56 protein-coding genes (1 of these 56 running past the window's edge) are annotated in these 55,337 nt (G+C 62.8%); 29 read left to right on the top strand and 27 right to left on the bottom strand.

Annotated elements, in window-relative coordinates; translation table 11 throughout:
* Positions 1-372, bottom strand: the 5' portion of a protein-coding gene (locus tag ABH939_RS20630) for a TetR/AcrR family transcriptional regulator (protein WP_007735953.1). The gene continues 312 nt to the left of window position 1, outside the view; the window shows 372 of its 684 coding nt (coding positions 1-372); it begins with the start codon at positions 370-372; its stop codon lies beyond the left edge, outside the window.
* A 102-nt stretch (positions 373-474) separates the two neighbouring features.
* On the opposite strand from ABH939_RS20630, the gene ABH939_RS20625 reads away from it, so the two are divergent.
* From ABH939_RS20625 to ABH939_RS20605, 5 genes are read left to right on the top strand one after another with little or no spacing between them, the layout of a single operon-like run.
* Positions 475-1,665 (top strand): lipid-transfer protein, encoded by a 1,191-nt coding sequence (locus tag ABH939_RS20625; protein WP_007735955.1) that lies wholly within the window; start codon positions 475-477, stop codon positions 1,663-1,665.
* Between the two features lie 42 nt (positions 1,666-1,707).
* Positions 1,708-2,139 carry an SRPBCC family protein gene (locus ABH939_RS20620; RefSeq protein ID WP_030535858.1) on the top strand — a complete coding sequence of 144 codons (432 nt, stop codon included), beginning with the start codon at positions 1,708-1,710 and terminating at the stop codon, positions 2,137-2,139.
* A 7-nt stretch (positions 2,140-2,146) separates the two neighbouring features.
* Positions 2,147-3,022: a MaoC/PaaZ C-terminal domain-containing protein gene (locus tag ABH939_RS20615; protein WP_019746344.1), complete on the top strand. Its 876-nt coding sequence runs from the start codon at positions 2,147-2,149 to the stop codon at positions 3,020-3,022.
* Positions 3,023-3,063: 41 nt separating this feature from the next.
* Positions 3,064-3,930: an SDR family oxidoreductase gene (locus ABH939_RS20610; RefSeq protein WP_007735961.1), complete on the top strand. Its 867-nt coding sequence runs from the start codon at positions 3,064-3,066 to the stop codon at positions 3,928-3,930.
* A gap of 4 nt (positions 3,931-3,934) precedes the next feature.
* A complete protein-coding gene (locus ABH939_RS20605) occupies positions 3,935-6,133 on the top strand; it encodes an acyl-CoA dehydrogenase (protein WP_322942747.1) in 2,199 nt (732 codons plus the stop codon).
* A 20-nt stretch (positions 6,134-6,153) separates the two neighbouring features.
* On the opposite strand, the gene ABH939_RS20600 is transcribed toward ABH939_RS20605, so the two are convergent.
* The 4 genes from ABH939_RS20600 to ABH939_RS20585 all read right to left on the bottom strand — a co-directional run bounded on the left by ABH939_RS20600 (position 6,154) and on the right by ABH939_RS20585 (position 9,329).
* The gene (locus ABH939_RS20600; RefSeq protein ID WP_065351757.1) at positions 6,154-7,566 is read right to left on the bottom strand and encodes an amidase; all 1,413 of its coding nucleotides are present in this window, start codon (positions 7,564-7,566) and stop codon (positions 6,154-6,156) included.
* Positions 7,567-7,656: 90 nt separating this feature from the next.
* Positions 7,657-7,815, bottom strand: a complete 159-nt coding sequence (locus ABH939_RS20595; RefSeq protein WP_003944172.1) for a hypothetical protein — start codon at positions 7,813-7,815, stop codon at positions 7,657-7,659.
* Positions 7,816-7,959: 144 nt separating this feature from the next.
* Positions 7,960-8,610 (bottom strand): sterol desaturase family protein, encoded by a 651-nt coding sequence (locus tag ABH939_RS20590; RefSeq protein ID WP_020968076.1) that lies wholly within the window; start codon positions 8,608-8,610, stop codon positions 7,960-7,962.
* Positions 8,607-9,329, bottom strand: coding sequence for a FadR/GntR family transcriptional regulator (locus ABH939_RS20585; protein WP_063315279.1), 723 nt, complete (start codon positions 9,327-9,329; stop codon positions 8,607-8,609). Before ABH939_RS20585 ends, ABH939_RS20590 begins: the two co-directional genes overlap by 4 nt.
* 166 nt (positions 9,330-9,495) lie before the next feature.
* Here ABH939_RS20585 and ABH939_RS20580 point away from each other — a divergent pair, with 166 nt between their 5' ends.
* Both ABH939_RS20580 and ABH939_RS20575 read left to right on the top strand, forming a co-directional pair.
* On the top strand, positions 9,496-10,518 hold the full coding sequence (locus ABH939_RS20580; RefSeq protein ID WP_404650045.1) for an ABC transporter substrate-binding protein: 1,023 nt from the start codon (positions 9,496-9,498) through the stop codon (positions 10,516-10,518).
* Positions 10,515-11,528: an ABC transporter substrate-binding protein gene (locus ABH939_RS20575; protein WP_047272737.1), complete on the top strand. Its 1,014-nt coding sequence runs from the start codon at positions 10,515-10,517 to the stop codon at positions 11,526-11,528. Before ABH939_RS20580 ends, ABH939_RS20575 begins: the two co-directional genes overlap by 4 nt.
* Positions 11,529-11,540: 12 nt before the next feature.
* Here the strand turns inward: ABH939_RS20575 and ABH939_RS20570 are convergent, their stop codons facing one another.
* Genes ABH939_RS20570 through ABH939_RS20560 form a run of 3 tightly spaced genes read right to left on the bottom strand, consistent with a single transcriptional unit; the run spans position 11,541 to position 15,510 of the window.
* Positions 11,541-12,992, bottom strand: coding sequence for an amidase (locus tag ABH939_RS20570; protein WP_404650044.1), 1,452 nt, complete (start codon positions 12,990-12,992; stop codon positions 11,541-11,543).
* Between the two features lie 33 nt (positions 12,993-13,025).
* Positions 13,026-14,288: an amidohydrolase gene (locus ABH939_RS20565; RefSeq protein WP_209921800.1), complete on the bottom strand. Its 1,263-nt coding sequence runs from the start codon at positions 14,286-14,288 to the stop codon at positions 13,026-13,028.
* 13 nt (positions 14,289-14,301) lie between these two features.
* Positions 14,302-15,510, bottom strand: a complete 1,209-nt coding sequence (locus ABH939_RS20560; protein WP_065456358.1) for an MFS transporter — start codon at positions 15,508-15,510, stop codon at positions 14,302-14,304.
* A gap of 99 nt (positions 15,511-15,609) precedes the next feature.
* On the opposite strand from ABH939_RS20560, the gene ABH939_RS20555 reads away from it, so the two are divergent.
* Positions 15,610-16,644 carry an Lrp/AsnC family transcriptional regulator gene (locus ABH939_RS20555; protein ID WP_047272740.1) on the top strand — a complete coding sequence of 345 codons (1,035 nt, stop codon included), beginning with the start codon at positions 15,610-15,612 and terminating at the stop codon, positions 16,642-16,644.
* A gap of 3 nt (positions 16,645-16,647) precedes the next feature.
* On the opposite strand, the gene ABH939_RS20550 is transcribed toward ABH939_RS20555, so the two are convergent.
* Both ABH939_RS20550 and ABH939_RS20545 read right to left on the bottom strand, forming a co-directional pair.
* On the bottom strand, positions 16,648-17,361 hold the full coding sequence (locus ABH939_RS20550; protein ID WP_058227350.1) for a TMEM165/GDT1 family protein: 714 nt from the start codon (positions 17,359-17,361) through the stop codon (positions 16,648-16,650).
* Positions 17,362-17,655: 294 nt separating this feature from the next.
* A complete protein-coding gene (locus ABH939_RS20545) occupies positions 17,656-18,183 on the bottom strand; it encodes a hypothetical protein (protein WP_003944138.1) in 528 nt (175 codons plus the stop codon).
* A gap of 165 nt (positions 18,184-18,348) precedes the next feature.
* On the opposite strand from ABH939_RS20545, the gene ABH939_RS20540 reads away from it, so the two are divergent.
* The 4 genes from ABH939_RS20540 to ABH939_RS20525 all read left to right on the top strand — a co-directional run bounded on the left by ABH939_RS20540 (position 18,349) and on the right by ABH939_RS20525 (position 22,973).
* A complete protein-coding gene (locus ABH939_RS20540) occupies positions 18,349-19,698 on the top strand; it encodes a DUF1254 domain-containing protein (protein ID WP_404650042.1) in 1,350 nt (449 codons plus the stop codon).
* A gap of 156 nt (positions 19,699-19,854) precedes the next feature.
* Positions 19,855-20,427: an HdeD family acid-resistance protein gene (locus ABH939_RS20535; RefSeq protein ID WP_003944155.1), complete on the top strand. Its 573-nt coding sequence runs from the start codon at positions 19,855-19,857 to the stop codon at positions 20,425-20,427.
* A gap of 4 nt (positions 20,428-20,431) precedes the next feature.
* On the top strand, positions 20,432-21,580 hold the full coding sequence (locus ABH939_RS20530) for an AI-2E family transporter (protein ID WP_042920602.1): 1,149 nt from the start codon (positions 20,432-20,434) through the stop codon (positions 21,578-21,580).
* Between the two features lie 43 nt (positions 21,581-21,623).
* On the top strand, positions 21,624-22,973 hold the full coding sequence (locus ABH939_RS20525; RefSeq protein ID WP_404650040.1) for a hypothetical protein: 1,350 nt from the start codon (positions 21,624-21,626) through the stop codon (positions 22,971-22,973).
* Here the strand turns inward: ABH939_RS20525 and ABH939_RS20520 are convergent.
* The gene (locus ABH939_RS20520; RefSeq protein WP_003944189.1) at positions 22,970-23,593 is read right to left on the bottom strand and encodes a superoxide dismutase; all 624 of its coding nucleotides are present in this window, start codon (positions 23,591-23,593) and stop codon (positions 22,970-22,972) included. The two genes, ABH939_RS20525 and ABH939_RS20520, sit on opposite strands and share 4 nt — an antisense overlap.
* Positions 23,594-23,853: 260 nt before the next feature.
* Between ABH939_RS20520 and ABH939_RS20515 the strand changes: the two genes are divergently transcribed.
* The 3 genes from ABH939_RS20515 to ABH939_RS20505 all read left to right on the top strand — a co-directional run bounded on the left by ABH939_RS20515 (position 23,854) and on the right by ABH939_RS20505 (position 26,392).
* Complete coding sequence (locus ABH939_RS20515; RefSeq protein ID WP_047272742.1) at positions 23,854-25,032, top strand: acyltransferase; 1,179 nt, start codon at positions 23,854-23,856, stop codon at positions 25,030-25,032.
* Positions 24,971-25,684, top strand: a complete 714-nt coding sequence (gene msrA / locus ABH939_RS20510; RefSeq protein WP_020905733.1) for a peptide-methionine (S)-S-oxide reductase MsrA — start codon at positions 24,971-24,973, stop codon at positions 25,682-25,684. Before ABH939_RS20515 ends, msrA begins: the two co-directional genes overlap by 62 nt.
* Positions 25,685-25,795: 111 nt before the next feature.
* Positions 25,796-26,392 carry a hypothetical protein gene (locus ABH939_RS20505; RefSeq protein WP_223304488.1) on the top strand — a complete coding sequence of 199 codons (597 nt, stop codon included), beginning with the start codon at positions 25,796-25,798 and terminating at the stop codon, positions 26,390-26,392.
* 15 nt (positions 26,393-26,407) lie between these two features.
* Here ABH939_RS20505 and ABH939_RS20500 read toward each other — a convergent pair whose 3' ends face one another.
* Both ABH939_RS20500 and ABH939_RS20495 read right to left on the bottom strand, forming a co-directional pair.
* Entirely contained in the window at positions 26,408-27,337 is a 930-nt protein-coding gene (locus ABH939_RS20500) for an LLM class F420-dependent oxidoreductase (protein ID WP_058038067.1), read from the bottom strand.
* A 16-nt stretch (positions 27,338-27,353) separates the two neighbouring features.
* Positions 27,354-29,135 (bottom strand): hypothetical protein, encoded by a 1,782-nt coding sequence (locus ABH939_RS20495; protein WP_404650039.1) that lies wholly within the window; start codon positions 29,133-29,135, stop codon positions 27,354-27,356.
* 415 nt (positions 29,136-29,550) lie between these two features.
* On the opposite strand from ABH939_RS20495, the gene ABH939_RS20490 reads away from it, so the two are divergent.
* From ABH939_RS20490 to ABH939_RS20475, 4 genes are read left to right on the top strand one after another with little or no spacing between them, the layout of a single operon-like run.
* Positions 29,551-30,528, top strand: a complete 978-nt coding sequence (locus ABH939_RS20490; protein ID WP_058038065.1) for a DUF4328 domain-containing protein — start codon at positions 29,551-29,553, stop codon at positions 30,526-30,528.
* Entirely contained in the window at positions 30,525-31,289 is a 765-nt protein-coding gene (locus ABH939_RS20485; protein WP_003944175.1) for a glycerophosphodiester phosphodiesterase, read from the top strand. Before ABH939_RS20490 ends, ABH939_RS20485 begins: the two co-directional genes overlap by 4 nt.
* 11 nt (positions 31,290-31,300) lie before the next feature.
* Positions 31,301-32,215 carry a DUF5926 family protein gene (locus ABH939_RS20480; RefSeq protein WP_003944127.1) on the top strand — a complete coding sequence of 305 codons (915 nt, stop codon included), beginning with the start codon at positions 31,301-31,303 and terminating at the stop codon, positions 32,213-32,215.
* Positions 32,216-32,268: 53 nt separating this feature from the next.
* Complete coding sequence (locus ABH939_RS20475; protein WP_003944129.1) at positions 32,269-33,087, top strand: alpha/beta fold hydrolase; 819 nt, start codon at positions 32,269-32,271, stop codon at positions 33,085-33,087.
* Here the strand turns inward: ABH939_RS20475 and ABH939_RS20470 are convergent.
* Both ABH939_RS20470 and ABH939_RS20465 read right to left on the bottom strand, forming a co-directional pair.
* Positions 33,084-33,629: a ferritin gene (locus tag ABH939_RS20470; protein ID WP_030535839.1), complete on the bottom strand. Its 546-nt coding sequence runs from the start codon at positions 33,627-33,629 to the stop codon at positions 33,084-33,086. The genes ABH939_RS20475 and ABH939_RS20470 overlap by 4 nt on opposite strands.
* Positions 33,630-33,783: 154 nt before the next feature.
* A complete protein-coding gene (locus tag ABH939_RS20465; RefSeq protein ID WP_058038064.1) occupies positions 33,784-34,710 on the bottom strand; it encodes a cation diffusion facilitator family transporter in 927 nt (308 codons plus the stop codon).
* Positions 34,711-34,889: 179 nt separating this feature from the next.
* Between ABH939_RS20465 and ABH939_RS20460 the strand changes: the two genes are divergently transcribed.
* The 3 genes from ABH939_RS20460 to ABH939_RS20450 are packed head-to-tail and all read left to right on the top strand — an operon-like array spanning position 34,890 to position 36,851.
* Positions 34,890-35,519 (top strand): M23 family metallopeptidase, encoded by a 630-nt coding sequence (locus ABH939_RS20460; RefSeq protein WP_042453198.1) that lies wholly within the window; start codon positions 34,890-34,892, stop codon positions 35,517-35,519.
* 28 nt (positions 35,520-35,547) lie between these two features.
* Positions 35,548-35,907, top strand: a complete 360-nt coding sequence (locus ABH939_RS20455) for a BlaI/MecI/CopY family transcriptional regulator (protein ID WP_003944179.1) — start codon at positions 35,548-35,550, stop codon at positions 35,905-35,907.
* Positions 35,904-36,851, top strand: a complete 948-nt coding sequence (locus ABH939_RS20450; protein ID WP_007736002.1) for a M56 family metallopeptidase — start codon at positions 35,904-35,906, stop codon at positions 36,849-36,851. The genes ABH939_RS20455 and ABH939_RS20450 overlap by 4 nt, the downstream gene beginning before the upstream one ends.
* Here ABH939_RS20450 and ABH939_RS20445 read toward each other — a convergent pair whose 3' ends face one another.
* Positions 36,852-37,496, bottom strand: coding sequence for a thioredoxin domain-containing protein (locus ABH939_RS20445; RefSeq protein WP_030535837.1), 645 nt, complete (start codon positions 37,494-37,496; stop codon positions 36,852-36,854).
* 126 nt (positions 37,497-37,622) lie between these two features.
* On the opposite strand from ABH939_RS20445, the gene ABH939_RS20440 reads away from it, so the two are divergent.
* On the top strand, positions 37,623-38,564 hold the full coding sequence (locus ABH939_RS20440; protein WP_064113812.1) for a cytochrome c oxidase assembly protein: 942 nt from the start codon (positions 37,623-37,625) through the stop codon (positions 38,562-38,564).
* Positions 38,565-38,575: 11 nt separating this feature from the next.
* Here the strand turns inward: ABH939_RS20440 and ABH939_RS20435 are convergent, their stop codons facing one another.
* The 5 genes from ABH939_RS20435 to ABH939_RS20415 all read right to left on the bottom strand — a co-directional run bounded on the left by ABH939_RS20435 (position 38,576) and on the right by ABH939_RS20415 (position 42,736).
* Positions 38,576-39,121, bottom strand: a complete 546-nt coding sequence (locus ABH939_RS20435; RefSeq protein WP_003944176.1) for a ferritin — start codon at positions 39,119-39,121, stop codon at positions 38,576-38,578.
* Positions 39,122-39,158: 37 nt separating this feature from the next.
* Positions 39,159-39,629, bottom strand: coding sequence for a hypothetical protein (locus ABH939_RS20430; protein WP_042453189.1), 471 nt, complete (start codon positions 39,627-39,629; stop codon positions 39,159-39,161).
* A gap of 99 nt (positions 39,630-39,728) precedes the next feature.
* Complete coding sequence (locus ABH939_RS20425; RefSeq protein WP_007736010.1) at positions 39,729-40,964, bottom strand: LCP family protein; 1,236 nt, start codon at positions 40,962-40,964, stop codon at positions 39,729-39,731.
* A 160-nt stretch (positions 40,965-41,124) separates the two neighbouring features.
* Positions 41,125-41,946 carry a CPBP family intramembrane glutamic endopeptidase gene (locus ABH939_RS20420; RefSeq protein ID WP_404650038.1) on the bottom strand — a complete coding sequence of 274 codons (822 nt, stop codon included), beginning with the start codon at positions 41,944-41,946 and terminating at the stop codon, positions 41,125-41,127.
* 10 nt (positions 41,947-41,956) lie between these two features.
* On the bottom strand, positions 41,957-42,736 hold the full coding sequence (locus ABH939_RS20415) for a DUF2470 domain-containing protein (RefSeq protein WP_007736014.1): 780 nt from the start codon (positions 42,734-42,736) through the stop codon (positions 41,957-41,959).
* 139 nt (positions 42,737-42,875) lie between these two features.
* Here ABH939_RS20415 and ABH939_RS20410 point away from each other — a divergent pair, with 139 nt between their 5' ends.
* The 3 genes from ABH939_RS20410 to ABH939_RS20400 are packed head-to-tail and all read left to right on the top strand — an operon-like array spanning position 42,876 to position 45,125.
* Positions 42,876-43,514 carry a hypothetical protein gene (locus ABH939_RS20410; protein ID WP_007736015.1) on the top strand — a complete coding sequence of 213 codons (639 nt, stop codon included), beginning with the start codon at positions 42,876-42,878 and terminating at the stop codon, positions 43,512-43,514.
* 31 nt (positions 43,515-43,545) lie between these two features.
* Positions 43,546-44,460 carry a prephenate dehydratase gene (pheA, locus tag ABH939_RS20405; protein ID WP_003945402.1) on the top strand — a complete coding sequence of 305 codons (915 nt, stop codon included), beginning with the start codon at positions 43,546-43,548 and terminating at the stop codon, positions 44,458-44,460.
* A complete protein-coding gene (locus ABH939_RS20400; RefSeq protein ID WP_042453186.1) occupies positions 44,457-45,125 on the top strand; it encodes a histidine phosphatase family protein in 669 nt (222 codons plus the stop codon). Before pheA ends, ABH939_RS20400 begins: the two co-directional genes overlap by 4 nt.
* 9 nt (positions 45,126-45,134) lie before the next feature.
* On the opposite strand, the gene ABH939_RS20395 is transcribed toward ABH939_RS20400, so the two are convergent.
* From ABH939_RS20395 to ABH939_RS20370, 6 genes are all read right to left on the bottom strand, one after another.
* Positions 45,135-47,237: an acyltransferase family protein gene (locus tag ABH939_RS20395; protein WP_404650036.1), complete on the bottom strand. Its 2,103-nt coding sequence runs from the start codon at positions 47,235-47,237 to the stop codon at positions 45,135-45,137.
* 40 nt (positions 47,238-47,277) lie between these two features.
* Entirely contained in the window at positions 47,278-48,096 is an 819-nt protein-coding gene (locus tag ABH939_RS20390; RefSeq protein WP_404650035.1) for an ESX secretion-associated protein EspG, read from the bottom strand.
* The gene (locus tag ABH939_RS20385) at positions 48,096-49,349 is read right to left on the bottom strand and encodes a PPE domain-containing protein (RefSeq protein WP_209448241.1); all 1,254 of its coding nucleotides are present in this window, start codon (positions 49,347-49,349) and stop codon (positions 48,096-48,098) included. The genes ABH939_RS20390 and ABH939_RS20385 overlap by 1 nt, the downstream gene beginning before the upstream one ends.
* A 60-nt stretch (positions 49,350-49,409) precedes the next feature.
* Positions 49,410-49,709, bottom strand: a complete 300-nt coding sequence (locus tag ABH939_RS20380; protein ID WP_042920574.1) for a PE family protein — start codon at positions 49,707-49,709, stop codon at positions 49,410-49,412.
* A 134-nt stretch (positions 49,710-49,843) separates the two neighbouring features.
* Entirely contained in the window at positions 49,844-50,194 is a 351-nt protein-coding gene (locus ABH939_RS20375; RefSeq protein WP_007736028.1) for a metallopeptidase family protein, read from the bottom strand.
* A 3-nt stretch (positions 50,195-50,197) separates the two neighbouring features.
* Positions 50,198-51,304 (bottom strand): septum formation family protein, encoded by a 1,107-nt coding sequence (locus tag ABH939_RS20370; RefSeq protein ID WP_003945397.1) that lies wholly within the window; start codon positions 51,302-51,304, stop codon positions 50,198-50,200.
* Positions 51,305-51,374: 70 nt separating this feature from the next.
* On the opposite strand from ABH939_RS20370, the gene ABH939_RS20365 reads away from it, so the two are divergent.
* The 3 genes from ABH939_RS20365 to ABH939_RS20355 form a co-directional block, all read left to right on the top strand.
* Entirely contained in the window at positions 51,375-51,770 is a 396-nt protein-coding gene (locus ABH939_RS20365) for an ankyrin repeat domain-containing protein (RefSeq protein WP_003945404.1), read from the top strand.
* Between the two features lie 65 nt (positions 51,771-51,835).
* Complete coding sequence (gene serS / locus ABH939_RS20360; protein ID WP_007736032.1) at positions 51,836-53,089, top strand: serine--tRNA ligase; 1,254 nt, start codon at positions 51,836-51,838, stop codon at positions 53,087-53,089.
* Positions 53,090-53,452: 363 nt separating this feature from the next.
* The coding region (locus tag ABH939_RS20355) for an Ig-like domain repeat protein (protein WP_404650033.1) at positions 53,453-55,337 on the top strand (1,885 nt) is incomplete at its 3' end.

Here is a 55,337-nt window from a genome sequence, read left to right as displayed (position 1 = left end):
CGAGCCCTTGCCTAAAAAGTGGTGCAGTCGTGGATATTTCACAATCCACTGGAGGTAGGTCTCGACGGCCCGTGAGATGGCCTCGCCGACGGTGCCTTGTGGCGTGAGGGTGGGGGTCAGGTCGGTCATCATCATCTCGAGGATGCGGACTCGCAGCTGCTCGTCGAGGTCGGCTCGATCCTTGAAGATCCGGTAGACAACGGAACGGGGGACGTCGGCGCGCTCGGCGATCTGCTGGACGCCGACGTCGGCGCCACCTTCGTTGACTGCATCGAGTGCTGCGTCGAGGATCCGCGCTTTGCGCTGTTCCTTGTGATCATTCCAGCGAGTGCTGCGCCCGTCGGGCTGCGCCGACTCGGCTGTTTTTGTCATAAATCGAACGATACTCACCCTGCCATTGACTGGACAAGATGTCTCACATACTTTGGTGGGACAGCGTGTCACACACAGATACCGTTCTCTTCAGGAGTGGCAATGAGTAACAGGGTTTTTGTCGTCGGCGTCGGCATGACGAAGTTCGAGAAGCCGGGAGCCCGCGAGTGGGACTACCCCGACATGGCACGCGAGTCGGGTACCAAGGCGCTCGAAGACGCGGGTATCGACTACACCGAGGTCGAGCAGGCATACGTCGGCTACGTCTACGGCGAGTCCACCGCAGGTCAGCGCGCTGTCTACGAGCTCGGTCTGACAGGTATCCCCATCGTCAACGTGAACAACAACTGTTCGACGGGATCGACCGCGCTCTACCTCGCCACGCAGGCAGTCAAGAGTGGCCAGGCCGACTGCGCACTGGCGCTGGGCTTCGAGAAGATGCAGTCCGGGTCCCTCGGATCCACCTACGACGACCGTGAACAGCCACTCATGCGCCACCTCCTCGCTCTCGCCGAACTGCAGGAGTTCGCGATGCCGCCCGCTCCGTACATGTTCGGCGCGGCCGGCGTCGAGCACATGGAACGCTTCGGAACCACTGCAGAGCAGTTCGCGAAGATCGCCGTCAAGAACCACAAGCACTCGCTGAACAACCCGTATGCCCAGTTCCAGGACGAGTACACCCTCGAGCAGATCCTCGAAGCACGCCAGATCCACGGGCCGCTCACCAAGCTCCAGTGCTCGCCTACCTCGGACGGATCCGGCGCGGCGATCATCGCCAGCGAAGCATTCGTCGAGAAGCACGGCCTCGCTGCTCAGGCGATCGAGATCGTCGGGCAGGCCATGGTCACCGACATGAACAGCACTTTCGAGGACAAGAGCGCCATCAGCCTCGTCGGCGCAGACATGACCCGCAAGGCCGCCGAGAAGGTATACGCCCAGGCCGGGATCACCGCCGACGACGTCGACGTCATCGAACTCCACGACTGCTTCTCCACCAACGAGTTGCTGACCTACGAGGCGCTCGGACTGTGCGCCGAAGGTGACGGCGGCAAGCTCGTCGACGCCGACGACACCACCTACGGCGGACGCTGGGTGGTCAACCCGTCCGGCGGCCTCATCTCGAAGGGCCACCCCCTCGGAGCAACAGGCCTCGCGCAGTGCGCCGAACTCACCTGGCAGCTCCGCGGAACCGCGGACAAGCGTCAGGTCGACGGCGCGAAGGTCGCCCTCCAGCACAACATCGGACTCGGCGGTGCAGTTGTCGTGACCGCATACAAGCCCTACGCACGCTGAATCACACCCTCAACCCGCCAGCTACCCACTAGGAGTTTCATCATGGCTTCCGTTTCCGTCTCCGCCGTACTGCCCGCATCCCCCGAGAAGACCTGGGATGCGCTCTCCGATCTGTCTCGCTGGGAAGAGTGGCTCACCATTCACCAGGGCTGGAAGAGTGAACTCCCCACCGAGGTCGCGTTGGGCGCCAAGTTCACCGAGGTCGTCTCCGTGATGGGTATGGCCAACAAGATCGAGTGGACCGTCGAAGAGGTCGAGGTTCCGAAGATGGTCAAGATTGCCGGTACCGGAATGGCCGGCGTCACCGTCGAATTCATCCTCTCGGTCGAGGCCGACGGTGCGGGTTCGAAGGCAACCGTCGACGCCAGCTTCAAGGGCACCATGATCGTCGGGCCGATCGGCAAGGCAGTTGCCAAGAACGCCAAGGCTGATCTCGAGGCCTCGCTGGCCAAGTTCGCCGAGCTGGTCGGGTAACGGCTCGATGACGACACCGAAGACCAACGCGGTCGAATTCGATACGTCCGGGCTGGACGTATGGACCGATCCGGAGCACTTCGAGGTGACAGCCGAGCGCATCGCCGAATATGCCGCTGCCACAAACGACCCCATCGAGCGGCACCTGAAAGGCGAGATCGCTCCGCCGGTCTTCGCGGTGGTACCCGTCTTCATGTCGATGGCACCCGCTGCGCTGTCGGTGGCGCCGGTCGAACTGCTGATGAAGCTCGTTCACGGTGAGCAGGACTTCCTGTTCCACCGTCCGATCTACCCTGGCGACCACCTTGTCGCTCGTGCCAAGCCCATCGGATTCGAGGGCCGGGACAACGGATCCACCGTCGTCATCTACGTCGAAACCAAAACCGACAAGGGTGAATTGGTCAACGAGCAATGGATGACAGCGTTCTTCCGCAAGGTCGACGCGGGCCCCGGACTTGGCGAGAAGGCTCCCGAACACCGATTCGACGACGCTCTTCGCGCTGGTAGTCCCGCAGCGGTGGTGAACCAGCATATCGACGAGGACCAGACGTTCCGATACTCACCGGCTTCCGGCGATCCGATGCCGATTCACCTCGACGAGGAGATCGCTCGGATGTCCGGTCTCCCCGGAATCATCAATCACGGACTGTGCACGATGGCGTTCACGTCGTGGGGAGCCCTGACCGAACTGGCAGGCGGCGAGACCGAGCGGTTGCGCCGTCTCGCAGTGCGATTCGCGAAACCCGTACTCCCGACCCAGGACATCGAGACGGTGTTCTACAAGTCGGGTTCGGCAGACGGAGCCACGTCGTACTCGTACGAAACCAGTGCGGTCGGCGACCTCGTGATCAAGGACGGCCTCGCGGTCATCGCCGACAAATGAGTCTTCATGTCCGACAACTGAACTGATGGGAATCTGAACTGATGGGAAGTCTCGACGGTCGCGTAGCGATCATCACCGGAGCAGGACGCGGCATCGGCCGTGAGCATGCGCTGCTCTTCGCTCGTGAGGGTGCGAGCGTCGTGGTCAACGACCTCGGCGGCGCAAACGACGGTTCCGGTGCAGATGCCGGCCCCGCGCAGCAGGTAGTCGACGAGATCGTTGCCGCAGGCGGCAAGGCCGTTGCCAACACCGACAACATCGCCACCTGGGACGGTGCCGAGGGCCTCGTCAAGCAGGCCGTCAGTGAGTTCGGCCGACTCGACGTCCTGGTCAACAACGCCGGCATTCTTCGTGACGCCTTCATCGCGGGTATGGACGAGAGCCAGTGGGACGCAGTCATTGCCGTGCACCTCAAAGGGCACGCCGCGACACTGCACCACGCTGCCGCATACTGGAAGGACCAGAGCAAGGCAGGCGAGACCGTCAACGCTTCGGTCATCAACACTGCTTCGGCTTCGGGTACTTTCATGCCCAATGCGGGCCAGGGCAACTACGGTGCCGCCAAGGCGGGCATCGCAGCCCTGACGTTGGTGGCCGCTGACGAGCTCGATCGATACGGCGTGCGCGTCAACGCAATTGCGCCGATCGCGCGTACTCGACTGACGCTGGCGACACCCGGTATGGGTGCGCTCTTCGCGGCCGAGGTCCCCGAGGGTGAGTTCGATGCGTTTGCGCCGTCAAACATCTCGCCGCTCGTGGCTTATCTCGCGGCGGCGGACTGCAAGCTCACCGGCAAGGTGTATGCCGTTCAGGGTGGGGCCATCACGGAACTCGCCGGCTGGCACGGTGTGAACACCATCGAGAGCGAGGGTCCCTGGACCACCGCCGACCTCGCAGAACGACTGTAAGCGCATGGCACGCAACGCATACGAACTCGGTCTCGGGCTGAGTGAGGAGCACACCGCGCTTGCAGATTCGGTGCGCTCCTTCGCCGAGCGCACCATCACCACCGAGCAGGTGCGCGCGGCCGTGGAGTCGCGGACCGAGGACAAGTTCCCCCAGTTCTGGACGGCACTTGTCGGGCAGGACCTTCTCGGGCTCGCGGTTCCGGAAGAGCAGGGTGGCCACGGCGCCGGCCTGCTGACCTTGGCGGTGGCACTGGAAGCATTGGGCCGCACAGTCTCTCCCGGCCCGTTCGTTCCGACGGTATTGGCAAGCGCCGTTCTCGGCGCCGCCGATTCCAAGGCGGGACCCGAGTTCCTGCCCGGTCTGATCGACGGAAGTCGTACGGCAGCAGTCGCCTTGGGTGCACCGTTGGCGGCCGAGTCGTCGGACGGTGGGTACAAGATCACGGGCGCACTCGACGGTGTGCTCGGTGGTGAGCACGCCGACGTACTGCTGGTTCCGATCCAGTTGCCCGAGGGCGTTCGCTACGCGGTGCTCGAGAGCAGCGCAGTCGCGATCACCGTTCAGGACAGCATCGACGTGCTGCGCGGTAGTGCGCGGATCGAAGCTGACAATGCTCAGATCAGCGCCGAACGGATACTCGACGGTCTCACCGAGGCGCGGGTACGGTCCATTGCCGCAGTCGTTCTCGGTGCCGAAGACGTCGGTGTCATGTCCTGGTGCGTCTCCACTGCATCGGAGTATGCCAAGACGCGCGTGCAGTTCGGGCGACCCATCGGTCAGTTCCAGGGCGTCAAGCACAAGTGCGCGCAGATGGGCATTGCGCTCGAGCAGGCACGCGCCGTTGTGTGGGATGCGGCAAGTGCATTGGACAAGGGCGACGACACGGCAGATTTTGCCGCCGACATCGCAGCAGTCATCGTGCCGGACGCCGCAGTGCAGGTAGCGCAGGACTGCGTGCAGGTTCACGGCGGAATCGGATTCACGTGGGAGCACGACGCACACCTGTACTACCGCCGCGCGCTCTCGATCCGCGGCATTCTCGGCACCCGCGAGGATCGAGCCAATCATGTTGCGCAGCAAGCACTTGACGGTGTCAGCCGGGCTTCGGTTCTCGAACTGCCGCCGGAGGCAGAGGAGATCCGCGGCGGCATCGCGGCCGAGCTTGCCAAGTTGGTCGAGCTCGACGAGGACGACCAGCTGATCGCGCTCGGCGACGGCGGCTGGGTTCAGCCTCACCTGCCGAAGCCGTACGGGCGCGGCGCCGCTCCGCTCGAGCAGATCGTCATCTCCCAGGAAATCAAGGCTGCCGGTATCTCGATGCCGCAGCTTCTGATGGGAACGTGGGCAGTGCAGGCCGTCGTGGCACATGGTTCGGACAAGCAGAAGCAAGAGCTGGCCGTGCCTACCCTGCAGGGTGAGCTGGTGTGGTGCCAGCTCTTCAGCGAGCCCGGTGCTGGTTCCGACCTTGCGTCATTGTCCACGAAGGCCGAAAAGGTCGACGGCGGTTGGAAGATCACCGGTCAGAAGATCTGGACCACGGTTGCGCAGTTCTCCGACTGGGCAATGCTGATCGCCCGCACGGACGCCACCAAGCCGAAGCATCAGGGCATCACCTACTTCGTGCTCGATATGTCGACACCGGGCATCACCGTCCGCCCGCTGCGTGAGATGACGGGCTCGGCGTTGTTCAACGAGGTGTTCCTCGACGACGTGTTCATCCCCGACGAGAACGTGGTCGGTGAGGTCAACGACGGGTGGAACGTCGCCCGGACGACGCTGGCCGGCGAGCGCGTCGCGCTCAGCCAGAAGATGGAGGCGTACGCCTCGGACTCCGATCTGCTGAAGTTCGCGAAGTCGGCAGACCTGAGCCCGATCGGACGCTACCGTGTCGGCGAGCTGGTTGCGGAGAGTCAGGCGATCGATCTCATCGGTTCCCGCGTTGTGCTCAAGCAACTTTCGGGAATCGACGTGAGTACGACGTCGAGCGTCGGCAAGCTGTTGGCGATGAAGATCAGCCAGTCGATCGCCGAGTTCGTCGTCGCCGAACTGGGTGCTGCCGGAGCGGTCAGCATCCCAGGTCAGCCAAGCGACAAGGCGATGGAGCAACTCATTTCGGGTCGTGCCACCACCATCTACGGTGGCACAACCGAGGTGCAGCTCAACGTGATCGGTGAGCGCATGCTCGGATTACCGCGAGACTGAGGGTATTTATCGGGTGGGGCTCAGTCCTGGATTCTTCTCCAGGGCTGAGCCTCTTCCAGTTCGAAGGCCAATTCGAGGAGTGTGCGCTCGTCGCCGAGATCGGCGGAGAAATGCGAAGCCAACGGCAAACCGTTGCTGGTCTGATGCATCGGTAGCGAAATCGCGGGACCACCGGAAATGTTGTTGAGCGGTGTGAACGACGTGTACGCGATCAACTTGTCGAAAAGCTCCTCGAAAGGCTGAGCGGGAGAGAGGTATCCCAGCTCGGGGGTGGTGTGCCCCAGGGCCGGCGAGAGCACGACGTCGTACTTCAAGAACATGGCGCTGTATTGCTGCTGGAGCCGTCGCAGACGATAGAGCACGCGCGGCGTCTTCACCAGGTTCTTCCGGTACAGCGTGTAGAGGCCCTTGGTGAGATTGTCGGTGCCGGACTTGTCGAAGTCGGGTCCGAGCATTTGTTTGCCACCGGTGGAGATGGCAAACGACAGAAAGCCCCAGTAAATGCTGAAGTCGTCGATGAATTCGGGGCCGACGGGCAGTGCCGCGTCCTCGACATGATGACCAAGGCTTGCAAGGAGTTCGGCCGTAGCTTCGACGGACTTGCGCGTCTCGTCGTCCGTCTTGGTGACGGTGACGGAATCGGCGATCACGCCGACGCGCAGGCGGGTTGAGCTGGGTCCTTCGATCAAGCGAACCGGTGCGAGTCGCGGATTGCGGTAGTAGTTCTCAGCCGCAGACATCCATCGTGCAGTGTCGCGAACAGTGCGAGTAACGGCGCCCTGGGCGATCAACCGGATCGGCATCGACTTGTCGGCCGGATCGGCGATGGTGCGTCCGCGAGTGGGTTTGAGTCCGACGAGTCCGCAGGCAGCGGCGGGAATGCGAATCGATCCACCGCCGTCGTTGGCGTGCGCGATCGGGAGTACGCCGGCAGCAACAAGCGCGGCTGCGCCTCCCGAGGAAGCGCCCGACGAGTACGCCGGATTCCACGGGTTGTGCACGGGTTCTTCCGTCATGTATTCGGTGGACGCACTGAATCCGAACTCGGGCAGTCGGGTCTTGCCGATCGAAATGGCCCCGGTGGAGAGGAACTGCTTCGCGAAATCGCTGTCGGTTTTGGCGGGGATCGCGGTGAAGGCGGTACTGCCCTGCTGGGTGGGAAGGCCGGCGCTGTCGGTGTTGTCCTTGATCGCGGTGGGGACACCGGCAAAGACGCCCTTGGCGGGCCGGTTGCTCCTGGCGAGGGCACGATCGAAATCAGTGCAGGCCAGACCGTTCAATTGCCCCTGCACTGCCTCGGCGCGGGCGATTGATGCCTCCATGACTTCCCGTGCGGTCACCTCGCCTGATTCGATCCGGGCGGCGACGCCGGTGGCGTCGAGGTCGCCCAGGGCGTCGTCGGTGAAAGCGTGGATGGGGGTGTTCGCGGTCATGGGGATCCTTGTCAGGCGGAGGCACTCAGGTCGTCCGTCCAGCATATTGGACGGACGACCCCTGAGTGGCGCTATCTGTGGATTGCGGTATCAGCTACCGAAGATCGTCACTGCCTGCTCTGCTGCCTGCGGCGCCTGCTGGAACACTCCCTGTGGGATGAACTGCTGCGGAATGAACTGCTGGGGGCCCAACTGCTGGAAGTTCGTGACCATCGGGTGGATGACGTTGTTGAATACATCGTTGAACATGTGTTGTGTCCTTCGGTTACAGCGTTTTTCGAACTTCTGACTCCATCGACACTAAGCACGGTTCTGACGAGTTTCAACGAAAATTGCTGATACACAGGCAAGTTCAAGATCATTGCCAGCTGGGGGCCAGGAATCGGTCTTCCTTCACAGCTTGGACGCTGCGCCGTGCAGGTTCTTGGCTGTCGGGGAGGTCTCGACGGATTTGGGATCGGGGTACGTGCCCAGTACTCGATCGGCAGTTCCCGCGGTGGTGACGGTGAACCAGTAGTGCTCGTTCTTGAAGTGGTGGTTGCGGTGGTTGCGCCAAACTGACCGGTAGAGAGCAGTTTTCGGCTTGTAGTCACTGTGGATGAGGAAATGTGTCCACTCGTAACCGAGGCCGAGCACGGAAATGCAGGTCAGGAACGTCAGACCGAGTTCGACGCGGGGAAATGCCAGGAGGGCGACGGCTGTCAGAACGGGAATCACGATCAGGAGCGTCTGCCACGGGATGAAGATGAGTGAGACGGTTCGCGGCGCAAAGTGGTGTTCCCGATGGCTGCGCGCCAGCCGTGAATCGAGTGTGACGCCGGCAATGGTTCGTGGCTTCCAATGAAGAACGAAGACGTGAATGATCCACTCCACGAAGGGGAATGCGGCAAGCATCACGAGCGGAACGAGGGCGTCGGTGATCTGCCAGTTGCCCACTGCGATGCGCGCCGCCGCGGCGGCCAGCAGCATGGTGCCGATCATCCACGGCGTCGGTGACTTGCGGAACGTCCGTGCCGCATCGGCGAGAGTAAGAGGCTTGCTCATGGTTTCAGTCCTTCCAGGAAGGTGAGAGCGTCGCCGATTGCCGTCGTGCCGGTGTGAAGGAGCTGTGCGGCTGACGCCTCGGCAGTTGGCTCGTCGTGTGAAGTGATGGCGGAGGCCAGTTTTCGATACAGGTCGGTCTGGCCGACTTCGGCGACCATGACGGATGCAAGTGCAGTCATAGCCGGCTCGTATGCAGCCCGAAGGCTGTTGAAGATCAAACGGAAGGCAATGGAATCTGCGCTGTCGACGACGACGTCCCAGAACGCCAGAGCGCGGTCTTGCAACTCCACTGGATCTTCGGTGGCGCCTAGTTGATCAACGGCCGTGTCGAGTTCTCGGGCGGATTCCGCGGAGATGCGACGGGCGGCCAGCACAGCGATCTGCGGTCCCATCAACTCGCGAGTTTCCAGGACGCTGCGCACCACGCTCAGGTCGGGGACGCCGTCGCGCACCAGCAGCTGGGGGAGAAGTTCGGGTCCGGCCTGGCGTCGAAAATCGCGTACCGACGTGGACTCGCCCTGGCGGACCTCGACGAGTCCGGCCTGGGCGAGCTTCTGAATTGCCTCGCGGACTGCGGGCCGCGAGACGCCGAATGCCTCGGCGAGCTTGCGCTCGCTGGGTAGTACCTCACCCGCAGCCAGCTCTCCGGCCAGCACTTTCACCGATATCTGGTCGAAGACTGCGCCGGAGGCCGAGGTACGTGCAACGGGTTGAAACATGTACCGACCGTAACCCGCTTCTCGGTAAGAGGTCAAGTGGTAATACCAGTTCAACGATTGGAGGCTTGGCGCGAAAGAGATATGTCTTGGCCAAGAGGCTTCACCGTAACGGCGCAGGTGAGAGTAATTTTAGGTAACCCTAATTCGGATAACCGTCAGGAAACCCATGATATCGCTCCTGTTACCGACTCCAGATACCGATGCAGAGTTCGCTCGCATCACCGCTGCCCTGACTCGACGCGGCTTTCTCGGCGGAAGTGCCGCCGCGCTGTCCACACTTGCTCTCGTCGGATGCAGTAGTGGGGAGGGCGGGGACGGTGCGGACGACGCAACTCGTACTGTGCAGACGCACTACGGATCCGTGGATGTTCCCGTCGATCCGCAGCGCATCGTCGCCGTCTCATACAACACCCCGTGGCAGTTGCAAGCCGTCGGCGCCCGACCCGTGGCGACGCTCGACTACAGCGCTTACATCGACCAGTTCACCCCGACACAGCAGAAGTTCATCGACGGCTTGTCCACGGTGGGGGTTTTCCTCGAGGTCAACCGCGAAGCCGTCGTGGCTGCCGCGCCTGATCTCATCGTCGGCGATGCGTACGAGATCGACGAGGACATGTTCCGCGAGCTCTCGAAAATTGCTCCGACAGCGGTGTATTCGGGCACGAACCGATCGGATTGGCGCGCTGTCGCCGAGGGTGTCGCAGACGCGGTCAACAAGGGTTCGGCATTGACGTCGAATCGCGAGAAGTATCAGGCGATGCAAGAGCGAATCCGCACCGAATACGCCGCGCAGCTTGGCGAGAATCGGTGGGCCCAGGTTGCTATCGGTGGTTCGGAAGGGCACTTCTCCATCCTGTATCCAACCGGAGTGACCGGCGCGATGCTCGCCGACCTGAACGTGACCCGCGGCGAATTCATCCCGGACCTGCGCCCAGCCACCGGCTTCGAAGCCTTCCCGCTCGAACAACTCGAAATGCTGCGGGACGTCACCGTCGTCATCTACCCGAAGCAGCCGAACGGAACTGATTCTGCAGGAATGAAATCCGTCTTCGCCAGCCCGCTGTGGAGCCGCATTCCGGCAGCAGCTTCGGGCCGGGTATTCGGAATCAGCACTCAGGTCACCGACTACGGCACTGCAATCAATTGGCTCAACGAACTCGAAACCGGCGCTTTGGAGGCACTTTCATGACATCACTTCTATTGCCCAGCGCTGACACCGATGCCGAATTCGCTCGCATCACCGCAGCACTTACCCGACGCGGTTTCCTCGGAGCCGGTGCCTTGGCGGGGATCGGATTGCTCACGGCCTGTGGAACCAGCTCCGGTGAATCGGCCGAGGGTTCGATGCGCACCATCAACACGGCTCTGGGGCAGGTGGAAGTGCCCACCAACCCGCAACGGGTGGTCAGCGCCGATTACTACACGGGCCCCGCGATGTTCGACGCCGGGTTCACACCGGTCGGATTGCCGGTCGACTACGAGAACGCCGACGGCGTCCCGGAACCCTATGCGTCCGCTCTGCGGTCTCTCCCGAAGGTGGGACGCTGGTACGAGCCCAACGCCGAGGCGATAGCGGCTTTGTCTCCCGACCTGATCGTGATGACCAACCTGCTGTCGGAGAACAACCCGGATCTTTACGAGCAGATCCGGTCGATCGCACCGACCGCGGTTTTTGCCGAAGACGGGCAGTACGCATGGAAGGAGCGCGCCTTCGGAGTCGCGGACGCGCTGAACCAGAGCGCGAAGGTTCAAGAGTTGGCAGATCGGTACGAGGCGCGGATCGCCAAGTTCCGCAGCGACAACGCTGATGTGCTGAGCAAGGTGAAGGTCGTCTACACCACGTACTTCGAGGAGAGTGGTTTCTCGCTGTACTCGCCGACCAAGTATCAGACGACGGTCATCAGCGAGGCCGGGTTCCAGTTCAACGACCGTTCGCTCGCAATTCCCGCCGGCAGCAACGAGTGGTTCCCGAAGGAGCAGTTGGAGCTACTCGACGAGGCCGACGTCATCATCACCAACAGTGGCAAGGGCCCCATCAACGAGAAGTTGGCGAACGACACCATCTTCCAGCGTCTGCGCGCCGTCAAGAATGATCAGGTGTACTCGTTCGACTACGAGGGCGTCGCGTCCTTCGGTTGGGCCCTGACATTCCTCGAGCAGTTCCAGCCGATCGCTGAGGAGATCAGGGCCAAGCTCTGATCTCCTCAGCGATCACGAGGAAGCCGGCGCCACCACATTCAGCTTCGGTTGATGCTGGTCGGTGTATGCCCACGGGCGGATCTTCTCCAGTGCTTTGCCGATCCGGAACACGGTCGGTTCGTCGTACGTATGGCCGACGATCTGGACGCCCGTGGGAACGCCGTTGTGTGCGTGTCCACTGGGCACCGCTAGTACGGGACACCGATTGGCGACGTTGAACGGCAATGTGAGAAGTGCTTCGGCGGTGGTGTTCACGTGCTGACCCGCCACAGTGAGGCCGTCGAGCAAAGACTCGCCTGCCGGGAAGGCGATGGTGCCCGAAGTCGGGCAGATCAGCGCATCGAATGGAGCCATCGCCTCGGCGAGCTCTCGTTGCATTTGGGTTTCTTTGCGAAGGCCGTCCAGAAATGACATTTCCGCAGCGCCCTTCGACGTGATCGCGACGTTGTCGAGCGTGTAATCGGCGAGAAGATCGCCGTGGGCGCGAGCAACTTCCGCGACGGATGCCCCCATGATCGTTCCGAAATGGACTTTCACCGCTGCTGCCATCGAGTCGCGAGTCCACGGCAGTTCGATCTCCTCGACGATCGCGCCGGCATCGACCAACGACTGTGCGAGAGCCCGGGTGTTCGCCTCGATGTCAGGCTCGATGGGGAAGTCACCGAGCCGCAGGCACAGGGCAATTCGCATTCCCTCGACCGACGGGTAATCGCGGGGCAGTGTGATCGCCGGCCTCAGGGAAGAATGGTCACGCGGGTCCGGCCCGATCAGAACGTTGGCCAAGAGAATTGCGTCGTCAACAGTTCGGGCCATCGGACCGTCGCCACGGTAGGAATCCATGGACAGCGGGGCGACCCCGGCGATACGCCCGTACGAGGCCTTGAGACCGACGGTGCCGGTAAAGCCTGCCGGGCCTCGCGTCGACCCGCCGATGTCGGATGCTGTTGCCAGAGTAGTAGTTCCGGCGGCCAGTGCGGCGCCGGCGCCGCCGGAGGAGCCGCCGGGACTGTAATCGAGGTTCCAGGGATTGCGGGTCACGCCCCACAAAGGAGAGTGTGTGAACGCCGCGACGCAGAATTCCGGTGTCGTCGTGCGTGCGTGAATCAGGCCGCCTGCTGCCAGAACTCGGTCGATCACCGGTGCGTTCTCGCGGGCGATGTTGCCGCGTCCCGCCAGCGAACCTTCGGTCAGAGACTTTCCCGCAATGGCATGTTTTTCCTTGGCAGCTACCGGAATTCCCTCCAACGGTCGAGGTTCGGGTCCGTGGCCGAGGTATCGGCTCTCGGCTTCCCGTGCGCCGGCGAGGGCCTCGTCGAACATCTCTTCGGTGAAGGCATTGATGTGAGGTTCGAAATTCTGTGTCCGGTCGATGATTGCCTGTAGCAGTTCGACCGGAGACAATTCTCGCGCGCGAAAGTGAGCAATGGCTTCGGTGGCGCTGAGGTAGTGCAGTTCGTCTGACATGACGTTATCTCCCTGGGTAAGTCTGTGTGAGAATCACGCGCTCCGCGCAAGGGCTCCCAGTGCAGCTGCGGTCATGGCCGTGACACCTTCGGGTAGGGCAGCGGCGGGATCGGGGGCGAAGCGCGGTGAATGATTGGACGGCGTGCCGGGTGGTATCCGTCCCTCGGCGAGCGCGGCAAGGGCGGTTCCGTCGAAACTTTGAAGTGCCGTTCCGCCGAAATGCCAGAATACGGAGGGGCATTGGGCGGCAGTGCCGAAGATGCCGAAGTCCTCGCTACCCGAAAGTGGTTGGGACAGAGTATGCATTCCCAAGCCGGCCTGTCGCAGGTCGGACATCACCGTGGACGTGGCGTCCGGAGTGTTGACCGTGGCTGGAAAGCCGTTGTACGCATGAACGTCCGGCGCGTCGGCGGCGCCTGCCCCGTCAGCTTCTGCGCGAGCGATCCTGCCCACCGATTCGAGCATGTGATCTCGCGACGATGCACTGAAAGTTCGCAGGCTGAGTAGCAGTTCGGCGTCGTCGGCAATGATGTTCGCAGCTGTGCCGGCGTGCAAGGCTCCCACCGTGAGCACAGGTGCTGTCGGGGTTGCCGCTTCATGAGCCACCAGACTTTGAATGCGCAGCGCGAAAGACGCTGCCATCAACAAAGGGTCGATGCATGCGTACGGTGAGGACGCGTGTCCACCACGGCCGTGAAAGACCACTCGTATCGTGTCGGATGCTGCCATCAAGATGTCGGGTTTGCTGACCAACATCCCCGCCGGAGTCGGGCCCACGTGCTGTCCCAGGCAGAGGTCCGGTCGTGGGAAGCGGTCGAAGATTCCGTCGTCGACCATCGCACGAGCGCCGGAGCCGGTCTCCTCGGCAGGCTGGAAGACCGCGACAACAGTCCCGGTGATCGATGTCGGATCCGCGGAAAGTGCTGCGCACGTGGCAAGTAGCGCGGTTACGTGGACATCGTGGCCACACGCATGCATGACTCCATCAGTTCTGGAGGCGTAGGACAGCCCGGTGTCTTCTGCCACCGGCAACGCGTCCATGTCGGCGCGTAGCAGGATCACCGGACCGCTGCTCCCTTCGAGAACACCGACGACACCCGTACCGCCGACCCCGACCGTGACGTCCCAGCCACCGATTCGCCGAAGTTCCTCGGCAACAATTGCGGCGGTGCGAGTTTCGTCGCCGGACAACTCGGGGTGTGCGTGTAGGTCCCGGTAGAGCTCGAACCAGTGCGGCTCGACGGTTCGCAACCGCGACGGGTCTCCGAACTCGAGATTCGAAAGCAGTTGATTCATGGTTGATCTTCTTTCAGTTGGCGGTTTTCAGTTGCACCAGGTTCAGCATCTTTTCCCGGGTTTGTGGTGCTGCCATGACCGCGACGATCGCCACGACAGGCCCGAGCGCGAGAGATACGAACGCCGCTGACCAGGAGAGGTGGTCCACGATGAATCCGAATACCAACGGCGCGACTATTCCGGCGACCATGCCGCCGAAAATGATCATCGACGAGGCTGCTCCGACCACCGACGAAGGCAGGCTACGAAGCGGAAGTGCAAAACACGGCATGAAAGCGAAAGAGGCAGCGGCAGATCCGAGGGTGACGAGAACGACGAACAAGGCCGTGTTGGAGACGAAAGGAATCGAAACGAGCATCACGATGCACGCGAGCATGGACGGCACCACGACGACACGACTGTTGCCAGCCAGCCGATCGGAGATTCGCCCGCCGATGACGGTGGTCACGGCGGCCACCACGGTAGCCGGAATCAGAAGGAGACTTGCGCTCGAGAGGGCGATTCCACGTTCGTCATGGAGGTACGACGGAACCCACGACGACATCCCCCAGATCACGAAGTCGTATCCGAAGAACATCAAGGCGAAGAGCCACATCGCGCGGGAGCGAAGTACGGTGCGCATGTTGTCCCAGGAGGAATCCGGACCGTGGTCGTTCTCCGCCGGAAGTGCCGGCGGGAGCCACAACTTGATGCTGACGAGCGAGAGTACGCCGAGCGCCGCGACGGCCAGAAACATTCCACGCCAGCCGATCAACGGGAGAAGTGCTGCCGCAACAACGATGGCAAGAAGCGTACCGACGGCGTTGGAACTGTTCATCCATCCTGTGGCAGTGGCACGTTGCTCCGGGATGCTCCGCTCGGCAACGAGCTTTACTGCAGCTGCCGGAAACACTCCCTGCGCGAGACCGAAGAGAAAGCGAACAACCAGAAGCGTCCCGAATGACCAGGCAAGGGCAGTGAGGCCGGTGAAGGCACTCCACGCCACCAACCCGATCAGAGCCATCCGGACTGCGCCGTATCGATCGGCGAGCAGTCCACCAGGCAGTTGGGCCAGCGTGTATGCAATGAAGAACGTGGAGATGATCAATCCACGCTGGGAGTAGTCGAGATCGAACTCCTCACCTAGCAAGGGGAGAGCGAGGTTGATCGCCAGCCGATCTATGTAGTCGATCGCGTACGCGACGAACAGCAACGCGACCGTGACTTTGGTGGAGCGAAGCACTGGGCCTCCAAGTGGTGAACCTGTGAAGTGATTCACACATCTTTGGCAAACAGGCAGGGATCACCGACCAGAATGCAGTAATCCGGCAATACTGGGCCGATGAAGCCGGAATCCGACGCATTTGTCATCGCGGAATCTGATCTGGAGATCATCAATGCACTTCAGCTCAACCCCCGCGCGTCGTGGACGCAGTTGTCGTCAGTGCTCGACATGGATTCGACGACGATCGCCCGCCGGTGGCGTCGCCTCGTTTCGAACGGTCATTCGTGGGTCAACGCGGTCGCAATCGGTCGAACCCACATATTCGGCTATCTCCTGATCAGGACCACACAGGATTCCGTTGCCGACGTGGGGGAGCTGTTACGTCAACTCTCCTGTGCCTATCTGTTGGCCAGGACGGAAGGCGAGTACGAATATTTCGTCGGAGTCGTGGCCGCCGACCACAAGAGTTTGGACGCTTTGGTGTGTGAGCACCTTGCCGCCGATCCTGGAATTCTGTCGATCAGAAGCCGGGTCGGGGTGAAGGTGTACCGGGACGGGTTCAGCTGGGAGCCGGGCGCTCTGGGGCAAGCGGGTCGGGCTCAGCTGGCAACGGCATCGACAAAGGGCGCTGCGGTGCCGGCAGATCCGACAGAGTTCCGCGAGTCCGACGGTGCCCTGTTGGAGGCGCTCGGCCGTGACGGACGTGCCAGCTATGCGCGTCTCGCCGCGATTTGTGGAACGAACGAGACTGCGATTCGACGGCGCTTGGCCCAACTGACTGCGTCGCAACAGTTGATTTTCCGCTGCGATGTCTCGCAACAGGCTGTCGGTTCACCGTTCGAAGTGATCTTCGATGTCGCTGTGGACGGTTCCACCGACGAACTCGGCAATCTTGTGTCGAGTTGGCCGGAGATCAGATTGTTGGTGGCGACTACCGGAACAGCGAACATGTTGATCAGCGTGTGGCTGAGCAGCCTCGCGCAGAGTCTTGTCGTCGAGGATCGACTCCGCCGAATCGGTAGTGTGCGGATCCTCGATCGACGTGTCTCGCTGTACCCGATGAAGCGGTTCGGGCAGCTACTCGGACCGAGCGGAGTGGCGGAAGGTCATGTCCCGGTCGCAATTTGGGGTGCCGGCGACGTTATTCGTTGAGCGTCAGTCGATCGGCGTCCGATTGTCGTCGACGAGGTGTGTAGCGGAGTCGGTCGCACGGGAGCGCTTCCAGATCATCCGTGCCAGCGCACCCAGTACGGACACTGCCAGGACAACGCCACCGCCGATGATGCCGGCCGACGAGTCCGGGAAGATGCCCTCGAGCAGCAGCCAGACACCGAAGACGAAGAACAGCACCGCGGCGCCGATCTTGATGAATCCGTCCGGAAGGTGCTTGCCCAGCACCGAGCCGACGATGATGGCGAGAGCGTCGGCCGCCACCATGCCTACCGTCGACCCGATCCAGACGCCGATCCAGTCGTTGTCAGTCGCAAGGGTGATGGTGGCGAGCATGGTCTTGTCGCCGAGTTCTGCCAGGAAGAAGGCCGAGGCGACGGCGATGAAGGCGGATCGCGTGACGCGACCGGCCTTGTTCTGCTCGTCGTCGGTGAGATCGTCACCGCGCAAGGTCCAGAGGCCGAAGATCAGGAAAGCGATACCGCCGACGATGGAAATCGCCGCGGTGGGGAGGGCGACGCCCAGGTAGTGGCCAACGGCGACCGAGACGAGGTGAACAAGGGTGGTGGCGACGGTGATTCCGCCGAGGACGACCCACCAGCGATAGCGCAAGGCAAACGTCATTGCCATCAGTTGGGACTTGTCACCGAGTTCTGCGACAAAAATGACGCCGAAACTCAAAAGTATTGCGGCAAGCAAGATTTACTCCTCCGGTCGGTGTAGGTCGGAGGAAAAATGCGAGCCTCCGGCCTGGGCAGGCGCAGTGGGTGCGCTTGTCCGGCCGAAGGTCTCGCCCACCGAGGCCACAGGACCTTCGGTTCGCCAGGCCGGGTGCTTCGCGATCCGCACCAGGCGGAGCGCGTCGAACCAGTATGTCGACACGGGCGATTGGGGGCTACTCCCCTTCGTTGCTGCCCACGTTAGCGCGCCTGAAACGAATTGGCAAAGCGCACAGCAAGTTTGGGAGTCCGAACTTATCGCTTACCGGGGCCGTCACGAGGCGAGGAGCATGGCCAAAACAGCGGTGTCGGGATCGCTGATCGGATCGATGCCGACACGACTGATCATGGAGACGACTGTGCCGTCCGGCTCAGCCTCGACCCACGCCGCACGATGCTCCAAACCCAGATAGGGAAGGCCTGGCAGCAGTACGCACCCCGACGCGCTGCCCTCGCATTCCGGCAGGCTGGGCGTGGTTTCCGACGGTGGGTGCAGCATGATCAGCGCCGGTGGCTGATGGTCGGAGAAACGGCCGGGTGTCAAGGCGAAATCGCCGAGTACCGGACCTTCGGCGACCACCAGACCGACGGTGCCCGGCTGCGGATCTTCGGGAACGTCTTCACGGACCCCGAAGACCGTCGTGGTCGGCAACAAACCTGGCATCGAGGCCACGCGGACAGCCAATGCGAGAAGCTGCGCCCACTCCTGGGTGGTGTCCGGCCAACGACCGGAAATGACGAACCCCTGCAAAGACCCAGCGGCTTGGAACGGAGAAATGCCTATTGCTTCGTTTCTGTTCATTTCTGTTCCTCCCTCGGTGCTGGGGCAAATCTCGGGCAGACGCGCATGCGTCGGTCCGGCACACCTCGTTGGGTAATCGAAATATGCACCCATTCGGTACTGGCACACAAGACAGGGAGAGTGCCAGCCAGGTTTGCGCTGGTGAGGGCGGTGGTATGCGCAGGCATGACTCTGTCGAAGAACCGTTCTCGGCTCGAAGACCTGGCAACGCAGGCGTGGATCTTCGGATATCCCCTGTTGATTGCTGCGGTATCGCGGGATGTCATGACGGCGGTGCCTTCGCCGGTGGCGATGAAAGCCCCGCTCAACCAGTTCGCCTACGCGCGTACGACGCCGGATGCGACCTTCACCGATGTCGTCTCACCCAACGCGGACACTCTCTATTCGTCGGGGTGGCTGGACGTCTCGACGGAACCGCAGGTGCTCTCGCTGCCGGACTTCGGCACGCGGTACTGGCTGGTCCCAATCCTCGACGCGTGGAGCGACGTGTTCACGGTTCCGGGATCTCGGACAGTCGGGCGGACCGGGGGACCGTACCTGGTGGCCGGGCCGAATTGGAAAGGCAACGTGCCCAAGGGTTTGACGCTGCTGCGGTCTCCGACGGCGATGAACTGGATAGTCTCCCGCTACGCGACGTCGGGGGGGACGGACCTGGCAGAAGTGCACAGCCTGCAGGACCGGACGCGACTTACTCCTCTGTCGGAGTGGACGGGTGACCCGCAGGACTACACGCCCGGTGAAATGCCGGTGAACCCTGCCGTCGACACGCGGACGCCGCCGGTGGACCAGGTGGCCGCCATGGACGGCGAGGCATTCTTCACCAGACTCGACGCACTTCTCGACGACAATCCTCCGCGTCCGGAGGACACCGAGATGATGAAACAACTGTCCGACATAGGAATCGGCTCCTCCTTGCCCTGGAGGTCGCGTCCGCAGGAGGTACGTGATGCCCTCGATCGAGCTGCGCGAACCGGTATGGACGTGCTGAGCGAGATCGCCGAAGAGGCCGAGGGCAGTCCGAAGAACGGCTGGACGATGCACCGCGGCTTGGGACACTACGGAACCCATTACGCTCAGCGGGCTCTGATCGTCTGGCTCGGTTTCGGGGCCAATCTCGACGCTGATGCCGTGTACCCGCATGCCACGACGGACGTCGACGGGAAGCCGCTGACCGGGGCGAAGAAGTACGTCCTGCACTTCGAGAAGGACGAGCTGCCACCGGTCGAGGGCTTCTGGTCGCTCACGATGATGAACGAGCGGCAGTTCTTTGTGGACAACCCGATCGACCGATACGCGATTGGCGATCGCAGCGATCTGGTGTTTGCCGACGACGGTTCCCTCGACATCTATCTTCAGCACGAATCCCCTGGTGGTGAGAAGGAGCGGAACTGGCTGCCGGCTCCGTCCGGCGACTTCAACGTCTTTCTGCGCCTGTACTGGCCGAAGGCTGCAGTGCTGTCGGGATCGTGGACTGCGCCCGGTATTCGAGAAGCAAGTATTCGAGAAGCAGGCTGAAAGTCCCCTCGCTTCGTACCCGAAGAGCACAACTCGGTATCAGCCGCGCGTTTCGATGGGCGGAAAGGTCACAAGAGTCATACGATCTGTCGGTACTGCCCTGTTTGAAGAGCTGTTGAATCGGTCAGAGACACCCGCTTGTTTCGGAGGCTACTGATGGTCACGCAGAATCCGTTCGTGCAGTACGGCAAAGAGATCTGGTGGATGATCCTGATCCGCGGAATCTTCGGCGTGATCTTCGGAATCATCGCGCTCGTGTGGCCGGGAATTACCGTGGTGGCCTTGGTTTTCCTGTTCGGTATCTACTCCATCGCCGACGGATTGATCACGATAGTTCGCGCCATCCGGGACCGCGAGCATCTGAGCTCGTGGGGTTGGTGGGTGTTCACGGGCGTCGTCTCGGTCGGAGCCGGCATCGTCGCGCTGGTCTGGCCGGGCATCACTGCGCTGGTGCTGCTGTACATAATTGCCTTCTACGCCATCATGTTCGGAATCTTCGGAATTGTCGGCGCCTTCAAGATGAAGGCGCTGCCCGGATCCAGTTGGGGATGGTTGCTCGCCGCATCGGTGCTTGCTGTCATCTTCGGCATCATTCTTCTCATCGCGCCCGGCGAAGGCATCATCAGCCTCATCTGGTTGTTGGGTTGGTACGCAATCCTGTTCGGCCTCTTCATGATCGTGGGAGCATTCCAGATCAGGAGCCGGGCAAAGGAAGCCGGTGTTCTCTAAGCCGGTGTTCTCTAAGAAGGGAAAGCCGGCCGTCGAGGCTCCCACTCCGATCCCCACGCTGTCCGGTAGTGAGAACTGGTCGATCCCGCGCGGTTTGATCGTCCTGCTCGGTATTGCCGCCACCGTGGTCGCCGTCGGCGGAATGAAGGTGTTCGGCGGCATCCTCGGACCGGTATTCCTGGCCCTGGTGCTGACGATTGCCGTTCAGCCCATTCAGGATTGGTCACAGCGCCGAGGGTGGCCCAAGTGGGTCGGGATGTTGGGCTCACTGGTCACCGTGTACTTGATCCTGCTCGGGTTGGCGGCGTCGTTGATCGTGTCGACGGCTCAGTTGGCGACGATCCTGCCGCAGTACTCCGAGGAGATGACCAACCTCCTCAACGAGGGCCGCGACAAGTTGGCCGACTTCGGCGTGAGCACCGAACAGATCCAAAGCACGCTCAGCAGTGTCGATCTCACGAAGGTTGTGGGCGTACTCGAAAGCGGGCTGGAGGGCCTGCTCGGCATCCTGTCGGATCTGGTGTTCATTCTCGCGTTGTTGCTGTTCATGGCCTTCGACGGCATGAGCATCCGCTCGCGGTTGCATGTGCTGTCCGAGCAACGTCCCGAAATCTCCTACGCGCTCTCCACCTTTGCCGCCGGAACTCGCAAATACCTGGTGGTCTCGACGGTCTTCGGCCTCATCGTGGCGGTACTCGACGGTGGCGCGCTGTGGCTCATGGGCATTCAGCTGCCCGTCCTGTGGGCGTTGCTGTCCTTCATCACCAACTACATCCCCAACATCGGGTTCGTCATCGGCGTGATTCCACCGGCGCTCCTGGGACTGTTGCAGGGCGGGCCGTGGCTGATGCTGTGGGTGATCGTCGTCTACTCCGTCATCAACTTCGTGATCCAGTCCATCATCCAACCCAAGTTCGTCGGCGACGCCGTCGGACTGTCGGTGACGATGACGTTCCTCTCACTTGTCTTCTGGTCGTGGGTTCTCGGGGCGCTCGGAGCGCTGCTGGCGATCCCGCTCTCGTTGTTGGTGAAGGCCGTCCTGCTCGACATCGACCCAGCCACGCGCTGGGCCGACATCCTGATCAGTGGGCCTCGGGACATGCCGAAGGAGGAACCCGAGGAGTCTGAGAAGCCGGCCACGCCCGCAGACTAGGGCTCTCAGTGTTTCTACAAGTTGTTGCTTTATCGTCTCGCCCATGAGCGCCGAGAACACCACAGAAAACTCCCATCGCCGGCCGTCACGACTCGGTCGACGGCTGGCAGTCGGTGGTGTGGCCGCGATCGTCGCGGCTGCGGTGGCGGGGATCGGGTTCGTGATCTTCGCGGGCGGTGCCGACACCTCGAACACCGTCGCGATCGTGAACGCCGACGCGGGAACCACGCTCGACGGCAAGGAACTTCGGGCCGGCGACACGCTGGTGGACACGTTGGGCAAGAACGAAGACTTCGACTTCCAGGTGGTCGACAACCCCGGCGGGAACTACTTCGCGACGTTGACCGTGCCGGAGGACTTCAGCGAAACCGTCGCGTCGATGTTCGGCATGGATCCACGGCAGGCGAGCGTCGACCTCGAGGTGAAGGGCTCGGATTCGGAGAAGGCGGCCGAGTTGACTCGGGCCGTGTCGGCGCAGGTCGGCGCGGACGGCATCAAGGGCCTGCTGGCTCAGACGTCGGCCGCCAGACGCTCGATCGATCAAAACCTCACCACCGCACAGATTCTGGTCGCCGGAACCAACGAGGCCGGAAAGTCCATCGATCAGGTGAAAGCAGGCGCAGGCACTCTGCTGCCGTACCTCGAGACCGCACGGTCCGGGGCGTTGGAGCTGATGAGCGTCGCGGATCAGGTGTCCGGTGTTGTCGATCAGGCGTCGGGGTCGGCGGAAGAGCTGGCCACGCGCGCGGACTCACTGGGCCTGACGCTTGGGGAGGCGTCGTCCTCGACCGCGGAACTGAAGACACGAATCGACACGCTGCAGACTGCGCTGAACGGCCTTCCTATCCCGCCTGACGTGACAGCGCAACTGGCCGGTGTCAGTTCGGATCTCGGTGCGCTGAATGCGCAATTGGGCACCGTTCCGGCGCTGTTGGGTGGCTCGGTCGGGCCCGATACGGAGCTCGGTGATCTAGTCCGCACCGCTGTCGGGCAGCTGCAAGGCGCGAGCGATCAACTGAGCAGTGCTGCCGGACAATTGAACGACGGCCTCATTCCCATCGCTGATCAGGCGCCGCAGATGCTCGGTGACGTGACCGATCAGATCACCCAGGGATTCACGACGCTGCAAGGAATCGCCAAGTCACTGGTCACGGGCCTCGACGGCGCAAAATCCGGTATTCCCGCGATGACCACCCCGCAGCAGGTTCAGCTGACCTCGGTGCTGTCGGATCCGGTGGCCGTGAATCAGACCACCGCGAGCAGCGGTGACTCCGGAACTCGCACACTGGCATTGGTCTTCGGAGCCACGACGGTCCTGCTCGGTGGTGCTCTGCTGACACGAACGGCGGCGCCCCTGGTGAGGCGCCGCCGTTCGAAAGAAGAGCGTGACTAGACGATCAGACCTGCGGTCTGGGTACGTGCACGGTCGAAGCGAGCCGAAACGTCGTTCCAGTTGACGATGTTCCAGAATGCCTTGACGTAGTCGCCCTTGACGTTCTGGTAGTCGAGGTAGAAAGCGTGCTCCCACATGTCGAGGAGCAGCAGCGGCGTGAGGCCGATGGAGATGTTGCCCTGCTGATCGTAGAGCTGGACGATGATCAGACGCTGTCCGATCGAGTCCCACGCGAGGATGGACCAGCCGGAGCCCTGGATGGCGTTGGCGTTCGCGGAGAAGTGAGCGCGGAAGAGATCGAACGAACCGAAGTTGTCGTCGATCGCTGCGGCGAGTTCACCTTCGGGCTTGTCGCCACCGTCAGCGCTGAGGTTGTTCCAGAAAACGGTGTGGTTGGTGTGGCCACCGAGGTGGAACGCCAGGTTCTTCTCGAGCAGGTTGGCCTGCGCTGCGATGGTGTCGTTCTCACGAGCCTCGGCCAGCTTCTCGAGTGCAGCGTTGGCACCGGCGACGTAAGCCGCGTGGTGCTTGTCGTGATGCAGCTCCATGATCTTGCCCGAGATGTGCGGCTCGAGGGCTGCGTAGTCGTAGGGGAGTTCCGGCAGCGTGTAAACAGACACGAGGGTCCCTTCTTTGCGGGCTGGTGAGCCCTGGTGCTTTAGAGTGCGTCGATCACCGGTCACGGCGTGACGTCACTCGCGTATGTGCAAATCATTCTTCGGGTTTCCACCCAATAACATTCGTACACCGTCCGCAACAGTCCGGCTCAGGTAGTAATCACCAAAGAATAAAGTTTGGGAAACCGAACTTGCCCCGATCTAAGGGTAAGCTAATATGCGCAAATTCGTCGTAAAGGTGAACGGAACCTTAAACTTGCGCGATGCCCGCACCAGTTTTCCTCCCGGAATCACCAGAGGCGGCCGCGCCTCGGGTGAATCTTCCGGGCGCTGACCTGCTGCGAGCCCTGGCGGTTGCCGCCGTGATCTACTCCCACATCTCTTTCTACGTCATCGACGATCTCGGCTCGGGTTGGTGGGTGATCGACGTCGTCTACGGCGTTTTGATCGAGCCTGCCGAACTCAACCAGCACCTCTCTTTTGTCGGCGTCGCAGTATTCATGATGCTTACCGGTGCTCTGGTGACGCGATCCGCGATTCGCGACGGCCCCGGAAAGTTCTTGACCAACCGATTCAGTCGACTGCTGCCCGCATTCTGGGTGGCGACCGCGATTGCCATTCTTCTGGTCCGCCTCGGAATCAACGGAATGTTCAGCGGTCAGGAAGGTATTTCCGATACCGAAGCGTTGATGAGCTTTTTTCTCGGCGGATTCTTTCTCAAGCCCGAGGTGGCAGTTCTGGGAGTGACCTGGACACTCACCGTCCAATTCCTCTTTTATCTCGCATGCGTAGCGGCTCGCCCGATACTGCGGCTGCGACCGATCGTCATGCCGCTCGCCGGTGGTGCGCTGTGCTCGCTGGTGCTGCTCTACAACGTCTACGCGCCGCTGCCGTACACCGTGCCGATGCTGTCCAAGATCGCCGCGACGCTGCCGGCCGTCTTCCTCGGCCAGATCATGTACCTCGCGTGGGCGAAGCTCGCTCCCGGCCGCTGGCTGATCGCGGCCGTCCTCGTCCAGATGCACGTCATCATCGTGGCGACCCAGTTCCGCGTCTACTGGGCCGGTGAGCACTATCTGTGGACCATTTCGGTAGTCGCCGCAGCGGTAGTTCTCATCGGCCGCTACGACGGCGTCCCGACGCGCTGGCCGGTCGTGAAGTGGCTCTCGACGCGTAGTTACGTCATCTATCTCGTGCACACCCTGATCCTGTACCGCGTCGTCGAGAACACTGTTTTGTACGTCGGACCGACGCTGGCGTTTGCGCTCTTCCTTCTGGCCACGGCCGCGGTAGCAGAAATCGGCTACCGGTGGGTGGAGCTGCCCGGCGCCCGCGCGATCACGGCGTGGCGAAACAGTCGCTCGCGCGTAGCATCGAAGCATGAGCTGGTACGACGACATTCTGGGACGAGCGTCCGCAAAATCCACGCTGATCGCGCCTGAGGACGCACTCCCGGGCCGAGAGCAGAAAATGCCGGTTCCGACCGCGCACTACGTCAACGGGCATCCGTTGACGCCGCCGTTTCCGGCCGAACTGCAGACCGTCGTCGTAGGGATGGGTTGTTTCTGGGGCGCCGAGAAGGAGTTCTGGCAGCTTCCCGGCGTGTACACGACCGCTGCGGGTTATGCGGGCGGCTTCACGCCCAACCCGACGTACGAAGAGACGTGCTCCGGACGTACGGGTCACACCGAAGTCGTGCTGGTGGTCTTCGATCCCGCAGTGATCTCCTACGAGCAGATCCTGGCGCACTTCTGGGAGAACCACGATCCGACGCAGGGGATGCGTCAGGGTAACGACCAGGGCTCGCAGTACCGTTCGGCGATCTTCACGACGTCCGCGGAGCAGGAAGAAATCGCTCATGCGTCGGCCGTCGCTTTCGGTGAACGGCTTGCCGAAGCCGGATATGGAGCGATCACCACCGAAATCGGCCCGCTGCGCGACTTCTTCTACGCGGAGGATTACCACCAGCAGTATCTGGCGAAGAATCCCGGCGGTTACTGCCCGGTGCATGCCACGGGCGTCAGTTGCCCGGTCGGATTGCTCCGTCAGGATCAGGTTCCGGCGCAGACGGACATCCTTCCGCCGAGCGAATAACTGGACAGGTGTTGGAGGACACATGTGATTCAGCTCGTTAACACTTGCAACTAGATCGAAACAAAGGGAATCTCGATGTAAGAGTGTGTCGTCGAGAGAACTGAGCTCACAATGTCAGGTAGTACGCGAGGAACTGCGTCGCTGCTCCGACGCACCATTCATGTAGGCCACGATCCGATGGTTCGCCGCAGTGATCGGATCGAAGGGTTCATGTCCTTCGGTCTGATCATTTTCGCGATTCTTCTGCTGCCTCTCGCGGTATGGGCAGGGGCTGCGACTGCTTCGAGTCAGAACGCACTGATCGCCAAACAATCCGCCGAATTACACAGCATTTCGGCGACGACGACAGCAGATTCGACGCAGACCACCGCCTCGACAGCCGATTACATTGCGCCGACCACCGAAATGGCCAGCGCGCAGTGGAACTGGAACGGCCAGGTTCATACGGGTGATGTCACTGTCGACTCGGCGACGCCCGCCGGCACCGAGGTCCCCATCTACGTCAATGATCAGGGCGACAAGACCGTAGCTCCGATCACTCAGAGCGCTGCCGACGTCGCAGCCGTGGTGACCGGGGTTTTCACCTGGTTCAGCGTGATGTCGCTGCTGGTCATCGCTTTCATGCTGGTGCGCGTCTTTCTCGACCGTTCCCGCTCGGCCCAGTGGGACCGAGACCTACGCGCGTTCCTCGACGCGAACGCGCTGTAGATCCCGGCCCATTCTTTACTGCAGTTGGGGCATGACCTCGCTTGCGACGAGTTCGAGATGATCCAGATCGGCGAGATCGAGAGTCTGCAGATACACGCGCTGTGAACCGGCCTCGGCGAAAGTGCCGATCTTGTCGACCAGCTCCGAAGGTGTTCCGGCCAGACCGTTCTCACGTAGCTCGTCGACGTCGCGTCCGATAGCCTCGGCGCGCTTCTTGATCTCCGCCTCGTCGCGGCCGCAGCACAGGACGAGAGCGTTGGAGTACACCAATTCGTTCGGATCGCGCTCGTGCTCGACGCAAGCCTGACGAACCCGCGCAAAGATGTCCTTCGTTTCCTCGAGGGACTTGAACGGGATGTTGAACTCGTTTGCGAACCGAGCGGCGAGCGCTGGAGTCTTCTTCTTGCCCGTGCCACCGATCAGGATCGGCGGACCGTCGACCTGGTGCGGTTTGGGAAGCGCGGGAGAGTTCTTGATCTGCACGTGCTTACCGTCGTAGTCGAACGTGTCGCCGACCGTAGTACGCCACAGACCGGTCACGACGTCGAGAGTTTCCTCGAGCAGTTCGAAGCGATCCTTGAGCGCCGGGAACGGGATGCCGTACGCCTGGTGCTCTTCCTCGTACCAGCCGGCACCGATGCCGAGGTCTACGCGGCCACCACTCATCTGATCGACCTGTGCGACCGAGATGGCCAGCGGTCCGGCGTGACGGAACGTAGCCGACGTCACCAGAGTGCCGAGGCGGATGGTGGATGTTTCGCGGGCGATTCCGGCGAGCGTGATCCACGCGTCGGTGGGCCCGGGAAGGCCGTCGGAATTCATGGCGAGATAGTGGTCCGAGCGGAAAAATGCGCCGTAGCCAAGTTTTTCGGCGGTCTGGGCAACAGTCAGTAGTTGTTCGTAGGTAGCGCCCTGCTGGGGTTCGGTGAATATACGCAGCTCCATGACTTCCACTCTGCCACTATTTTGCGGAGGTCGGGACGACGGCACCGACTTGTCCGGCGCCGAAACACAGCGTAAGTCCCGGCGTTGTCGGCGTGATCTTCACACTGTTTCCGTGGCCGACCAGGCGCACGAATGCCGAGTGCAAACCCTGCGTCACGGGTACCGATACTGCGTCACCGGACTCCAACGCAACATCGATCGTTCCGTCGGCGCTGGCGAGGTAATTGAGCTGAACCGTCCATTCCCAGCCGGCCAGGGGGCCGTCGAGGGGGAGCTCGGTCGGGCCTTCGGCACGGGTGCCGCAGTTCGGCGCCGTTCCTTCGGGAATCCTTCTCGTCCAGGTCACTTCGGCATCGACGATCTGACCGCTGTCGTCGATGGTGCGCAGAATCGGAGTGCTGGAAGAGAATTCGGGGCGATCAGGCAGCGGCGCGAGAACGTTGCTTGCCAAATTGTTCGGAAAGGCGACGGGAAGGAGCACTTCGATCGCGACGGGTTGCTCGAGCAGTGGAGCATCCTGATTCTGTGACAACGACATTCGCGCGTTCGCGAGGTAGTCGCGGGTCGGGTTCTCGCGCCAGATGTCGACGAACGTGACGGTCGAGACGAGCGAACTGATCACGAAGAGCACTGACAGGCCGGCGGCGACTGCGACGGGCAAACGGGCCGGACGTCGCCGAGGCGCAGCGAGAATAAGAGCGGCGGCGAGGGCGAACACCGTCGCCGAATCCGTGAAGTAACGCAAGGTCTGCGCCAACTCGTAAGTGGTGTCGGCGTCGGATCGGGTAGCGGTCATCGCCACCACGGAGGCCAGGAAGTACAGCGCCGCGGCAGCCCAGATCCAGGCAGCGCCGCGTCGGGCACGCACTGTCATCACGGCCGTCGTCAGCAGCGCGGCCCAGGCTGCGACCACCAAAAGCGTCGGCGGATCGGCCCAGGCGGGGCTGGGGATCCACCGCTCCCAGCGCCAGGGGCCGCCGAGAAGAGTGGGAAGCATCCCCAAAGACGTTCCGTGATGCAGCAGTTCGGTGGACATCGAACGGCCGTATCCGGTGATCGGAGATTCGACAGTTGTCAGATACACCGGAATCCAGATCGCGAGCACGGCGGCGCAGGCCGTCCACAGGCGTCGGCACTTCGTGACCGCACTTCGTATCGGCGTTCCTTCACCTTGTGTGCGCAAGTACAGCACCAGAAAAGCGAGTGCCACGAACGGAACGAGCACTGCTTTCTCGAAGAACAGCAAGGAGACGACAAAAACCGCGGTGCCCGAGAACACGTAGCGCACCTGCCCGGTGCGGTACAGCTTGATCGCGTCGCCGCATGCCCAGGCCAGCGCGATCTGGAGCGGCAATGCATTGAGCGCGGCTGCCCACCACGAGAACGCCGGAAGTGTCAGCGGGACGAACAGATACAGGAGCAGCGGAATCAACAGTGCCGGTCGCCGGCCGAGGGCCAACCGAAGAGTGCGCAGAAGCGCCAACGACGCGGCGGCCTGACCGATGACGAGCAGCGTTGCCGACAGCGCCCAGTTGTACGGCGCGATACGGGCGATCAACCCGGTGAAGAAGAAGGCCGCGGGCATGAAGTGACCGTCGTGGTCGTAGAGCAGGAGTTCGCTCGCGAAGAGTGGGAAGCGTCCTCCGCGGCCCATCAGGATGAGGTCGTCCCAGTAGAAGTAATTGCTCGCGGCAACCCAGACGCGAATGACGAGCTGACATCCGATCAACACGAACGCGAGCTGCGTGACCCGTCTCGGGGTGAACGTCAGAGTTGGCTCGGGCTGTGGAGAAGTCATCGACGGTCATGCTTCCAGGTGTGTCAAAAACCGACTTCTCACAAAAAGGGGATACCGGTCTTTTCTGTCTTTTCGGGAGCAATTTCTGAATGGATTGTGAACTTTGCCGGGATAAATGACGTCGACGCCCGAAAGTTCACTGACCTGCGGTGTCAAATTCATCCTCGAGCCTGTGCATCGTTCGCTAACACCTGTCAGCAAATTCTCAGGGTCTTGCCCGTGACCTGTGGATAAAGCCCGATTCATTCATCCAGAACTGTGGATGAACCTGTGGAAACTGTGGATAACTCGAGTTTTTAAGTGGCGGAGGTCACATTATTCGAACAATGCAGGTGAACGCGGTGGAGGTTCGATCACAAATCGGGAGTGAATCCATTTGCTGCCGTTACCGATACGGCGTGACAGAATCGAAGTTGTGAGTGTCGTTCAGGTCTGCGCCCGGTGCGCCGCACGCTGGCCTGTCGTCGGCGGCCCGACGCAGTGGTGCCCGCGCTGCAGCGGCGTCCTGCTGATCCCCACCCGCACCGAGATCTACCAACCGCCCAACCGCCGTGGCTTCCGCTGGATCGCGCGCTCCCCGTCCGACCCCCGCGGCGTGGGGGACGCACCAGTGCGTCGTAGCTTCTCCACTCCGCGCTACGACGCTGTCCCGCAGTGGGGACTCCAGGACGTCGTCGACAACTCACCGGTGCCGCCCTCGCGAGCGGACCGGATGGCCGACCGAGTCGGGCCGTTGCTGACGCTCGCAACGATCCTCTACGGACTGGCAGTGTTCGCCGAACTGGGCAGATACGCGATCCTGGTCCGCAACCGCACCAGGCTGATCCCGCAGCCGCTGCTCACGGTCTCCGACGCCGCCGTGTACTTCACTCAGTTGGGTGGACTGCTGATCTCGGTCTTCGCGGCAATCGCCGCTGTGTGCTGGCTGCTTCGTCGGCGTCGTGAACACTTCGCAGGTGCCCGGGAATCCGATCCACGCACAGCGTCGGAAGTTGTCGTCGGCTGCGCTGTGCCGATCCTCAACCTGGTGATGCCGGCCGTTTATCTCTTCGAGTTGGTCCGCCGCGATCCGCGCGGAACCCTGTTGGTCAAGATCTGGTGGGGCTTCTGGGCATTCAGCGCTCTGCTGCTGGTGGTCAACGCGTACTGGCGATCACGCCCGGGGATTCAGGCAATGGCCGACGGGGTTCTGCTGAACGCTTTCATCGCACTGATCGCTGCCGTCACCGCGGCGTTGACACTCGTCGTGATCCGCCGGATCGAGCGCAAGAGCTGGCGCGGTGAACCGGAATCGGAAACCCGGTGGGTGCCAGTGCCGCGCTCGGTGCTGGAAGAAAAGACGGTGCTGGAAGAGAAGACGGTGCTGGAGGAGAAGGAGACCGCTGCCCTGTGAGCCCAGATCGTCGAGGTCCACTCGTCGTTGCGCACCGAGGTGCGTCGGCTGCGCGGCCGGAGCACACCCTCGCCGCCTACGAACTGGCCCTCGAGGAGGGTGCCGACGGGCTCGAATGCGACGTCCGGCTCACCCGCGACGGACACCTGGTCTGCGTTCACGACCGCAAGGTCGACCGCACCTCCAGCGGGACGGGGATCGTCAGCGAGATGACGCTCGATTCGCTGAACGCTCTGGACTACGGGTCGACGAGCGAACCGGCCGAACTGCTGACTCTCTCCGACCTCATCACCCTCGCTCTGGATTTTGCGCGCCCGGTGAAGCTGTTCATCGAGACCAAGCACCCCGTGAGGTTCGGCGGATTGGTCGAAGCCAAACTCCTGGCGGAACTGCACCGCTTCGGGATCGCGTCACCGCCGTCGGCCGATCACTCGCGCGCTGTCGTCATGTCTTTCTCGGCGAGTGCGGTCTGGCGAGTGCGTCGTTCGGCACCGCTGCTGCCGACGGTCCTGCTCGGTGACGCGTCGCGGTACCTCGGCGGCGGTGCGTCGACGGCTGTGGGCGCTACGGCGATCGGGCCGTCGATCAAGGCACTGCGCGAACATCCCGATCTGGTCGATCGGGCCGCTGCTGCGGGTCGCGCGACGTACTGCTGGACCGTCGACGACAAGGCGGATGTGGACCTGTGTCGTGAGCTCGGGGTCAGTTGGGTTGCCACCAACCATCCCGGGCGCACGAAGCAATGGCTGGGCAGCGTGTAGATTTTGCCCTCGTGGCCAAGAAGAGCAAAAGAAACAGTGGACCGAAGCAGGGCAGCGCACGCGCAGAGAAGCTGGCGGCACGCCAAGCAGAGCGTGAAGCCGCTGCCGGCGTAGTCAGCCGCCCGTTCGAGGGCCTTGCCGCCGAGTGCGATCTGGTTGCGCTGCGCGAATTCGTTCCGTCCGCCACGGCTCCGTTGCCGGTCATCGGCTCCGACCGTCCCGTCACGTTGGCAACGGTCCTCCCCGGCGCTGTTGCCGCACTCGTCCGTGACGAGGGCGAGACGGCCACAGGATTTGTCGGTGTCCAGGTTCAGGCGCACTCGGCCGACCTCGGCGCAGACCTCGCCGCTTCGGTGAACTGGATCAAGGACGCGGCCCCCGGCGACGCGCTTTCTGCCGCGAACCCCGATTCCGAGACCCCCGCAGTCACCGCTGTCGTCGATCCCTCGGCCCTGCTCGACATCACCGTGCACCAGAACTTCAACTGGTGGATCCCCGAGGGCGTCGAAACCGATCCCGAGGTTGCCGCCACCGTGCAGCACGCCAACTCGGCGATCATGCCCTCTGCACGCCTCGAAGGCGACGGCCTCGTTGCCGCGTGGTGGGTCGACGCCGGCGAGAAGGCGCACCTGCGTTGGGTTCGTCCCGAGAGCGAAGACGACCTGATGCTCGCGCTGGCGCGCGTGCACGCGACCGGTGGACTGCATCTGGGTGAGGGCTCGCGCTACGCAGGCTCGTTCCGCACCCACGGCCTGTTGGTTCCCGTCTTCGACCTCGACCGCGAAAAGCATGCAAACGAGTGGGTAGCGGCAACCGTCGAGCTCGGTGAGCGTCTTGCCGAGGCTCTGGCCGTCGATGCTCCGCTGACCTCGGCCGAGCTTCGCTCGCGCGACGGACTTCGTGGTCGTCAGGTCACGCTGCGCTGATTTTTTCGCCCGAACTATAGGCGTTACGCGAAGTTACGGTTAATGTTGGTGACATGACCTTGTCGCATGACATCTCCGGTAGTGGTCCCACGCTTGTGCTCGTCCATGGCATCGTCCATCGACGGCAGGCGTGGGATTCGCTTTTGGACCAGCTGACGCCGTACCGCCGCGTCGTCACCGTCGACCTGCCGGGTCACGGAGAGTCGCTGCTGCCCGAACTCGGTCCGGACGTCATGGGACAGCTGATCGACGATGTCAGTGAGTTCGTCAAGGAAGTGACGCCGGCGGGGGAGCGTGCCCACGTCGCGGGAAACTCCCTCGGCGGCTGGATTGCCCTCTCGCTGGCAGCGCGCGGAGATGTCGCGTCGGCGACAGCTCTTTCGCCGGCCGGGTTCTTTGTCAATCACCTCGATCAGGTGCGAGCGATCAACACGTTCCGTGCACTGCGCGGCACGGCCAAGCTCATGGGCGACGGATTGCCACGCGCATTGCGGTACAAGCTGATTCGCTATCCGGCGCTCGCCGCGTTCTTCGCTCATCCGAGTCATGTCGGTTATGCGGCGGCGTTGGCCGACTGCCGTTCGCTCGTGTCGAACGAACTCGTCGATCTCGGTCTCGAGATGGACTTCGTGCTGCCGCCCATCGTGGATCCCACTGTGCCGGTGACGGTTGCGTGGGGTCGACGCGATCTCATCCTGCCCGTGTATCAGGCGCAGCGCGTGAAAAAGCCGTTCCCGCAGGCAAAGTTGATGGTTCTGCCCGGCCTTGGGCACGTACCGATGACAGATGCCCCCGAGCTGATCAGTTCGATCCTGCTGGCAGGAAGCGAACCGTTCGGCTCGAGGGCAAAATCCGTGAGTGCTGCAGGCTAGATGGTTCCGCCGGCTGCGCTCGGTGCACCGGTGGTGTCACCGACGGTGCTCATCTCGCGGGACACGAAGTCTTCGAGGTCGAACAGGTTGGCGCCTGCGCGGTCCGCGATGGTGAGAAGTGTTGTCATGCTTGCAACTTCCTCGACCTGCTCCTTGAGGAACCACTGCATGAACTGCTCGCCGAGGTAGTCGCCTTCTTCGCGGGCAGTGCTCGCGAGCTGGACGATTTGCTCGGTGACCGTCTTCTCCTGCGTCAGCGCGAGAGCGATGGGCTCACGGGCATCCTTGAAGTCGGCCTTCGCGGCGTCGACGCCGGTGAGTTCGACGTTGATGTCGCGATCGAGGAAATACTGAACGATCATCATGGCGTGGTTACGCTCTTCCACAGCCTGCTTGTAGAAGTGCTTTGCCAGCTGTGGCAGGTCCGCATTGTCGAAGTAAACCGCTGTCGCGATGTACTGATGCGAAGCGTTGAACTCGTTGCGAATCTGGTCTCGGAGTAGTGCGTGGAATTTGGTCATGTGAGTCTCCCCAGAAGTCATGAATTCCAAGATAGTGCAGGTCAGAGGCCCTGTCATCCCAGTATGACCTTATTGTGGTAAGCGTTCCCAAACTAAAGAAGACCTAATTTTTCTTCGAATTCGGTGAGGTTATCGAGCCTGGTGAATTCGAATGTTTCATTTTGGAATGTCCATTTCACCAGGCGAGTTCCGCGCATTTACCGTCGCTTCCCTGTTGTTCCACCTGTACGGTGGCGTGCCCCAGTTCGAATTCCTCGGCAAGCAAGGTTCGGGTTGCTGCGAGCACCGTTGTGGGATCGGCGTCACTGACCGCGGTGACGTGAACGGAAGCAACTTCCATCCCCGAGGTGAGTGTCCAGACGTGCAGATCGTGCGCGTCGACGACTCCCGGCAGAGCGTTGATCTTCTCGATGATCGAGGTGACGTCGATGCGGTCGGGAGCCTGCTGGAGGAGGATGCGAACGGCGTGGCGGCCCAGGTTGAAGGCACGTGGCAAGACGAAGAGGCCGATCGCGACGCCGATGACGGGGTCGGCGTAGCGCCAACCGAACGCGAGCGTGACCAAGCCGCTGACCAGGACGCCGATGGACCCGACCATGTCCGCCATGACTTCGAGGTAGGCGCCGCGGATGTTGATGCTTTCCTTCGCGCCGCTGCGCAGCATGAGGAAGGCGATGACGTTCATCGCCAGACCGACGACGGCGACTGTCGCGACGGGAAGGCCGGGAACCTCGGGCGGATCCGTGAAGCGGCTGGCGGCCTCGTAAAGCACCCACCCGGCGACTGCGAAGAGCAGGATCGCATTGGCCAGTGCCGCAAACACTTCCGTGCGGTACATGCCGAAAGTACGGTCGGGGCGCCGGGCGGCACGCTGTGCGACGAGGATCGCGGCGAGCGCCATGAAGATGCCGAAGATGTCTGTGAACACGTGCGCCGAGTCCGAGAGCAGGGCCAGTGACGAGGTCAAGAGGCCGACCGTCACCTGCAGCACGAAGGTCACCAACCCGAGGCCGGCGGCGATCCACAGTTTGTTGACATGCTTGCCGCTGTTGCTGGTCGCAGCCTCGGCGGGGGAGATTCCGTGCCCGTGTCCGTGTGACATCGAAGGTCCTTTCGTCGACGCCAGCCTAGACACATATGCATATATGCGCAATAGTGCATGTCTTAAAAACTATGCAACATAGTTGTAAGGTGGCGGCGTAGACCTTCATTTGTCATCGACGCGAGGACCGAGAAGTGGGAAGACATCGAAAATCCGAGCCGATCAGACCCGGCGGGCGCATGGCCGCGGTTTCCGTGGCGACGGGTGCAATCCTCGCGTCCGGCACTTCCATCGGGCACGCGTCGCCGCCGCCGATTGCAGTCGAGGATGCATCTGCGGTGTCGGCGCCGGAGATCCTCGACCTTGTCCGGCCGACGGATCTTGCTGGAATAGCCGAACAACTCGGCAAGACGCGACAACTCGAATCCGAGCGAGCGGCGCTGGCGTTCGAGGCCGAAAAGCCACAGGTGATGGCCCCCGTCAGCGGGACGATGACGTCCAACTTCGGTCCACGGTGGGGAACCACCCACTACGGCCTCGACATCGCGAACGCGATCGGAACGCCCATCGTGTCGGCGACCGACGGTGTTGTGCTCGAATCCGGTCCCGCCGCGGGATTCGGGCTCTGGGTCCGCATCCAGCAGGACGACGGGACCGTCGGCGTCTACGGACACATCAACGAGGCGCTCGTGGTTGCGGGTCAGAAGGTGCGGGCGGGTGAGTTGATCGCGACCGTGGGCAATCGTGGACAATCGACAGGACCACACCTGCACTACGAGGTGTGGCAATCTGACGGACAGAAGACCGATCCGCTCGCGTACCTGAATTCCCGGGGCGTGTCGTTCGGGGAGAAGACCACGGGCGACTGAAGTTCTGTCACGACGCGATGGAGGAGCAATGCAGGGGCTTGGCGGACTCGAAGCCGAGGTCATGGATGTGCTCTGGCAGTCCGACGACGCGCTCTCGGTCAAGGATCTGGTCGAGACCCTGGGTGAGCGTCGACAACTTGCGTACACCACCATCCTGACCGTCGTGACGCATCTCTACGACAAGGGCTGGGTGAGTCGTGAGAAGAAGAGTCGCGCCTACTTCTATCGGCCGAGTCGCAGCCGTGAAGAGGCCACATCCAGAGCACTGCGCGAATTGTTGGACAGCAGTTCCGATTCCGCTGCCGTGCTGTTGCACTTCGCCAAGACCATGACAGATGCCGAGAACGAGGCCCTGCGCCGGGGTCTTTCCGGGGAAGGTGTGCAATGACATTGGCGTTGCCGATGTTTCTCGGTGCGATGCTCGTGGGATTCCTGGTTCCGAGAGTGTTGCGAGCCGTTTCCTCGGCGTTGTCACCGGCGGTGCTGCTCGCGGCGTGGCTCGGCAGCATGGCGTCGGCTTTGTATCTCGCTCTCTCCGCGGTCTTGGTTCTGGTGTGGCCGAGCCACGCGCCGGTCGAGGGGCTGGTCGACGGTATCGCTCGGTGTTTCAGCGCCTTCGCGCACGGCACGAGTTCATGGGTGGGTGAACTGATCACCGGCACAGCCGTTGCTGTGGTGGGTGTGATCGCCGTTCGGATCGTGCTGGCCGGCCGCAAGCAGGCACGTGAGCACGCGAGGGTCCGAGATTTCCATCGTGATGTTCTCTCGATCGTCGCGCGCCGCGACAACTCGGAGTCCGACGTGTTGTGGTTGGATCATCCGCTGCCTATGGCGTACAGCGTCGCCGGAAAGCCTGGATTTGTTGTTGCGACGCAAGGCTTGTCATCCGCTCTCAGTGGAGGCGAGCGGGATGCTGTCCTCGCGCACGAGCGTGCACACCTGAGCGGCGGTCATCACCGAATTGTCGGTGCGTGCGAAGTCTTGGCCGCAGTTCTTCCGCGAGTGCCGTTGTTCGCGGCGGCACCCGCTGCCGTCGGCGCGATCGTCGAACTGTCGGCGGACAGACACGCCGCTCGCGTCACCAGCCCGGCTGCGGTGCGTTCCGCCCTTGCCGTGGTGTCGAAATCGCCGCTTCCTCAGCCGGACTGGAGCTTGAGCGATCGCGGCAGCGCGACCGCGGTGCGATTGAGTTCCCTGGTCGACGGCGACGTGGCGTCGCCTCGGCGACTGACCTGCGCGGTGGCGGCCTGTGTGCCGGCCGCTGTCACGACGGCCGTTGCCGCAGCCGTGACGGTGGCCGTCTCCGCGGGGATCTGCGCTGTTCTGACCTGATCATTCTCCCAAGGCCGAATCGATCTGGGCTTTCAACTGCTCGTAGCTCGGCATCTGGTCCAGCTTCACGTCGTTGAGGAACAGCGTCGGAGTACCTTGGACGCCGAGGCGTCGGCCTTCTTCGAAGTCGCGCTCGACCCGCTCGCGGACGCCGCGGCTGCCGAGGTCGGATTCGAATCGGGCCATGTCAAGTCCGAGATCTTGTGCGTAGGAACGGAACAGCGCCTCCTGTGATTCGGCGGATTCACCCCATTGCGACTGCGTCTCGTACATTCGCTTGTACATCTCGACGAATTTGCCCTGGCGAGATGCGGATTCGACGACCTGCGCCGCGAGAGTGCTGTTGGTGTGACTCGGAATCGGAAAGTATCTGATGCCGAACGTGATTCGATCCTCGTACTCCGCTCTGATCCGCTCCATCGTCGGGTACAGTGCGAGGCAGGCTTCGCATTCGAAGTCGAGGAATTCGACCAGGTTCACCTTGCCATCGGCGGCCGAGGTCAATCGGTACGCGTCGTCGGTGAGGACGGCGGTGGATTGTGCTGCCCGATCGGCGTTCTCGTTGTCTGCCCGAATCGGATCGACGGTGATGAACGTGATCAGTGCTACCGCGAACACCGCGATCAGGGCGGCGGATATCTTCATGCTTCTGGACACTGCTGTGCACCCGTACCTTCCGTCGAATTCCTAAATACTATCCAACATAGTAGTTAGGTGTAGAGTCGACGGTACCCGCATGGAGACGAAGGAGGACCCGCCGGTGAAGCGTTCGTGAATGACACGCCGCCGCCGTCGATCGGGCAGATGCTGGAGTGGGATACCTCATCCCTCCCGCTTCTTCCTGCCCTGGGAGTTGTTCTTGCACTCTGGTATTGGACTGGCGCTCAGCGAGTTCGCGCGAGTGGGCGACCATGGCCGTGGTATCGGACAGCGTGTTTCCTCGGTGGGTGCCTGCTGCTGATCGCGGTAACCGGACTGAAGGTCGAGAGCTACGGCTACGAACTCTTCAGCGTCTGGATGTTCCAACACCTGACGCTCTCGATGGCGATCCCGCCGCTCTGGGTACTGGGCTCGCCGGGACTGCTGCTACTACGTTCGACGCCGCACCGAGGAATAGGAAAAGGCATTCTCGCGCTTGCCCTCTCGGCATTGCGTAGCCCACCGGCGCGGTGGATGCTGCACCCCGGGTTCACGATCCCGGTATTTCTGTTCAGCTACTACGGGATCTACCTGTCGCCGATCTTCGACACCGTCTCGGCGTTACCGGCTGGACACGTCTTTCTCGAAATCTTCTTTCTCGCCAGCGGTCTGCTCTTCATCATGCCGGTGCTCGCCACCGGCCCACTGCCGGTGCGACAGAGCTACCTCGGCCGGTGTTTCGACCTGTTCGTGGAGATGCCGCTGCACGTGTTCATCGGCGTCGTACTCATGATGGCGACAAAGCCGCTGCTGACCACGTTCGTGGATCCGCCTCCCGAGTGGGGCGTGGACGTGATGCAGGATCAGCAGCTGGCGGGCGCCCTCGCGTGGTCGTACGGAGAGCCCGTCGCGCTGGTGGTGGTCGTGATCTTCGCGATGCGCTGGAACCGCGACGACAAACGGATGAATGCCGACCTGGACCGCCGCGCCGAGATCGACGGCGACAGTGATCTGGAGGCGTACAACAATTTCCTCAGATCACTGAACGCCGCCGAGCGGCCTGAGACTCGGTAGGCCGGTGGCCCTCAGACGCCGCCGCCGGCGGGCGTCGGCGCCATTGCGTCGGCAGCGGCCGGGGTGTTCATCTCGCGTGCGACAAATGTTTCGAGGTGGAACAGGTTGTCGCCGGCGCGGTCGACGATGGTGAGAAGTGTTGTCATGCTTGCCACTTCCTCGACCTGTTCCTTGAGGAACCACTGCATGAACTGCTCGCCCAGGTAGTCGCCGGTATCGCGCGCGGTGCGTGCCAGCTGCGTGATCTGCTCCGTGACCGTCTTCTCCTGCTCGAGTGCCAACTCGACCGGAGCCCGGACACTGTCGAACTTCGTCACGACGTCGTCGATGCCCGGAACGTCCACGTCGAGGTCGTTGTCGAGCAGGTACTGGATCATCATCATCGCGTGACCGCGTTCCTCGGTGGCCTGGCTGTAGAAGCGCGCGGCCATCTGCGGAAGATCGTGTGCATCGAAGTACACCGCTACCGCGATGTACTGCTGCGATGCAGTGAACTCGTTACGGATCTGCTGACGCAGCAGAGTGGTGAATTCGCTCGAGTTCTTCGCCTGTGTCATCCCAACAGGTTACTGGGTCGTCGCCGCTGAGAGGGAGCTACTTCTTGTCGAGCTGATCGATGACGAAGCCCACAGTTTCCGGTCGGTACCCGTAGACGAACGAGTCCTTTTCGCCGACGTACCAATCGCCGCACTGAAAAGAACTGCCCTTCTCGACCCCCGTCGGCCACCACTGTGCGGACAACGATGCGGGACGAGTTTCGACGGTGGGTCGTGCGATGCAGCTGTTGTGATCTATCTCCGCGATGTTCGCAGTCATTCGCAGGATGCGTTCGTTGCCGGTGGTGCGGATGACCTCGTCGATACCCGTTGCGCCGGCGGGAACCCAACTCGGCAGTGTGTCGATTCCGTTGGATGCTTGTGCAAAAGAGAAGGTTTCGGTTTTCTTGTACGCCTTGGAGTCGTCGAACTTCTCGAAGGTTCCGGAGCAGGACGTCACGAGTGCAGCAGCTCCGACGGCGGCGGCAACGACGGCGAGAGTGCGGAATCGGCGGTGTGTTGTGTTCATACCTTCACGGTATTTTTCGGCCGCCGATTCCGCGTCCTGCCGGAAAGCGATTTGTTCGCCGGGCTTGTCCTCCCGCGGTACTACCGGAACTCAGGGCGATTACCCCGTGGTGATCAGATCCTGTGGAATCTGCTGATCGTTGGCCAGGGCGTCGAAGAACTGCGAAGCGCGCGCCTTGTCCCACAACAACACGTTGCCCGAACCGTCCACGTCCTCGAAACCGGCGACCGGAACCGTCGTGGTGGTCATCCCGCCGCGAAGCGCCCAGGCGAGTGAGGCCAGATTCCAGATGTGATCGCCTTCGTCGACCTGTAGAGATTTGGCGGTATCGGAGACGAGTGGCCACAACCGGAACGGATTGAGGAACGTGGTCGGACTCGTCGCCTTCGACAGCAACGCCGACATGAACTGGCGCTGGTTGTTCATGCGGTCGAGGTCGGCGAGCGCCGTCGCGCGAGTTCGCACGAACCCGAGTGCATCCGAACCCTTCAAGTCCTGGCATCCGGCGGGGAGGTTGATCCCGGCCAGCGGATCGTCGATCGGCTGTGCCAGGCACACGTTGACGCCACCGACGGCGTCGACGATGCCGGCGAACCCGCTGAATCCGATCTCGGCGTAGTGGTCGATGCGAAGCCCCGTTGCCTCTTCGACGGTCTGCACCAGCAATGGAGCGCCACCGAAGGCGAAGGCGGCGTTGATCTTGTCCGACCCGTAGCCGGGAATCGGAACGTACGAATCGCGAGGGATGCTGACCATGGTCGTCTTCCCACTTTTGGGGACGTGGACCAAGATGACCGTGTCAGTGCGCTTGGGGCCGGTGTCACCGCCCGTCGCAAGGGCTTGCTCCTGCTCGGGGGTGAGCCCCTCACGACTGTCGGAGCCGACGATCAGCCAGTTCGTGCCCGGAGTATCGGCGACGCGTCCCGCGTAGTCGGGCAGCGCGTCGATTCGATTGAGCGAACTGTCGACGTAGTAGATCGCGCCGGCCAGCGCGAGCAGCAAGACCAACAACGTGATGCCGATACGTTTACCCCAGCTACGACGCTTGCGGGGGCGTCGCTGCTTCGGAGGTTCTGGAGGGCGCGGCGGGGCGTTCGGCGGGGTACGGCGCGGCGGTGCGGGCGCGTACTTCGCCTGGCGCTGCGGATCCTGACGCGGCGGACCCTGCCTGCGCGGGTCGTCCTGAAACGGTTGCGGGCGCTGGGTCGGCGCCCAGTCCTCACGCCTGGGCTGCTGCGGCGCTTGTGGTGGGACCTGTGACCAGGCCTGATTGGCCGGATTCTGCTGCTGCGGGCGTCCGTCGCGGCGAATGACCGTCGGCCCTTCCGGCGGCATCGGTGGACGCCGCTGCGGGGGTGGGCCCTGACGGGGTGGATTCTGGCGTGGAGGGTTCTGCCTCGGAGGCATCGGTCCACGCGGAGGTGGCCCTGGCGGCTGGCGCCGCGGAGGGCGCTGAGGATATTCGGAGTCGCCGGTCACCAGTTCACGGTACCGGTCACGGCAGCCAGGAGACGTGATCGCGCAGGAGGGCGTAACCGATGAACGCCACCATGTCGATGAGAGCGTGGGCGATGACCAGCGGCCAGAGTTTCCCGGTGCGCTGCCAGTACCGGCCGAACACGAGCCCCATGATCACGTTTCCGACGCCGCCACCGAACCCCTGATAGAGGTGGTAACTGCCGCGCAGGAGTGACGACGCGAGCAGTGATTTGTTCTCGCTCCAACCCAGCGTTCGGAGGCGAGTGATCAGGTAGGCGACGACCAGCACCTCTTCGGCACCGGAGTTCGCGATCGCGGACAGTACGAGGATCGGCACCCGCCACCAGTGATCGTCGAGCGCACTGGCCTGGACGGTGAGGTTGATGCTCAGTGCCTGAGCCACGAGATAGAACAGCAGACCGGGGAGACCGATCACAGCGGCGAGGCCGAATCCCGGTGCTATGTCGCGCCCGAATCGAGGCTTGGGGGTCAGTCCCGCAGCACGTGGACCGACCCCCGAACGCCACAGTAGATAGAGTCCCAGCGCTGCCCACGCGAGAAGCTTTGCGACGCCCAGCAATTGGCGCGCCAGGTCGATCCAGTCGATGGCGGCCCGCGACGGGTTGAGTGCAACCGTCTGATCCGAGAGCGCAACCGGCGTCGCCAAGGATTCGGCGAGCGAGAGGATCCCGGACAATCCGCTGAGTCCGAAGGTGACCAGCAGGATGATCGTGATCTCGATCCAGACTCCGCGTCTGGCGGCCGGATCGAGGGCCGGGCCGGCCGGGACGGGAGTCGGCGGCCGTAACCAGGTGCGGACGGTTTCGCGGGCATTCACCCGCGCAACGCTAGCCGTTTGATGCGCCGCCCGATCGGAGGCCGTTGAGGAAAGGGCACCCGACCAGCATGCGGATGGCGCGGCTCAGCGCGGGAGCGTCGTCGACGGGGTTGGCGAACGGCATCCACACGTCGCGGTCACCGGTGTGATCCTCGACCCGCAGGCGAAGTCCGTAGCGGTCGATGCCGAGTGGGCGAACGCGTCCGGTGCGCATGTACGGGGGAAGCTTGCGCACGAGCAGGTCCACGAGGTCGCGGTGGTCTTCGTCGAGATGCTGCAGCCATGCGGTCTCCATTTCCCAGAAGGGATCGGGGCTGGCGTTCAGCAGTTCGTCCACGGCGACGGGTTCTGCCCCCGTTGAATCAGCGACTACAGCCGAGGCCAGGCTCAAGCGAAGGAGGACCGAGGTGTGGCCGATGTCGAGGAGCCCCGGGTGTGGATGTTCGGATGCGACGTCGTCGGCGAGAACGCGTGCCTCGTAGTCGGGCACGGCGTGCAACGAGCCGCGAAGCCACACGAGGGAGCGCACGGGCTCACGCAGCCGCAGTGGTGCGTGATCGGTGATCTCGAGGACGGCAGGCAGGCCGCCGCCGCCGGAGTTCCAGGCCAGAGCCGCAGCTGCGGAGGCATGTGGGACTGCAACGACGACGTCACCGTTCGAACGCAGGTGATGCACCGACGTGGCGGTGGGATCGCTGCCTTCGATGGCGAGAACTGCGTCTTGTGCGCGCACACAGGCGCTGCGGACGCGTTCGGCGGTGGACGGGCCGGTGCTGGTCTTCGTTGCCATGCTGCCCCCTTGGCGGGTGTTCTCTCGAACTCCATCGGATGATGAGGTAACCCTAACCTAAGGCGCTTCGGTGTGAATCGCAAGACTTTTGCGCAACTCGCGTGGAATCCGCCGCCTGCGCCGGGGTTACGGTTTGTCTGTGGCCATTCCTCTCTCACTCGGGCTGCCCGCCCCGAGAAACTCGCGCGGACTCCTCGAAGCACTCTTTCTCCCGGTTGTTCCGGCGTCGGTTCTGATCGGTGGCGAAGCAGCAGGCCGGGTTGTCGTCCGTCTCGATATCGATCCGGAAGAACTGCGTGCGGACACGGAAGCGTCGTACGAGGCCGTCCGTTTCGACGTCGACGTCACCACCGACCAGATCGACGACGCGATCGCGCTGCGCCTGCCCGCTCCACTCGCTGTGTATGTCGACGGCGGCGAAGAGGATCTGACACCCGCCGAAGCGGCGCTGCGTCTGTGCGAAGGTGGCCGGATCCCCGGACTCGCCGCCGGTCTTACGCCCACCGAAGTGGCTGATTTCCTGGCGGTACTCGCGCACGAGTCCGTCGGTTTCGTAGCCCGCGCGGCCGACGGCGACGAGGTGATCGCCCTGCTGTGTGGCACCGTCGCTGCACTGCGCGGCGACGACGTGCGCGCCGCGATGGTCGATCCGAAGCCGGAAAAACTTGCCGCGCTGATCCCCGAAGCCGCGTCGGCCATGCGTGAGGTGCTGCTCACGATCGAGGTCGCGGATCTGCCTGCAGTGGAAACGGCTTTGCGTGCCGCGGGTTTGCAGTGACCGGCGTGGGTCGGTGCGTAATCTTTTAGGCGTGCCAAGAATCGCGTATTTCGGTCCGTCGGGAACCTTCACGGAGATAGCTCTCGCCCAGTTGGAGGCTGAGGGCGCGTTCGGCGAAACCGTCGAGCGAGTACCGGCCGGCAGTCCGCCGGCGACTCTCGACATGGTTCGCGACGGTTCCGTGGACGGAGCCGTGGTTCCCTTCGAGAACTCGGTGGAAGGCGGCGTAGCTCCGACGCTCGATTCACTCGCTCTCGGTTCGCCGCTGCAGATCGTCGCCGAAACCGATCTGGACGTGAGTTTCTCCATCCTGGTTCGGGCCGGGACCACCGCCGATCAGGTCCGAACGATCGGCGCGTACCCGCATGCGGGCGCGCAGGTCCGCGGATGGATCGCCGAGAACCTGCCCCAGGCCGAGGTGGTGTTGGCCTCGTCCAACGCCGGTGCGGCCCTGGATGTGCAGGCCGGAACCGTCGACGCCGGTGTGTCCACGGCTTTGGCAGGTCAGATGCTCGGACTCGACAGCCTGGCGGACAACGTCGCCGATGTAGGCGGCGCCCGCACACGTTTCGTGTTGGTCACCAAGCCGGCCCCGGTTCCGGCGCGGACCGGTGCCGATCGCACCGCGCTGGTGCTTCATCTCGACAACGCTCCCGGCTCCCTGGTGCGTGCACTCTCCGAATTCGCCGCTCGCGGTATCGACCTGACTCGGATCGAATCACGGCCGATGCGAACGGAATTGGGCACGTACCGGTTCTTCGTGGACTGCGTCGGACACGTCGAGGACTCGCTGGTGGCCGAGGCGATGCGTGCGCTGCATCGTAAATCCGGAGTCCGCTTCCTGGGGTCGTGGGCGACAGCGAATTCGACCGGGCCACAACCTCCTTCGGACGAAGAAGCGATTCGGTGGATCGACGAACTCAAGCATGGAGGGGGAGAACGATGACCGGAAGGCTCATCCTCGTTCGGCACGGTCAGACGGAGGCGAATGTCGCCAAACGTCTCGACACCGCACTACCCGGAGCAAAGCTCACGCCGGAAGGGTTGGCACAGGCGGAGACTTTGGGCATCGGCCTGGCTTCGGCGCCGCCGCTGGCACTCGTATCGTCGTTGGCTTTGCGTGCCCGGCAGACAGCAGGTTTCGTGGAGCAGGCCGCCGGTGTCTCTCTGGACGTGCGGGACGGATTGCACGAGGTGCAGGCCGGTGACCTCGAAGATCGTACCGACGAGGCCGCGCACCGACTGTTCATGGAGACGTTCCATCACTGGCACACCGGCAACCTCGGCGCTCGCATCCCCGGTGGTGAAACGGGATACGACGTCCTGGAGCGGTACGTCCCCGTCGTCAATGCGTTGCGCGAAGAATTTCTCGAAGGCTCACGAGACGGCGGCGACATCGTCGTGGTCAGTCATGGTGCGGCGATCCGTCTTGTCGCAGCCCAGCTTGCCGGTGTCCCCGGTCTGTTCGCAGCCAACAACCACTTGGCCAACACCGAGACCGTCGAACTGTTGCCTTCGGTCGACGGCGGTTGGGAGTGCCTGCGCTGGGGAACCGTCAACCCGCCGTTCGAGCATCGACTCATCCCCGGTGCCGACGACGTGATGGGCTGACGGCCGGCTTCACCACCAACCGGTCTGGACGCTCAGTTGGCGCCCGAGTTCAGCGGACAGAGTGCTCACGTAGCTGGCTGTCAGGTGGTGGGAATCGTGATACACCAACACATTTCCCTCCACGACGCGGCACAGCTCCGGTCCGCACACGCCGTCGCTGAGGTCGAGTAGACGGACGTTGGTCAGATCGCCGATTGCCGACGGCGCCGGATTGACGTCGCTGAGCATTTCGGACCGTGGCATCGCGCAGTGATCGGGTGACGTGGTTGTCGCCAGACAGTCGATCGCGCGGTAGGCGACGCCGTCGTGGTGCAGCCAGGGGGTATCGCGGATGGCGAGTACGTCGATACCGTCGCGCTCCAGTTCCTCCCACACGTGTACGTAAGACTCGGGCGTCACGTCGCCAGGGCCGTCGGAACTCGGCCTGGTTGCCGTCGTGAACACGAAATCGGGTGAGGCGTCGGCCAACTCGGTCAGCACTCCACGCGACCAGTCGACGCAATCCGGATAGTCGTTGTCCGACAACGTCTGCATGGAGTCGATGGTGAGCGGGCAGCCCATCTTCAGATACGTGTCGACGCGGAACCCGTGACTCTTGCCGAGTTCGTCGAGCGCAGTGAGCCAGTGCTCGGAGTGCGAACCACCCGCGAGCGCGATGGTTCTGTCTGCGTCGGCGTCGCCGTAGGTGCAGTGGACGACGTCCCGCTCGAGAAAATCGGCGATACAGCCGTCGAGCGTACTGGCCGGAAGGTCCAGTGGCGCATCGAAGATCGAGGGAACCATCGACGCCTTGGGTACTTCGACACCGTCGGTGAGCGCGAGTGCGCCGGGATGGGTCGGGAGGTCGAGGGTGTCGACTGCCCGCTGGCCCGTCGTCTGGCTGCTCGCGTACGACTGCCAGGCGACCGAAGCGGCGAGGACCACGGCAGCGGTGACGACGCATGCCAGGACGGTGTACCGGCGCGAGCGGCCTCCACGTTCCACCGGAACCTCGATCAGGCGCCGGAGTGCAAGCGCCCCCGCGACGGAGAGGGCGATGATCAGTGCCCCGCCGAGCAGGCCGGCTTCGGGGCGTCCGGTGATGACGAGTGCAAACACCAGAATCGGCCAGTGAATCAGATACAGCGCGAATGCGAACGAGCCGAGCCACGTCAGTGCCGGATGGGCAAGAGTCTTCGACGTCCAAGGCGTGTCGTCGCCGACTCCGGACAGGATCAGCGCAAGAGTGGCCAGCACCGGCACCAGCGCCCACGGGCCGGGGAACTGCTGGGCGCCGTCGAGCACTATGCCGCACAACAGGATCGACGAAAGCCCCGCCCAGCCGATCGTTGCTCTGACCGAGAACGGCAGGGATGCGATCTGCCGACTGCGTGTGCTGGTCATCAGAACGGCCAGCAGACCACCGAGGGCCAATTCCCACAACCTGGCGCCGGAGTCGTAGTACGCCCAGGCTTGGTGACGCGAAGATTTGGCGAGTGCGTAGAGAAAAGATCCTGCGGTCAGAACCAGAAGGGTGACCGCGAGTGACGGGCGGAAATAGTTGGGATTCACGCGTGAAGCGACATAAGCGATCACGGAGACCAGTGCGATGGCCAGGAGATAGAACTGACCTTGTACGGCCATCGACCACAGGTGCTGCAGGGGAGTGACCGAGCCGTCGGCGGCCAGGTAGTCGCTTGCGGTGCTGGCGAGCTGCCAGTTCTGGAAGAACCCGAGCACCGCGATCAGTTGATCGCCCAGATCGGCCCAGCGTGTGCGTGGCAGCAGCAACGCGGTCCCCAGTGCGGTCAAAATGCTGACCACCGCGATCAGGGGGAACAGCCGCAGAAACACCCGCCGCAGTGCCGGGACCGGGTTGAGTGAACCCCCGGCTTCGGCGCGTCGAACCAGTGAGCCGACGAAGAAGTATCCGGACAGAACCAGGAAGACGTCCACCCCGCCCGATACCCGTCCGAACCACACGTGGAACACGACCACCAAACCGATGGCGAGGCCACGCAGTCCGTTCAGGTCTTGTCGGTGCGGTGTTGTTGCCCGTTCTTCGTTCGGCCGGTCGATCGTGGCGACCGAGCCTTGTTCGCCCGGTGACGACGGTTGACGCGAGAACTGCATGCTGAAGTAAGGCTCCGGGCGTTGAAGGGACGCCCCGAGGTTACCCGGAAGTCTCCGGCGCCGATTCCTCGAGTTCCGTTAAAAGAGCGTTCACGGCTTGTCGGAGGCGATGGGATGTTCCGGAACTGATGGACGTCCATTCGGTGCCGTCGGCGGCCCGAGTGGTCGAACCGACCAGCCGACCGGCCAAGGTGTCGTACACAGTCACTGCGCCGGTCATGAGCGTCGTCGCTCCCAAACTGTGTGGTATTCCAACCAATTCGGCGAAGGCGGTGCATGAGACGATTGCGCTACCCAGTTGGCGCGCGTCGTCTTCGGGTATTCCGGCGTTGATCAAGGCCGAGGTTACGCTGCCTGCATCCGGGCCGGCGCCGAATGCCAGGCTGAGCATCTCGGTCGGTGCGTTGATCACGGCAATCGGCATTGCTTCGGCGCTGCCGAGCGCGGTGACAACGGGTGCAGCTGGTTCGGTTGTGACACTGCGTAATGCGAACGAAGAATCGGTTGAAGTTGCTTCGACACAAAGGAATTCGCCCTGCGCGACGCAGAGGCGTGAAATGCTTCCGCCGACATGCCGACGCAGCGCCAACTCCCACTTGGGGTGGGTCAGGACGCGCAGGCGGGCACTGAGGTCGTGATGGATCTCCCCACCGGGGAGGAGATCGCGCTCGGAGAGTGAATCTGCCACGGACTGCATCGCCGTACGGTGAGCGCTCGCACTGCCGTGAACCGTCGCGCCACCGAGAACCACGGGAAGCCCATCGAGTCCGAGTCGCTCACGTACATAGTCGATTTCGTCCTGTGACAGGGCGACGACAGGTAAATTCCACCCCTCAGGTGAGGTGCCGAGATCCACCATCAATGCTCTGCAGTTTCGAGTGCGCCACCGATCACGGACGGGATGACTGTTCGGCCGTCGGCGAAGTGCTCGAAGTGCTTCAGGTAATCGGGTGTGTCGTGCTCGGTCTCGTCTTCAGATTGGGCCGCATGACGGCCGCCGGCGATCGGCGCAGATCCGCCTGCGGTTCGGGCCGGATCCACCTTGACGGTATCCGCGGTGCCCTGAACCGGCGAGGTCACGGGGTTCTGGCGTGTGGCGCTCTGGCCGGTGGAGGGATCAGGAAGAGCGTGCCGGCCGGTGCTGCTGCTCGACGACGAGCCCGCGATTGCTCCGGTTCCGGTAGTCGCGGATGCTGCGCTGACCTGTGCCGGTGCCCGGCTTGCCGACGGGGTGCCGAACAGTGATGGTGTGGAAGCGCCGAGTCTTGCGCCGCCGAGTCCCGCGCCGCCCAGTCCGGTGAGTCCTGCTCCTGCCGTCGCGAGAGCTGATGCGGCAGTGGTGGCGCCTGTGACTGCGGTGGTGGTGGCGCTGGCTGCGGTGGCAACTCCACCGGAGATGGCACCGGCCTGTGAGGCAACGGCGGCAAATACCGGGTTGGAAACTACGGATGCGACAGCAGCGGTGGCGGCGCGCACGGGATCCGCGATTGCGTCAGCGAGCGTGGATGCCGCTTGCACGACGGACTGTCGTGCGGCGCTGCCTGGGCTTTCGGCCGAAGCGGATGCCCCAGCTGTGGGTTCCGCGATGGACGGTGGTGAGTCGAAGTTCTGCTGCACGGCCAGATGGGCCGTTGCGGCGTCGTACGTTTCCATTGTCACCGCCGCTCGAATTTTGAGAGCTTCTTCGGCAGCCTCGGCGGCGGCGGCACCGCCGACCAGGGCACCGCCGATGGAGTACGCGGCGACCTTTGCCGCTTGAACTGCCGCGATCTCCGCCAGCGACGGCATGGCCAGGGTGGCGAAGGTGTAGGAACCGGACTGTACTTGGGCTTTACCTGCGGTTTCTCCCGCGAGCAACGCGGCAGCAGCAGCCCATTCCTGGAACGGTGCGAATTTGCTCAATGCGGCATCCGCTGCTTCTCCGGACCACCCGGTGCGAAGGTCCGCCATCACGCGAGAGATTGATGCAGCGGTGTCGGTCAGTCCGGACGACACGGTGGACCAGGCCCCGGCCGCCACGCCGAGAGGGACCGGCCCGGCTCCGGCGACCAGTGCTGCGGAGTTGGGTGCTGCGCCCCGTGGATACCAGATGACGCCGGTGATGCCGACCATTGTTCTTCCCCCCAGGAAGTGTGACTGTGTTGCCGAGTTACCGAGCTTGATTTCTGTCGATCAGATCGGTGCGGCTGCCAGGCTGGACTTGGTGAGCTGGTCTTCGAGCTCGTAGGCAGCTGCATTCTTGCGCAGAGCTGCCGCAGCCGCGATGAGCTCCTCGATTGCCCGATCGGTGGACGAGGCAAGGCTGCCCGAGATGGTGTTGAAGTAATTTGCCGCGCTACCGGACACTTCTTCGGATCCCGCTGGGAGAACGCGTAGCGTCGGCTGCGCAGTAGAGACGATTCCGCGCAATCGCGTCGCCGCAGACTCGAGTTCCATTGCGGCGGCAACTAGGGCTTGAGGGTCGACGTGCATAGTGCCGAACTCCTTCCTGACCAGGGCGGATAAGTGGTCGGGAGGCCGTGCGCACAGCCGTCGATATCCCCCCGCACATACTTTGATGCCTACCGCCCGCTTTTGGTTCCCCCCGAAATCGGACGACTTTGCCCTCAGCCCCAGCCGAGTTCGTGCAATCTGTCTTCTTCGATGCCGAAGTAGTGCGCGATCTCGTGGATGACGGTCACGGCAACCTCGTGAACAACCTCGTCCTCGGATGCGCAGATGTCGAGTATCGAATCGCGGAAAATAGTGACCGTGTCCGGCAGGTACCCACCGTAATGAGAATCCCGCTCGGTCAGAGCGACGCCCTGATACAAACCGAGCAGCCCCGGTTCTTCTTCGTCACGTGCTTCGACAAGCACCACGACATTGTCGATTGCCTTGGCAAGTTCGGGCGGAATCAGATCGAGCGCCTCGCCGACCAGTTCCTCGAACCGGTCGGGCGTCATAGTCACCGTCATGGCTTACGACGGCGGAGCTGCGCCGGGCAACGGCGTCGGCAACGACCGACCCTCCGGTGCAGCGGGTGGCGGGACCGGAGCGGCGCCGTTGATCAGGATATCGCCCTTGGCGCTTCCTGTAATCGCGGCAAACCCGCCGGTTTCGACCTCTTTGCCGATCGAACAATTGACTCGGCGGCTGCCGGCCAACCAGCTTTCCAGTGAAATGTTGTCCCAGAACAGTGTCAGCGTCTTGTCGCGAAGCGCGTCTGCGGAACCAAGGTACTCGTTGGACGCCTGAGTGCAGACGCCCTCGAGGTAGCGGTCCTGATCTTCGACCGACGGCATTGCGCCCGGGAATTGAGTGCCGAGGTCTATCACCGAAATGACCTCGTATGCATGCGGTTTCGCGCAATCGACCGGATCGGTCGGGAGGTTCTGGTTGATGCCGATGCACGTGCCGACGTCCCACACGTTCGACTGGTCCTGGTCCGCCACGCGGCCTACGAACGGTTGTAGCTCGCCGGTCGTGGTCGAGAACTGCAACCCGCAACGCAGTGCGCGTTCACCCGAAGCCCAACCCGATTCACTCGGGAACATCAAGCCGACGCTGAACTTGCCCTTGGGATCGAATTTCGAATCGAGGTAGGACATGACGATGGGTGTGCAGTGCTCGTCGCGTAGTTCGGCGAATCGAAGGGCGCCCGGGTACCGGGAACCGGGGCCGAACTCGGCGCCCGGGAACACCGAGAGGTCGAGTGGTCCGGCCACCTCGAAGCGGTGTTCAGTTCCGCACTGAACCTTCGACATGTCCGTGCGGTCTCCGCCCGACTCGGTCGCAGGCGTCCAGTTGAGGCAGTCGCCGGCCGCAGCCGCGGTGAAGGCGTCGTCGCGAGTCGATCCCGTCGCTGCGGGACCGCCACCACTGACACTGACCGAGGACGAGTCGTCCTTGTTCAATCCACCGGAAATCGCGATCGTTGCGATCGCGGCGACCACCGCACCTACCGCCACGGCAGCCAGGACCCGACGGGTGCGACTCGCGGAGACAGTTTTCTTCGCCGGCGTCCCCTGGGGATCTGCCGGATCTGGCGACTTCTCGATCTTGTCTTCGGACATCGATTCCATCATGCCTGTTGCCGTGGCGATATCGAACCTTCACTACAAAACTCACAATCGCGTCTGTGAGTATTTTGTAGTCATGAGCGAAAACACCCCACTCGATCCCGAGGCTGTCGAGCTGGCGGGCCGGCTCTTCGACATGGCACGAACCGGTGATGCAGCCGGGCTGGCGTCGTACGTCGATGCCGGAGTTCCCGTCAATCTGACCAACGAGAGTGGCGACACGCTCGTCATGTTGGCGGCGTACCACGGTCACGCTGACGCCGTCGTTGCCCTGATCGAGCGCGGCGCCGACGTCAACCGGCCCAACGACAAGAACCAGACGCCCCTTGCCGGAGCGGTCTTCAAGGGTGAGGATGCGGTGGTGAAAGCGCTGGTGAGCGGGGGAGCCGACCCGAAAGGTGGACACCCGACTGCCGTCGACGCGGCTCGGATGTTCGGACGCGAGGACTACCTGAGTCTGCTCGAATCGTGATCTCCCCCTCTCCGACGTGGACGTGACCGTCGGAGAGCTGCAGTGAGTGGGTAAAGTTCGAAGTCGTGATTGACCTCAAGTTTCTCCGTGAGAACCCCGAAATCGTCCGCGAGTCGCAGCGCACCCGTGGAGAAGATCCAGGACTGGTCGACGCTCTGCTCGAAGCCGACGCGTCCCGACGCGCTGCCGTTCTGACCGGAGACAACCTCCGTGCAGAGCAGAAGGCCTTCGGCAAGAAGGTCGGACAGGCATCTCCGGAGGAGCGTCCCGCACTGCTCGAAGGTTCCAAGGAACTGGCGGCAAAGGTCAAGGAAGCCGAGGCCGCGCAGCACGAGGCGCAGGCCGCGCTCGACGCCGCACACCGCGCGATTTCCAACGTCGTACAAGAAGGTGCGCCGGCCGGCGGCGAGGACGATTACATCGTTCTCGAACACGTCGGTGAGATTCCGAAGTTCGACTTCGAGCCGAAGGATCACCTCGAGCTGGGCGAGTCGCTCGGCCTGATCGACATGGAACGCGGCGCCAAGGTTTCGGGTTCGCGCTTCTACTTCATGACCGGCTACGGGGCCATGCTCCAGCTCGGACTGCTGCAGTTGGCTGCGCAGAAGGCGATCGCCAACGGATTCACGATGATGATTCCGCCGGTGCTCGTACGCCCGGAAATCATGGCCGGTACCGGCTTCCTCGGTGCTCACTCGGACGAGATCTACCACTTGCAGGATGACGACCTGTACCTCGTCGGAACTTCCGAGGTACCCATGGCCGGCTACCACTCGGGCGAGATCCTCGAACTGAACGAAGGCCCGAAGCGCTACGCCGGTTGGTCCTCGTGCTTCCGCCGCGAGGCCGGAAGCTACGGCAAGGACACCCGCGGCATCATCCGTGTCCATCAGTTCGACAAGGTCGAGATGTTCACGTACTGCCGTCCCGAGGACGCCGACGCCGAACACCAGCGTCTCCTAGGGTGGGAGCGAGACATGTTGGCAGCCATCGACGTTCCGTACCGCGTGATCGACGTCGCCGGCGGAGACCTCGGTTCTTCGGCTGCGCGTAAGTTCGACTGCGAGGCATGGGTCCCGACGCAGGGCACTTACCGCGAGCTGACATCGACGTCCAACTGCACGACGTTCCAGGCCCGCCGCCTCGGAGTTCGGTACCGCGACGAGAACGGCAAGCCGCAGACGGCCGCCACTCTCAACGGCACCTTGGCTACGACGCGCTGGATCGTGTCGATTCTCGAGAACCATCAGCAGGCCGACGGCTCGGTGCGAGTGCCCGAGGCATTGGTGCCGTTTGTCGGCACGGATGTGCTTCGCTGACACGCTGAACCAACACAATCAGGGCCGCGACGGACTCCGTCGCGGCCCTTTTCGTACTTTCGTACTGGTAGGTTTGGAACTTTTTCTGAACTGACGAAATATCAACTTTTTCCCGCCGATTGGCGCGGTGACCACCAAAAGCGTTGTCGATGGGCCGCTTTGGCGATAGTTTTGCGTTCAATCGAGTTTCCATACCCTGCTTTTCCATCCCGCGTCTGGTGATACGAGGGTGAGTCCGGGGTGAATTGGACAAGTGTCTTGCCAAAAGTAGTACACGTACTAGTTTTTTCGTTATGTTGTGACGGCGCGCACACGTTTTGTCCGAATCCACTGCTCATGTTTGCCCTTCCGAAGGAAGTGCCCATGCCCCAAATCTCTCAGTTGCGGCGATTCGCCGTGCCCATAACCGGAACCGCCATGGTCGCCGGAATGCTGCTGGTCGGCACGCCCGCGTCAGCTGCTATCTCGACCACCGGTTTCAAAACAGCGTGCGTTGCCGGATCGATTATCGGAGACGTCCACAAGGTCACCGACAACCTCATCACGGTCGACGCCCCGGCTTCTGTCCAGCCCGGCGAGACTTTCACCTACCGAATTCAGCCGAGCGGAACGTCATATCCGGACAAGGACTCCGGAGCGACTACTACGAACTTGTCACGTCTGAAAATCGACTATGCCATCCCGAGCAATGCGACGTACGTTTCCGCTACCGTCGTCGCAGGTACCTCCATCGGACTCGACAATGTCGCACCGAATGTTCTCAGAGTCAACGATTCTGGCAATGTCGACGGCAGCGGCGGGATCCTGCGGTTGTCAGGAAACAACCAGGTGATCGGCAACAGTCCGACGACGAGCACGAACTCGGAGGGTGGAATTCGAGTACCGAAGTCCAAGAAGAACCTCGATGGCTCGACAAACGGCAACGGAGACACGTGGTTCCGACTTCCCGCAGTCGACGTAACAATGGTCGCTGGTGCGACGGGAGTGATCCAGCCGAAGGTGAGGACCGCGGGTGCGGCCGGCAACCTCGGTGCCAGCGAAAACTTCAGCACTCAGCTCGCAAAGGCGAGTTTCCTTGGTACACAGTGGGCTCCGACCCGGTGCTCGCCTCGCGAGAACAAGGACACCACGCCTCTCAACGCTGGTGCAGGTCCACTCGCGACGATCAGCATTGCTTCGGCTCCGGTGGATGTCGAGACCACGACGTCACTCTCGGTTCCGGCTACTGCCATCACAGGTACGGCGGTTGATCTGACGGCCACCGTGGCTCCGAACAACGCTGTCGGCACGGTGCAGTTCAAGTCGAACGGCACGGCGATCGGCACTCCGGTCACGGTGACTGGCGGTGTTGCGACATTGAGCCATGCGTTCGATGCTGCTGGTGCGCAGAGTGTTACGGCTGATTTCACTGCTGGTGCAGGATTTGTGAGTTCGTCGGCGTCGGCTCAGACGGTGACCGTTTCTGATCCGGCTCCGGTGGATGTGGAGACGACGACGTCGCTCTCGGTTCCGGCGACTGCCGTCACGGGTACGGCGGTTGATCTGACGGCGACGGTTGCTCCGAACAATGCGGTGGGTTCGGTGCAGTTCAAGTCGAACGGCACTGCAATCGGCACTCCGGTCACGGTGACTGGCGGTGTTGCGACATTGAGCCATGCGTTCGATGCTGCTGGTGCGCAGAGTGTTACGGCTGACTTCACCGCTGGTGCTGGCTTTGTGAGTTCGTCGGCGCCTGCTCAGACGGTGACCGTTTCTGATCCGGCTCCGGTGGATGTCCAGACCACGACCTCACTCTCGGTTCCGGCGACTGCCGTCACGGGTACGGCGGTTGATCTGACCGCTACCGTGGCTCCGAATACTGCTGTCGGTACGGTGCAGTTCAAGTCGAACGGCACTGCAATCGGCACTCCGGTCACGGTGAGTGGCGGTGTTGCGACGCTCTCGCACGCGTTCGATGCTGCTGGTGCGCAGAGTGTTACGGCTGACTTCACCGCTGGTGCTGGCTTCGTGAGTTCCTCGGCGCCTGCTCAGACGGTGACCGTTTCTGATCCGGCTCCGGTGGATGTCCAGACCACGACCTCACTCTCGGTTCCGGCGACTGCCGTCACGGGTACGGCGGTTGACCTGACCGCTACCGTGGCTCCGAACAATGCTGTCGGTACGGTGCAGTTCAAGTCGAACGGCACTGCAATCGGCACTCCGGTCACGGTGAGTGGCGGTGTTGCGACGCTCTCGCACGCGTTCGATG

It is taken from the genome of Rhodococcus sp. 27YEA6, from assembly GCF_044908235.1.
GTDB lineage: Bacteria > Actinomycetota > Actinomycetes > Mycobacteriales > Mycobacteriaceae > Rhodococcus_F > Rhodococcus_F qingshengii.
This window is presented reverse-complemented; position numbering and strand designations above follow the sequence as displayed.

What these genes read in the sequence shown, in the direction of transcription:
- ABH939_RS20625 (WP_007735955.1), top strand. Translation starts at nt 475, where the DNA reads ATGAGTAACAGGGTTTTTGTCGTCGGCGTCGGCATGACGAAGTTCGAG.
- ABH939_RS20620 (WP_030535858.1), top strand. Translation starts at nt 1,708, where the DNA reads ATGGCTTCCGTTTCCGTCTCCGCCGTACTGCCCGCATCCCCCGAGAAG.
- ABH939_RS20615 (WP_019746344.1), top strand. Translation starts at nt 2,147, where the DNA reads ATGACGACACCGAAGACCAACGCGGTCGAATTCGATACGTCCGGGCTG.
- ABH939_RS20610 (WP_007735961.1), top strand. Translation starts at nt 3,064, where the DNA reads ATGGGAAGTCTCGACGGTCGCGTAGCGATCATCACCGGAGCAGGACGC.
- ABH939_RS20605 (WP_322942747.1), top strand. Translation starts at nt 3,935, where the DNA reads ATGGCACGCAACGCATACGAACTCGGTCTCGGGCTGAGTGAGGAGCAC.
- ABH939_RS20600 (WP_065351757.1), bottom strand. Translation starts at nt 7,566, where the DNA reads ATGACCGCGAACACCCCCATCCACGCTTTCACCGACGACGCCCTGGGC.
- ABH939_RS20595 (WP_003944172.1), bottom strand. Translation starts at nt 7,815, where the DNA reads ATGTTCAACGATGTATTCAACAACGTCATCCACCCGATGGTCACGAAC.
- ABH939_RS20590 (WP_020968076.1), bottom strand. Translation starts at nt 8,610, where the DNA reads ATGAGCAAGCCTCTTACTCTCGCCGATGCGGCACGGACGTTCCGCAAG.
- ABH939_RS20585 (WP_063315279.1), bottom strand. Translation starts at nt 9,329, where the DNA reads ATGTTTCAACCCGTTGCACGTACCTCGGCCTCCGGCGCAGTCTTCGAC.
- ABH939_RS20580 (WP_404650045.1), top strand. Translation starts at nt 9,496, where the DNA reads ATGATATCGCTCCTGTTACCGACTCCAGATACCGATGCAGAGTTCGCT.
- ABH939_RS20575 (WP_047272737.1), top strand. Translation starts at nt 10,515, where the DNA reads ATGACATCACTTCTATTGCCCAGCGCTGACACCGATGCCGAATTCGCT.
- ABH939_RS20570 (WP_404650044.1), bottom strand. Translation starts at nt 12,992, where the DNA reads ATGTCAGACGAACTGCACTACCTCAGCGCCACCGAAGCCATTGCTCAC.
- ABH939_RS20565 (WP_209921800.1), bottom strand. Translation starts at nt 14,288, where the DNA reads ATGAATCAACTGCTTTCGAATCTCGAGTTCGGAGACCCGTCGCGGTTG.
- ABH939_RS20555 (WP_047272740.1), top strand. Translation starts at nt 15,610, where the DNA reads ATGAAGCCGGAATCCGACGCATTTGTCATCGCGGAATCTGATCTGGAG.
- ABH939_RS20545 (WP_003944138.1), bottom strand. Translation starts at nt 18,183, where the DNA reads ATGAACAGAAACGAAGCAATAGGCATTTCTCCGTTCCAAGCCGCTGGG.
- ABH939_RS20540 (WP_404650042.1), top strand. Translation starts at nt 18,349, where the DNA reads ATGACTCTGTCGAAGAACCGTTCTCGGCTCGAAGACCTGGCAACGCAG.
- ABH939_RS20535 (WP_003944155.1), top strand. Translation starts at nt 19,855, where the DNA reads ATGGTCACGCAGAATCCGTTCGTGCAGTACGGCAAAGAGATCTGGTGG.
- ABH939_RS20525 (WP_404650040.1), top strand. Translation starts at nt 21,624, where the DNA reads ATGAGCGCCGAGAACACCACAGAAAACTCCCATCGCCGGCCGTCACGA.
- ABH939_RS20515 (WP_047272742.1), top strand. Translation starts at nt 23,854, where the DNA reads ATGCCCGCACCAGTTTTCCTCCCGGAATCACCAGAGGCGGCCGCGCCT.
- msrA (WP_020905733.1), top strand. Translation starts at nt 24,971, where the DNA reads ATGAGCTGGTACGACGACATTCTGGGACGAGCGTCCGCAAAATCCACG.
- ABH939_RS20505 (WP_223304488.1), top strand. Translation starts at nt 25,796, where the DNA reads ATGTCAGGTAGTACGCGAGGAACTGCGTCGCTGCTCCGACGCACCATT.
- ABH939_RS20500 (WP_058038067.1), bottom strand. Translation starts at nt 27,337, where the DNA reads ATGGAGCTGCGTATATTCACCGAACCCCAGCAGGGCGCTACCTACGAA.
- ABH939_RS20495 (WP_404650039.1), bottom strand. Translation starts at nt 29,135, where the DNA reads ATGACTTCTCCACAGCCCGAGCCAACTCTGACGTTCACCCCGAGACGG.
- ABH939_RS20475 (WP_003944129.1), top strand. Translation starts at nt 32,269, where the DNA reads ATGACCTTGTCGCATGACATCTCCGGTAGTGGTCCCACGCTTGTGCTC.
- ABH939_RS20470 (WP_030535839.1), bottom strand. Translation starts at nt 33,629, where the DNA reads ATGACTTCTGGGGAGACTCACATGACCAAATTCCACGCACTACTCCGA.
- ABH939_RS20465 (WP_058038064.1), bottom strand. Translation starts at nt 34,710, where the DNA reads ATGTCACACGGACACGGGCACGGAATCTCCCCCGCCGAGGCTGCGACC.
- ABH939_RS20460 (WP_042453198.1), top strand. Translation starts at nt 34,890, where the DNA reads ATGGCCGCGGTTTCCGTGGCGACGGGTGCAATCCTCGCGTCCGGCACT.
- ABH939_RS20455 (WP_003944179.1), top strand. Translation starts at nt 35,548, where the DNA reads ATGCAGGGGCTTGGCGGACTCGAAGCCGAGGTCATGGATGTGCTCTGG.
- ABH939_RS20450 (WP_007736002.1), top strand. Translation starts at nt 35,904, where the DNA reads ATGACATTGGCGTTGCCGATGTTTCTCGGTGCGATGCTCGTGGGATTC.
- ABH939_RS20445 (WP_030535837.1), bottom strand. Translation starts at nt 37,496, where the DNA reads ATGAAGATATCCGCCGCCCTGATCGCGGTGTTCGCGGTAGCACTGATC.
- ABH939_RS20435 (WP_003944176.1), bottom strand. Translation starts at nt 39,121, where the DNA reads ATGACACAGGCGAAGAACTCGAGCGAATTCACCACTCTGCTGCGTCAG.
- ABH939_RS20430 (WP_042453189.1), bottom strand. Translation starts at nt 39,629, where the DNA reads ATGAACACAACACACCGCCGATTCCGCACTCTCGCCGTCGTTGCCGCC.
- ABH939_RS20425 (WP_007736010.1), bottom strand. Translation starts at nt 40,964, where the DNA reads ATGCCGCCGGAAGGGCCGACGGTCATTCGCCGCGACGGACGCCCGCAG.
- ABH939_RS20415 (WP_007736014.1), bottom strand. Translation starts at nt 42,736, where the DNA reads ATGGCAACGAAGACCAGCACCGGCCCGTCCACCGCCGAACGCGTCCGC.
- ABH939_RS20400 (WP_042453186.1), top strand. Translation starts at nt 44,457, where the DNA reads ATGACCGGAAGGCTCATCCTCGTTCGGCACGGTCAGACGGAGGCGAAT.
- ABH939_RS20395 (WP_404650036.1), bottom strand. Translation starts at nt 47,237, where the DNA reads ATGCAGTTCTCGCGTCAACCGTCGTCACCGGGCGAACAAGGCTCGGTC.
- ABH939_RS20390 (WP_404650035.1), bottom strand. Translation starts at nt 48,096, where the DNA reads ATGGTGGATCTCGGCACCTCACCTGAGGGGTGGAATTTACCTGTCGTC.
- ABH939_RS20385 (WP_209448241.1), bottom strand. Translation starts at nt 49,349, where the DNA reads ATGGTCGGCATCACCGGCGTCATCTGGTATCCACGGGGCGCAGCACCC.
- ABH939_RS20380 (WP_042920574.1), bottom strand. Translation starts at nt 49,709, where the DNA reads ATGCACGTCGACCCTCAAGCCCTAGTTGCCGCCGCAATGGAACTCGAG.
- ABH939_RS20375 (WP_007736028.1), bottom strand. Translation starts at nt 50,194, where the DNA reads ATGACGGTGACTATGACGCCCGACCGGTTCGAGGAACTGGTCGGCGAG.
- ABH939_RS20370 (WP_003945397.1), bottom strand. Translation starts at nt 51,304, where the DNA reads ATGATGGAATCGATGTCCGAAGACAAGATCGAGAAGTCGCCAGATCCG.
- ABH939_RS20365 (WP_003945404.1), top strand. Translation starts at nt 51,375, where the DNA reads ATGAGCGAAAACACCCCACTCGATCCCGAGGCTGTCGAGCTGGCGGGC.